The organism is Paenibacillus xerothermodurans, assembly GCF_002220865.2.
Taxonomy (GTDB): Bacteria; Bacillota; Bacilli; order Paenibacillales; family NBRC-103111; genus Paenibacillus_S; species Paenibacillus_S xerothermodurans.
Genome location: NZ_NHRJ02000005.1, coordinates 1 through 56,794, shown reverse-complemented (window position 1 = coordinate 56,794; position 56,794 = coordinate 1). Strand labels below are relative to the sequence as shown.

Below are 56,794 nucleotides of genomic sequence, written 5' to 3'. Positions count from 1 at the left end.
GCAGGCTATTGCTTGGATAACAAGCGATATTTGTCCCGTGCAGCTGAGCTGCTACGAATGTGGTTTCTGGATCCTGCGACCCGGATGAACCCCCACATCGAATATGGCGAGGCGATCAAGGGCATTTGTTCGGGACGGGCAGCCGGAGTGATCGTACTGCGGCAGGTGGACCGCATTGTTCATGCGATGGGCTTTTTAGGCGAATATGCGGAGTGGCAGTCCGAGCTGGATGGTATGAGGCAGTGGTTGTCACAGATGCTGGATTGGCTGACTACCAGCGAAATTGGAATTGCGGAAAGTAAAGCAGGCAATAACCATGCTGTTTGGTGGGCAACTCATGTGGCTGCATATGCAGCTTTTACCGGCAACGATGAGAAATTACGCCTAGCCGCCGATCATTATAAAAGCGCTATCATTCCTGAGCAGGTTGCACCAGACGGCAGTCTGCCGAAAGAGTTGGAGCGGACCAGGTCGTTCCATTATACGCTATTTAACTTGGATGCCATGGCTCTTCTATGTGAGGTGGCCCATTATCGCGGTGAGAATCTGTGGATGTACGCGACGGAGGATGGCAGAGGTATTCGCCAAGCCATACGCTTCGTTCTTCCTTATCTGGATAACCCGTATTTGTGGCAGTGGCCGCAGATTGACGGCGAAATCCCTAACGAGCATCTGTGCATGCAGCTCGCTGCCATACGGTTGAATATGCCTGAATGCAACGCTGTGAACGTCAAAAGACGGGGGCAAAGCAAGCTGATTATGGACTGTGAAGAAGTGCTCGGCCCGTTAATTTTCCTGCCGGGTAATCCCATCTTGAGGAGCACGGCGGATATAAAATAATAAATTATGATAGGAGCATTGGGACGATGAGAATCGATTTAAGCAATCAAGTATCGTTGGTCACGGGATCGAGCGGAGGTATCGGGCGTGCCATAGCCCTCGAATTGGCGGGGTGCGGTGCGAAGGTGATAGTTCACTATCTGGGCAACAGAGAGGGTGCTGAGGAGACGGTAGCCGCGATTCGCGATGCCGGAGGGGAAGCGGTTTCAGTCCAGGCGGACGTCACCGATTTGGAGCAGATTCAAGCCCTTGTCAATCAATCCGAGCAAGCCTTCGGCACAGGGATCGATATACTAGTAAATAACGCCGGCAATTTAGTTGAGCGTCGAACCATCGAAGAAATGAGCTATGATCTGTATAAAAATATTATCGATGTCAACTTGACCTCTACTGTATTTGTGACGAAGGCTGTGATCCCGGGCATGAAAGCTAAGGGAGGCGGCTCCATCATTAATATGAGCTCACTTGCGGCACACAACGGCGGCGGTCCGGGCTCCGGGATCTATGCTGCATCCAAGGGGGCCATCCTGACTTTGACCAAAAGCTTGGCCAAAGAATTGGCTCGACATGCCATTCGGGTGAACTGCGTCGCGCCCGGCTTCATCGAAGAAACCAAGTTCCACGCAACATTCACCTCTGCGGAAGCAAGATTAGCCTCCATCGCGGGAATCCCCCTTGGCAGAAGCGGAGTTCCGCAAGACATCAGCGGCATTGTTGCGTTTTTCGCCTCGCCGTTCAGTGCCTTCGTCACAGGTGAAACGTTCGAAATCAACGGCGGTAACTACATGCGCTAAGAGACCGCTCCACCGACCTGCCTATTCGGCAGGTTTTTCTACGTAAAGCGAAGCAATCAAGGAGGATGTGGCCATGAAGCCCAAAGTGTTAGTGTTGCCGCCCCAGCCGCTGCTGGACAATATTTGCTCAGCCCGCTGCCGTGAACTGCTCGAGAGCGAATTTACTGCCGTTTGGAATCACACCGGTCAAAACTTCAGCGAACAGCAGCTCGCGGAATGCGTCGGTGGAGTGGACATTGTCATCACAAGCTGGGGATCGCCGGCTATTACAGAGCGCTTAATCGACATTGGAGGAGACTTATATGCCATCGGCCATGCTGCCGGCAGCGTCAAAGATATGGTGCCGAAATCCGCCTTCCAAAAAGGGATCCGAGTGTTCTCCGCTAACTCCCGAATGGCGCGGACGGTGGCGGAATACTGTCTGACCGCCATCATGACACTGTTTCGTCCGCTGGTCCGCTATGACTCCGAGGTCAGACAGGGAAAATGGAAGCCTTTTTCATTCCGGGGCCGGGAGCTTGGCGGCAGCACGGTCGGCATTATCGCCGCGAGCGCAGTAGCGCTTCAATTTATCAAACTGCTCAAGCCTTTCGGTGTGCAAATCTGCTTGTATGACCCTTACATCACGGAGGCGGAAGCAGCGTCCCTGGGAGCGGTTAAGTGCACGCTGGAGGAGGCTATGCGGTGCCGGATTGTCTCGGTCCACGCCCCTTCCCTGCCCGCCACCGCAAATTTGATAACGAAGGAGCTGCTTAGGCTCATCCCGGAAGGTGGCGTCTTTCTCAACTCGTCGCGTGGAGCTGTGGTGAGTGAAGAGGGCTTGACGGCTGAACTGCAGACCGGCCGGTTTCAGGCGGTGTTGGATGTGTACGTGGAGGAGCCGCTTCCTATGGATCATCCGTTGCGGAAGCTGGATAACGTGCTGCTAACCCCCCACATCGGTGCCGAGACCGTGGAAGGGCAGAAGGATTACATGGAGTTGATCCTGGAAGATATTCTGCGTGCGAGGCGAGGGGAGCAGACTTTCTATGAGGTGTCGGAACGAATGTGGGATATGATGGGTCATCCCGGGCCCAAGCGCAGATCGTAGCCCTGCGGATATGGCATGTGTGATATAATGATTATTAAAAATGCCATGAAGTTGGTGCCATTTATGGGGTGAACAATGAAAGATTACCTGGATTTACTACAAGATATTTTGGAGAACGGTACGGAGAAGGCGGACAGGACGGGTACCGGGACGATTTCCGTGTTCGGGCGCCAGCTCAGGTTTGATTTGTCTCAAGGTTTTCCGCTTCTGACCACAAAGAAACTGCATGTCCGGTCGATTATACACGAGCTGCTCTGGTTTCTGAGCGGAGATACGAATATCCGGTATCTGCAGGAAAATAAAGTGACGATTTGGGATGAGTGGGCCGATGAGCACGGTGACTTGGGGCCTGTCTACGGTTCGCAGTGGCGAGCCTGGCCCTCTCCGGACGGACGTTACATTGACCAAATCTCGCAGGTGCTGCAGCAAATAAAAAACAATCCGGATTCGCGGCGACACCTGGTTGTCGCATGGAATCCGGCTGAGGTGGACCGTATGGCGCTGCCGCCGTGCCACTATGCATTTCAATTCTATGTCGCGCACGGCAAACTCTCGTGCCTGTTTAACATGCGATCGGTGGACACGTTCCTGGGACTGCCGTTCAATCTGGCAAGCTATGCGTTGTTGACACATATGCTGGCTCAGCAGTGTGATTTGAGCGTGGGCGAGTTGATTTGGACCGGAGGCGACGTGCACCTCTACTTGAACCATGTGGAACAGGCCAAGCTGCAGCTCACGCGCGCGCCTTACCAATTGCCGACTCTAACGATAAAGCGCCAGCCGTCATCCATCTTCGACTATAAATTTGAAGATTTCGTTATTGAAGGTTATGTCAGTCATCCTGGTATAAAAGCTCCGATTTCGGTGTAATAACAAAGGAGAGCATGGCAGAGCGTAAGGCTTACATCGAAAGGAGATTGGAATGTGATCATTTCTATGATTGTGGCTATGGATGAGCAGCGCGGCATCGGTATTAACAACAAGCTGCCGTGGCGTCTGCCGGAGGATACCGCTTTTTTCAAGAGAACTACCATAGGGCACACGGTGTTGATGGGACGTAAAACATTCGAATCGATAGGCAAGCCGTTGCCGAAGCGGACCAATGTTGTTTTAACGAGGGATAGAAGCTACAGAGCGGAAGGCTGCGAGATGGTTTACTCCGTGGATGAAGCGCTTGAACGTTACCGCAACGGGGTGCCGGACGATGAACTGTTTGTCATCGGCGGTGCGGAAGTGTACAAGCTGTTTATGCCGCACGCGGCTAAGCTGTATGTGACGGAGATTGCCCATCGTTTTGGAGCGGATACCTTTTTCCCGGAGATTGATTCTTCGCTGTGGAAAGTAACGAATAGACAACAAGGCGTGAAAAATGAGAGCAATCCTTACGATTATGAATTTGTGATATACGAAAGACTGCCCTAGGATTAAGCAGTAACACAGCGGAGCAGTCGAAACCGGGTGACGCGGACATCGCGTTTCCCGGTTTTTTTTGCCAGAGCATGGTTTACCAGCCGGCAGTTTCAATGTTAAGCTGATATCGATCATGTGAAGGACGGTGTATCCATGTGAGTAGGGCCTCCCTGTTTGAAATACTGAGGGTTTCTTTCATGCTCGGGTTGACCTCCTTCGGCGGACCGGTTGCACATCTGGGCTATTTTCGCGAGGAGTATGTGCGCAGGAGACAATGGATCGACGAGCGGAGCTATGCAGATTCGGTGGCTTTATGTCAATTTTTGCCGGGTCCGGCGAGCAGTCAGGTTGGGATTGGAATCGGGTATCGGCGCGGCGGCATTCCCGGGGCGGTGTTGGCTTGGCTTGGTTTTACTTTGCCATCGGCATTGGCGTTGGCCTTGTTTGCTTACTTGTGTCAAGGCTGGGACGTTACGGACGCAGGCTGGATTCACGGCCTTAAGCTGGCGGCAGTGGCTATCGTGGCTCAGGCTGTGTGGGGGATGGGCAAGAGTCTCGCGCCAAACGGGGGACGCGCTGCCATAGCAATTGTCACCTGCGCTGCAACTCTGCTGGTCGGCTCAGCCTTAGGGCAGATTGTGCTGATCGCCGCTGCGGGTCTCGTGGGTATGATCTATTATAAGGACATCAGTGACACAGACAGCACTACCGCAACGTCATCCCCAGCGCCGCACGCTAGGCTGGCAGCCGGCTGTTTATTCCTGTTTTTTGGTTTACTGGTCATTCTGCCTGTGCTAAGGAACATGTTCGCCTCGCCGTGGCTCGCTATCTTTGACAGCTTTTATCGTTCGGGTGCACTGGTGTTTGGCGGCGGGCACGTGATGCTTCCTCTGCTGGAGAAGGAGGTTGTGCCTGCGGGCTGGATGACCGAGGCGCAGTTCCTCGCTGGATATGGTGCAACACAAGCGATTCCGGGTCCTCTCTCGACGTTTGCCGCTTATTTGGGCTTTATGATACATGGCTGGGGCGGAGCAGCCGTGGCCACGATCGCGATTTTTTTGCCTGCTTTTCTGCTCGTGATGGGGGCATTGCCGTTCTGGGATGTTCTGCGCCGGCAATCACAGGTCAAGGCGGCACTGACGGGTGTTAACGCAGCGGTGGTAGGTATACTGTTGGCCGCGTTGTATGATCCGGTGTGGGTGAGCGCCGTGCGTGGGCCGGAGGATTTCGCGCTGGCGCTTGCACTGTTCGGCGCGCTCGTGTTTTGGCAGCTCCCGCCGTGGACAGTGGTGGCTGCAGCAGCGGCCGGCGGAATGCTGTTTACGCTGTATTAACGATTTGGACTTTTTTGACCTGTTACCGCTCCGCCCCGTTTGGGGTAATGTGTCATAATCGGGAACGGTAGAAAGCGGCGATTGCAGAAAAGGTGTGAATTTTTCACATTTTTTGTAACATTTCGACTGTTCGTGCCGTTTTATATTGGTAGCCATCGATTTTTGGGGAAACGAGGGAATACGATGAGAAACATGTTTCTAAAAATACTGTTCTCCTGCGTGGCGGTGGGTGCCGCGACTACAGGCGTATACGCTTATTCCATTTACGATAAAACCACGCAGGCCATTCAAAGAGTAGGCACGGCGCAAGAGGTGCCTGAGGCGGAATCGGCGAAAGTCAAGCCATTGACGCTTTTGTTGATGGGCGTGGACTACCGTAACGAAACCGCCAGCCTGAACACGGATGTTATTATGCTGGCAACAGTCAACCCGGAGAACGGTTCGGCCACTCTCGTTTCATTGCCGCGTGATTTGCAGATGGCTCCCAAAGGACTGCCTTCCAGAAAAGCGAACTATTATTATCCTTATTTCAGTTTACAAGATAAAGAAACAGCCTTCGCCAACACAAAAAAGGTGTTCAGCGATCACATGGGCGTGCCGATCGATTACATGGCAACGGTCGACTTTGAAGGCTTCCGTCAAGTAGTGGATCTGATGGGCGGATTGACGCTGAATGTGGACATGGATATGCGTTACGTAGACCGCGCGGATGGTACGGACATTAGTTTGAAAAAAGGCGTTTGGAAGCTGAACGGCAAGCAAACGTTGGATTTCGTACGTTATCGGAAGTCGAACCGGGGTACGGAAGAGTCCAGTGATTCACAGAGAAATGCAAGGCAGCAGCAGGTGCTGAACGAGCTGATGAATTCGCTGAAAAGCACAGGCGGTGTGGCCAAGCTGACAGACATAATTGAAACGGTAGGAAATCACATACATACGGATATACCGTCACAGCAGATTAAGAATTTAATGGTGGAGTATTTTGACATTCGCCCTGATAACATAAGATATATTCATCTCGATGGGGCGTGGGAAAGCCCGTATATCGTAGTTAAGGATGAGGATATGGATCAGGCCCGCATGGCTTTGAAACAACAGCTGGGTCAAGAGGTCATGACGGTGGACGCGGGTGCCGGCGCCGCTAAGGACGACGAAAGCGGCGGTTCGAGCACCGGTTTGGGCAAAGTCGGTTCCGGAAGCGCGGGCATCAGTGCAGGCGGGAGTACGAAGGCCGGAGGCACTGGCACGAACGCAGGCGGCAGCCAGCGTGAAGCGGGCGAGGGCACGAGCAGCCGCAGCGGCCGGAGTGAAGCCAGCGCCGATGCCAGCGGTGCAGGCGGCCGGAGTGAAGCGGGCGCCGGTGCAAGCGGTGCAGGCAGCCGGAGTGAAGCGGGCTCCGGTGCAAGCGGTGCAGGCAGCCGGAGTGAAGCGGGCGCCGGTGCAAGCGGTGCAGGCAGCCGGAGTGAAGCGGGCGCCGGTGCAAGCGGTGCAGGCAGCTGGAGTGAAGCGGGCGCCGCTGCAGGTGCAGGCAGCCGGAGTGAAGCGGGCCAAAGCACGAAGAGCGGCAGCGGCCGGACTGAGGCTGGCCAGCGCACGAGCAGCGGCGGGAGCCGCCAGGGCACTGATGCAGGCGCGGGCACGACTCGAAGCGGTGACGCTGGCAAAAGTGACACAGGCGGCACAGGCGGCACGAGCGGCACAAGTAGGGGCAGCGGCACGGGATCGAGCACCAGTCCAAGCGGAGGCAGTGAGAACGAAGCGGATAATGTGAGTGAAACGGATAGCGTGAGTGAATCTGTCTATGAGCGCGGCGGCAAGCGCGTGCCTGCCAGGTAGTCGCCAGCTGTCAGCCAAACTCATGATCATCAAAAAAACACGGCAGCAGCCGTGTCTGAGAGCGGCGGACACGCTTCGGTGATCCGTCGTTTTATTTTTTCTGCCATTACAAGGCTTGAGTCAACTGGTAGGCAGCGATGAGAACAAATGTAAGCAGTGTAGCGCCAGTGGCATAAGATAACGGTCGGCGATAGTTACTAAACATGGTCAGTTCTCTCCTTTGCAAATGAAAATTCGGTGTTCCAAATCCATGCAAACACTGCGCGAATAACAATTCTTATTTTACAACGTGATTCGGCGTGGCGGTGTTAAACTTTCATTAAGCTGCGCCCAGACCTCTCAAAACCTATTAACCGGAGGGCGACTGTTAGAAACGCTGTGTTTCTTTCTATTCAGCCATAAGCCTGCCAACTTGCGTTAACGTTTGTGCTACAATAAGGGGTGAGAGCGGCTACAGGGGAGCAAGGGAGGAGTGGCCATGCCCAGCGAAATAGAAGGCAGCATTGCGTGGAATGAACGCGGGGCGGCGCAATTTCGTAAAAGAGTGAGCGGTGCGGAATTGCCCTCCTTTTTACGTTCAATCCAGCTGCAGGGGTTGGGAACGAACGATTTATTGTTCCTGTGTATCGGCACGGATCGGTCAACGGGCGACGCATTGGGGCCGATGGTGGGCACGATGCTGCAAGAGGCTGGCCACACCGATGTGATAGGGACACTGGAATATCCGTTGGATGCGGGAAATTTTACCGAACGGATTACTCAGATACCGCCGGGCAAAAAAGTGATAGCGATAGACGCATGTCTCGGACAGCCGGCCTCCTTAATGTGCTATCAGGTGTCGAATCAACCGTTGGAACCAGGTAAATCCATGAATAGGCAGCTGCCCACGGTAGGCGATTACTCCATTGCGGCGATCGTGAATGTCGATAGCGGTAACAAGTACTCGATTTTACAGAGCACATCGTTGTACAGAGTGATAAGCATGGCCAAGGAAATTGTGACAGCGGTCCAGGCCGTGTTTCCTTGCCAGCAGAACAACATAATTGACACGCTCACACAATATCCAACAGGAGATGAACTATGAGAGGCGGTATACATTGGGGCACCAGCCAAACTCTGCACAGCCGGGGTAAGGCGAGCCTCAAGGAAGTTTCCATTCGGCGGATTTACGGCTTGTTTCATGATTACCGCTGGCAGTTGGCCGTAATTGTAGCGCTGGCGTTGGCCGGGGCGGTCATCGGACTAATTCCACCGCTGGTCATGAAAGAAGTCATCGATACAGCTATTCCATCCGGAGATAAAAAGCTGCTGCTGCAGTTGATCGCGATGCTGGTGCTGCTTCCGCTGGCGAGTGGACTGCTGGGGGTATGGCAAAACCATCAGAATACGAAGGTCGCACAAGGTGTGATGCGTGATTTGCGGCGGTCCCTTTTCGCTAATCTGCAGCGGCAGTCGATGCGTTTCTTCACCGATGCGAAGTCGGGGGAGATCATCCAACGTCTGACCGGAGACGTACAGGCGGTACAAAATGTAGTCACAACGCTGGTGGTGTCGGCTGTCACGCAAGCGGTCGTTGTAGTGACGACCATCATCATCTTATTTGCGCTGGATTGGCGGTTGGCTGTTTTGGCTACCGTGATTTTGCCGTTGTTTATTTTGCCGGTCCGCAAAGTGTCACAGCTTCGTAAACAGCTTCGGGCGGAGACACAACGGGTACGCGGTGATATGGCTTCACAGCTGGGGGAAATCTTTGGCGTATCCGGGGCGATGTTAACGCGGATTTTTCAGCAGGAGCCGCAGCAGGTGAAGCATTTTGCGGAGATGAACGAGAAGGTGATGAATCTTGAACTGCGCTTGAATCTGGTTGGCAGATGGTATGGCATGGTGCTGGGGGTGTTAGGTCCGTTAGGTACGGCACTTATCTTTCTGTACGGTGGCTGGAACGTCGTGGAAGGTGTAATGACCATAGGCGAGATTGTGGCATTCACGGCCTATTTGGGCCGGTTATACGGGCCGGTCAGCACGCTGCTTAACCTGCAGGTTGAAGTAGCAACCGCCCTTGGGGTGTTTCAGCGCATTTTCGAATACCAGGACTTGGAGCCTGATGTGGCGGATGTGCCGCACGCTGCTTCACTTCCGCGTGTGGGGGGCGAAATTGCGTATCACAACGTATCTTATAGGTACGGGCAGGACAAGTACGCGCTGCATGACGTGTCGTTCACTGCACTACCGGGAGAGGCAGTCGCCATTGTCGGACCAAGCGGCGCCGGTAAATCGACCTTGATCGGTATGCTCGCGCGTGTGATTGATCCTACTGAGGGGATGGTCACCCTCGACGGCCGCAATGTCAAGGATGTGACCCTGTCATCGCTGCGTGCACAAGTGGCTTTCGTCACCCAGGAGTCGTTCCTCTTCCATGCCACTGTGGGGGAGAATCTCCGGTTCGCCCGGCCGGACGCGACCGATGAAGAGCTGATGTCGGCCTGCCGTAAGGCCCACATCCATGAGACCATCGCTGCCATGCCGCAGGGGTATGACACGATGGTCGGAGAGCGCGGCCATCGTCTCTCCGGCGGAGAGCGGCAGCGGCTCGCGATCGCGCGGGCGATTCTGAAGGACCCGCGCATCTTGGTGCTTGACGAAGCGACCTCACATCTCGACTCCGAATCGGAGTCGTTCGTGCAGGCGGCGCTGGAGGAATTGATGCGTGGGCGGACCACATTGGTCATCGCCCACCGGTTGTCTACGATCCTGTCGGCGGACAGGATCATTGTGCTGGCGGCCGGCCGCGTGGTCGAAGTTGGCCGGCATGCGGAACTGCTGGAGCGGGGAGGGCTGTATGCCCGTCTTTACCGCACGCAGTTCCCGGTAACCCTGGTGTGATCCGCTCACCCCAGGGCTTTTTTGCGCCTGTCCGGACGCGCTGTGCGCCTGTCCCGCCCGGTCCACATGCCGCACGCCACAGCATCACTCCGCAGCACCACGCCAAAGCATCACGAACGCAGCATTACGCTGCATTAGCACGCCACAGCATCACGAACGCAGCATTGCGCCGCAGTGTACGCCACAGCATCACTCCGCAGCATCACGCCGTAGTAGCACGCCACAGCATCATTCCGCAGTAACACGCCACAGCAACACGCACAGCATCACGCCGCGGCATCACGCCGTGGCCTTCAGGCCTACAATCCCGGTCATGATACACAGCAGAAACACCAGTCTGAGAACTGTACGCGGTTCACCGAAGAAGAACATGCCCACAATTACCGTCCCCAACGCGCCAATGCCTGTCCAGACCGCGTAGGCCGTGCCCATTGGTAACGATTTAAGTGACAGCGACAGGAAGAAAAAGCTGACCACCATTCCGGCCACGGTGAGTAAGGATGGGCAAAGTCGCGTAAAGCCGTGCGTATATTTGATACCGATCGCCCACACAATTTCAAATAATCCTGCGATGAATAAGTAGAACCAAGCCATGTTGTGCTCTCTCCTTATACTCCTGTGGCTTTCCGATTGTCAGTTCCGCCCGAGGCCTTTATGCCCTGCCAATAAATACGCCAAATGCTTTGCAATCTTTGTTCGAAATCGGCGCGGGCGTAATAAAACTGCTGGATGAACGCGCCGTCAAGCAGACAATAAAATGATGCGAGCAAATCCTCGCTGCGCTGCTGACGGATGCTGCCGTTTCGCATGCCTTCGGTGAAAATGTTAGCCAGTATCGAGGACAACGCCGCCTCGGAAACAGCGAACCGCGCCCGTAGTTCCGATTGCAGAGCTGCGGGAGGAAAAAGCATGGCCCTCTTCAAGAAGGTGATCCCTTCCTCGCCCAGCAAATAGCTTTGGCTTGCATCCTGAAGAATAGTGTACAACCGTTCTTCTATAGACATATTACCAAGCAACTGCTCCAACCCACGTATCCTCGTCAGCTGCTCTTGCAGCAAATCTTCGAACACTGCCAGAAACAATTGCTCCTTGCTGTTGAAGTGCGCGTATAAAGAGGGTGTTTTAATGCCGACGGCTTTGGCGATTTCCGATAGGGGAGTGGCCTCATATCCGAATTGAGCGAACAGGCGCAGTGCGGCTGCCCGGATTTTGTTTGCAGTCAATGCAGGTTCTCCCTCCCCAGACAGCTTTGAGCTAACTAACGTTAATTAGGGCAGGTTTTATTGTACCTTGCCGGTTGCTTTGAAGCAACCTAATTTTTACAGCATACGTGTGAGCTGATGCGCTGGATATGCTGCCTGCAGGCGAGACTAACCCGGCTCAGCGGAATCCGCCTTGTTTTGCGGACAATAGCGCGGCTGCGTGGGTGTAGTGCCACGTTGTCTTTCGTTTTCTTTGTGAACCCGCTCGTCCGTCAAGGAAAAAGGAGAGTCAATCTACTTGACGGGGATGTTGAATGCGCATCGGGATGATTATTCCGTTCCTGCCACTGTATGTCCAAGAGCTGGGCATATGAAAGAGGCTGCGCTTTGGTCAGCGATGATCTTTGGCGTCAACCGTTTGATGATTGCACTGGTATCCCCGTTCTGGGGAAGATTTTCTGCCAGTAAAGTGCGGGGCGCGTTGCAGACAGTAAAGTGCTGGGCGCGCTGCAGACAGTAAAGTGCTGGGCACGCTGCAGACAGGACAGGTGCCAGGCAGCTGCGCGGAGGCTTGATGGCGGAATGGCTGGGTATGCGTAATTCATTTTTCTTCACAGTTTTTTATATTTATGGCAGCGGTTCTAGCGTTTCTCGGTGTGAAGGAGTCGCGGCAATATTCGAAATTTAAATTCACTTGGCCCTCGCCCGCGCCCGCAAGTACCGCGCCTCATCATTGCGGCCCTTGTTTTTCCTACACTTTCTAATGCTGGCGGCTCAATGCAAAAAGATCGCACAGGGCCACACGGCAAGCGGAAAAGCTTCTGTGTGAACCGTGTCGTCCATCCCAGTGAAGAAAAACAAGCCTGGTCCGCGACGGCCAGGCTGTTTTGTATGTAACTCCTGTTTTTTATGCTTGATTTTGGCCTCCATTGCCTTGGGGAGCATTCTCCATGAAGACTTCGGCCGCTTCTTCGGCGGAAAGCCTTTCTTCGGCATCCGGTCCAGGCAATCTGTTTAGCTCTGTGGACTGCACGTCGGCTTTCGTTACCTCGTTTTCTGCATTGGCCTCGTTGGGATTCGCCATTTTGACACCTCCCTCCTCATCGGAAGCTGACCTCATCGTGTAAATTTCCCTGAACCGGAAAATTTTATGCAACCAGGACTGATGTGTCTCCTTCACAGCATGCGTATCGCGCCGCAGCCACGCGCCCATCATGACAGTGCATCGCTGCATGAGTCGGTGACTGCGTTAACTCGGCCACGACTACATTACTGCGGACGTGAATACAAATTATTCCAAAAATAACAAAAATGTTTCATACATTCACCACCTGGTTTATATAATAGCTATTACATGTTTAATCTCTCATCAAGGGGTGGACTAATGCGACTTGTAACTCATGTGAATTATGCCGATCCAGATGGACAAATATATTGTTGTCTTCGGAATAAACTGGTTAAGCTGGATGAGTTTCAGATGGAACGATTCTGTTATGGATGCAAAATGTTTGCTGGTACAGCAAAAGGCCGAGGCGTAGAGTGTATATGGGCGGATATGCGCAACGTGAGCGAACCACATCTCGTTCATGACCCGGTCCGTGAATTTGCCATGAATCAGATACGCGCAATAGTACAACCATGCAGCAGCGTTAGCGCGGGATCCTTCTAAAGTCATACGTGTGTACAGCAAAAATGCAGCCCGTCTCGTTAAGAGCAAGCTGCATTATTTTTTTACTCCGGTATTACGATTTCAATTGCGCGAATGGCGGGTGAGGTTTACTTACCGCCTCCGCCTTGCTGCTGCTGCTGCCCGCCGTCGCCGCCGTTACCGCCACCACCGCCGTTACCGCCACCGCCGTTACCGCCGCCACCGCCGCCTTGCTGCTGGTCGCCGCCACCGCCGCCGCCATTGCCGCCGCCGCCGTTATCCTCACCACAAGCTGCAATGCTCAAAACTAATGATGCTGCCACAATTAAAGCTGCAATTTTTTTCAATTTCATCCTGACATTCTCCTTACGACTGTAATTATTTACACAGGTAATGTTTCTCATCTGCTAAATAAATATTCGCATTGGGAAATTTTTCTTTACACTCGCTTTCATTGCGTCAAATCCCACAATTGTTTGCCGATGAGGATGGTCGTAACGGATATAAATAACGGTTTGACATAAGCTGCACCATGGCGTATAGCCAAGCGGGATCCTATCAGAGCACCCGCTATCATTGCCGCGCCCAAAGTCAGACCATAGCCGATATGCACCGATTTCAACAGCAAGAACGATATTAGACTGGCGAGATTGCTCGCCATATTAAGCACCTTCGCGTTCGCGGACGCGCCCACAAAATCGAAGCCAAGCAAAAGAAACAAAAACAGCAGAAATGATCCGGTACCAGGACCAAAAAAACCATCGTAAAAGCCGATTACCACCGCCGCCGCGCCCACTGCCACACGGGTACTCATTTTTGCCGGCCGAGGTCGGGCTGCGGCACCCCAATTTTTTTTCATCAATGTGTAAATCAATAGAAGGGCAAGCAGGCAGATTACGAGAGGCTTCAAGAATTCAGGGGACAGCAAGTGTACGGTATAGGTGCCAAGTACGGCTCCTACGAATGAAAGCGGGAAGAGGGCGAGCACGAGCTTGGCGCTGATTTTGCCGGAGACTAAAAATGACAGGGTGCTGGTCAAGGAGGAGAAGGTGCTCCCCAGCTTGTTTGTGCCAAGCACCATAGCCGGCGGCAGACCGGTTAGCATGAGCGCCGGCACGGAGATTAAGCCGCCGCCACCTACCACGGAGTCAATAAAAGCAGCAACGAAGCCGGCTGCAATCAGAAATAAAAATACATCGGTCGACGGCAGTTCCATATGGTCATCACCTTCACTGAATAATGGTTTACAGAATACAGCCTAGTATATAAAATCCACATCCTTTAGACAACACAAAAGAATTCAACTGCCTGGCTGAAAGCGCATTCCCAATACGCGCCGATTCATGATAGAATGAGCAGGAAGTAAAACTCAGCTGGAAAGGTGTGTTGACAATGATTCGTAAGCTCGAGCACATTGGCGTTATGGTGAAAGATATGGATGTGTCAATCGACTTTTACACTGAGGTGCTGGGAATGCGCCTGGTACAACGAACTGCGCTAAAAGATGGCGTAGAGCTGGGTTTCTTGTCTTTTCCGGATTCAGAGCATGTCCAGATTGAATTAATCGGACGCGGTCATGACGGCCTGCCGGACAACGGCATTGTCCATCATATTGCATTTACTGTGAGCGATATTCAATCGGAAATAGACCGCCTCAAGTCGCTCGGCGTAAAGTTGATGGATGAAACACCGCGCACGATTTTGGAAGGCGATCTGATTGCTTTCTTCTTTGGGCCTGACGGGGAACGTTTGGAATTTTTCCAGCCGGCCGCCCACTCCTGAGCCTAAGCTTGTCCAAACAAACTTGTGCGGCTTTGCGCATGATACATACTATATGCTCACAATGAAAGGGGGAGCCGGGTTGACGCGGAAAATCGTTGCACTGCAAGCTTTAACCGATGAGCACGTAGAGCAAATACGAGTGGTTGCTCCGGAGTGGGAATTGATCCATGGGAGCAACAGGGAATTGATGCTGCCTCATTTGAAGGAAGCGGAAATACTGCTGGGTTGGAGCTCTGCCGCCGCAGACCAGTGTATTCAGCCGGACTCCAAGCTCCGCTGGGTGCAGAATTGGAACGCGGGCGTCGACCGACTTCCACTGGCCTCCTTTGCAGCCGCGGGCATATTGTTAACCAACGCGAGCGGCGTGCACCCCTATCCGATCTCGGAAACGGTTATGGGAATGCTGCTGAGTTTAACACGGCAGCTGCATCAGTGCATACACAATCAACGCCAGCGCAAATGGGCCAGGCTGGGGGAACTCCATGAAATGCATGGTAAAACCGTGGGCATTGTCGGCGTGGGCGCTATCGGTTCGGAAGTCGCGAGATTGTGTAAAGCATTCGGCATGCAAGTGCTCGGAGTACGCAGATCCTACGCCGTCGCCGAGTACGTGGACTCCATGGTGACGCTGGATGGTTTGGACGAGGTGCTGCGCGCGAGTGATTACGTAGTTGTCACCCTGCCGCTAACCGAGCAGACGAAGCTGTTAATGGGGCGTACTCAGTTCCGCACGATGAAACCGTCCGCTTACTACATCAATATTGGCCGAGGCGGCACCACGGATGAAGCCGCGCTGATTGAGGCGCTATGCAGCGGTACGATCGCGGGTGCGGGGTTGGATGTGTTTGAGGTGGAGCCGCTGCCTGAGAACAGCCTGCTGTGGCAGATGGATAATGTTATAATTACTCCCCATAACTCGGGCTCTACCGTACACTATAATGACCGTGCGATGGGAATTTTTCTGAATAACTTGCGCGATTACACGGAGGGCAAGGAGCCTCAGCACAACAGGGTGGATCTGCATCGTCAGTATTGATAACGGCTAACGCAGATTCTGAGTCAATAATACGAGGTACAGAACGAGTTACAGCGGTACGGCTATAGCCGTCGGATAGGGTGCCGCCGATCGGCTTCAGCCTCCGAAGGATTCCCGAAATGCTTTGGCAAGCCGTGCCGGCTCTACTGCCCACAGCTCCGCCAATTCAGGACAAACGTTCTCTTCCCACCAGTCCGACAGCAGTTTACGGTTACTGCCGTGCTCAACGATCCATAGCAAATTCAGGCAAACCTTTTTAAAATACAGCTGCTCCGCCTGTTCGACCAGTTCAGGGGAGATCCACTTGTTTAGTTTTTTACGGGTTCGATACAACTCACGGCTGCAGGAGCGCCGTATTTTGCGGGCGGTGGGCAATTGTTGCTTATGCTTTGCTTCTTTGTTCAAAGGATGCATACGCGCATCTACTCCTTCCTGCATTAACGTATGCGGCGGATACGCCTGAGGCAACCGTGCACACGGAAAAGGCCCAAGCTTCACGGCTTGGACCTTTTTCTAGCAGTGCGAAACATCGCAGCGGAATTGAGCCGCGCACGGCCATCTTTGCGCCGGTCGTACCCCGCCGCTGCAGAGCGCTGCGCTGGCCACGCGTGCGGCGCACACGGCCATGGCTGCGCCGGTCGTGCTCGGCTGCTCGAGAGCGCCGCCCTGGCCACCCGCGCGCATGCACACGGCGATGGCTGCACCGGCCGCGTGCCCGGCCGCTGGTGCTCGGGCCACGCGTGCGCCGCACACAGCCATGCGCCCGTGCCGGCCGCCGCTCAGTCGACAACAATGTATCCGATCATCGGTCCGTTATGGGCGATGTCGGGATGTGCCAAACAGATGATACGGTACGTCCCCGGCTTGTCCGGGCGAAAGGTCACTACCGTTTCCTTACCTTTTTTGACCTCACCCTTCACATTCAGGCCGTCGATAATGAATGGATGGCTTGCCCCATTCACGCCAAAAATACTAAGGTTGACAGTCTCTCCACGCTTAACATGAATTGTACCGGGGTCCCAACGATACGCTTCGATCGTTTTGCCGTCCGTGCCTGTTGATTTAAATTCCCCGGTGACCAAGTGTATCGTCCTCGCAATTGCCGGGGATTCGCTCATTCCGGCCGCTGTTTCCGCCGCCATTTTATACTCCTTCGCGCTGTATCCCCAATACCAAGCTACACCGACGGTGCATATTGCTGCTGCAGCGATAAGCACCCATGCTCGCGCCTTTTTTTTACTGATCACAACTACTTTCGTCACCTTGCTCCCACCTTTAGCGTGTTTATATTTATTTGTATGCGGCGGCTTGTCTCTTAATGCCAGGGGAGCGTGCGCTGGTTGGAATAATAGCAACTATGATAGAATACAGATGGTAGATATAAAGCGGGCTGATCCCGGACTGAGAGAGGAAGAGGCTGGAATCATATGAAAGAGTTAGTGCATGGTGCAATGTCGTTCATTGAAAATTTGGGTGTATGGGGAATTTTGATCGGGCTGATGCTCGAGGTCATCCCGAGCGAGCTTGTGCTATCTTATGGGGGTTATCTCGTATCGCAGGGTCGCATTTCACTGGTTGGCGCGGTCATTTTCGGAACTATCGGCTGTGTGCTGCAGCAGATTATTCTGTATTGGATCGGGAAGTATGGAGGTCGGCCGTTCATAGAGAAATACGGGAAATATCTATTATTGAAAAAGCATTATATTAATATTGCGGAAGGCTGGTTCCAGAAATATGGCGCGGGCATGGTGTTCACCGCCAGATTCATACCGGTTGTGCGGCAAGCGATCTCGATACCTGCCGGTATGGCCAGGATGTCTATGCTAAGATTCATTTTTTACACTACCTTGGGCACGATACCTTGGGCTATCTTGTTTGTGTATCTCGGACGCACTCTTGGCGCGAACTGGGAGCAAATAGATCAATTAGCGGCTCCGTATGTGAAGCCTTTTATTATCGCGGCCATCCTGCTGACGGTGCTGTATGTCGGATACAAGCTGCTGGGTCGTAAAAAAACCGCTTGACCCTACCCGACCGGCTCGTTGCCTACGCTATGGCAATTGGTTACAATGAAACATATCTGACTATAGTAGGAGGTTTTTTCCATGGGCAAAAACCTGTCCAACAAGCTTGGCAAAGGCTTGACGCCGCAGCGATTTATTGACGGCATGACGAAAAACAAGGAAAAATTTCAGGAATGGTATGACCGCTTCCAGTGGGAGAACGAAGAAGACAAGGAGTTTTTCGAGTCCTTGAATAACCGGGATGACCTGCGCTGCCTCATTCTCATGGCCGACTGGTGCGGCGATGTTGTGCGCAATGTGCCCGTTGTGTTTCGCGCATTGGAGATCTCCGGCATACCGACGGAAGTATTGATTAAAGAACAGCATCCGGATGTGATGGCCCAATTTTTAACCGGCGGCGGAGAGGCCATACCGATTGTTATATTTACTGATTTCAGCGGTTTGGTGCTGGGGCATTGGGGACCACGGCCAGCCCATGTGCAGGCGGTAATGACGAAGTTCAAGCAGGAGAATCCCGACCGTGAGGCGGCGGATTACAACGACAAGATTCAGGTGGCGCGCCAGGAGATGGCTCGTCAATACGGCGAAGGTACCGAATACCAGACCGTTATCGTGAAAGAGCTTCGCGACCTGTTGTCCTCGTTTTAAGGCGGTTGGAGCGCATGAACTTAGACGGCATCAAAATTGAAGGAATGCCACTCGGCCCGCTGCAAACCAACGCATATTTGCTATCCAAGCCCGAAGAGAATGTCGGTGTGATCATTGATCCCGGCATGAATGCCAAAACGCTGATAAAGCGAATCGAAGGTATGAGGATCGAAGCGATACTGCTTACTCACGCGCATTTTGATCATATCGGCGGCGTTGATGAAATCCGAAAGCTGAAAAATTGTCCGGTCTACCTGCATGACGCGGAAGCGGATTGGCTGACTACCGCAAAGCTCAACGGTTCGACGGAATACCCGGAACTCGGAGGCCCGATTGAGACTGAGCCTGCGGAATACGGTCTGGATGAAGGTCAGGTGTTAAAGCTGCTTGGCCATGAAATTAAAGTCTTTCATACACCGGGCCATTCTCCGGGCAGCGTGAGCTTTCTTCTTGGCTCGCATCTGTTCGGCGGCGATGTACTGTTCCGGCTGTCGGTAGGAAGGACCGACCTCAAAGGCGGAAGCAGGGAGGTGCTGCTTGAGTCGATTCATGGTAAACTGTTCAAGCTGCCGGACGAGACGGTCGTTTACCCTGGCCATGGCCCGAAAACTACGATCGGCTACGAGCGGGAACACAATCCCTACGTGTGACAATTCAGTCGGAATCGCATTCACACACAATTCAGTGCTAGAGAAAAGCTTCGCACATTGATGTTAAACCAAGCTCAATGTGTGGGCTTTTTTTAATTCGTCCGCCGGCACGTTATGTGCGCTCCATGATGTCCCTATGTTTAAAGGTGCCAGGTGCTCCCGTGGCCGGTCCTTGTTATTCCATGCATTGCAGTACCAGCCCGATGATCAACATCAGTGCGGCGGAGGCGAAGAAAAAATAGCCAAAATAACGGATCGGTTGTGGTGTGAAACCTAACTCGGTTTTCGCTTCAGGCGGCAAATGCTCAGTTTGCTGCGTGCTAGCGAATTCAGCCTGGATGTATTCGGCATCTTCTTCGACGGCCACCGGGGGCGGTGTGTCGTATTTTGAATTTCCCACGCGCGTCCCTCCTAAAAAGTAAAGTGAAGTCGGATATTTTTTGTAACCGCTTTCTATCTTAGTGAAAAAAATACCAGTGCAAACATGGCACTCATCATTAGCCGGAATTTTTGGAATACATTGTAAAATTTATATATATATGACGCTGCGGATCGGTAAAAAGTTGCGGCATCCAGAAATAAAGATACGAGTCCAATTTGATACGCGTAGGTGAATACCGTGCTGCTGTTAGGTGGAGCCCCATAGACTGTTGGTGTGTTCAACTGGAACATGTGCCTGACATTCTATGGAGGTGTCCTTCTTTGGAACATGACAAACTGTCGCACGAAATATAGATTTACAAATTGTTCATATCCAATTAACACATGGTTGATATTCAATCGGTATGCTTTATCTGCAAATACATATTCGTTCCAGGGAGGTTTTATCATAGCATGGCAAAGGTCATGGACCGACGTACTTTTTTATCTTATCTGGGCACGGGAGCTGCGGCTTTGGCAGCGGCATCCGCAGGCTTGGGAACGCTAGAGGGCAAGGCATCAGCGATGTCTCCGACGGCCGATCATCTGTTCGGCTACGGTACGAACAAAGTAAGCGGCTTCTTTGAGCCGATCGAAGCGAGCAAAGAGGACGCGCTGGTGCTGCCGGCGGGCTATAAATACGATGTGGTAGCGGCTTTTGACGACATCATTAACCCAGCGGGAGATAAATTCGGGCAGAATTCCGATTACAACGCTTATTTTCCAATTGAAGGATCTAATACCCGCGGTTTGCTGGTGAATAACCATGAAGCGACCAACATTTTCGCACTCGGGCCCGTGAAGGACGGAAAATTAACGCAGCAGCAAGTCAATAACGATTTGTACTATCAAGGCATGTCCGTTATCGAGGTGTTCCAGGACGGAACGGGGACATGGAAAATGGATGTCACTTCAAAACACGCGCGCCGAATCAACGGTTTTTCACAGTTTGAGCTGACAGGCCCTGCTAAAGGTATCAAAGCATTGAAAGGGGCGTCCAAGGTCCAAGGCACTTTTGCCAACTGCTCGGGTGGTGTCACCCTCTGGAACACGGCTATGTCCTGTGAGGAAAATTTCAGCGAGACCGCTGAGGCTGCCGGGCTGGAGCAGACGCACTACGGCTGGGTGGTCGAAATCGATCCTTTCGATGGCAGCTTTTTGAGAAAGCATACGGCGCTTGGCCGGTTTAATCACGAAAACACCGCGATGGGCCTTGCAAAAGACGGCCGCGTGGTCGTATACATGGGCGATGATAAGAAGGACGCCTGTGTTTACAAATTTGTTTCGAGCGGCAAGTATGTTCCGGAAAGAGGGCGCGCAAACTCCGATCTGCTTGCCGAAGGCACATTGTATGTTGCCAACTTAAAATCCGGCAAATGGATAGCTATGACCTATGACGCGGTCTCCAAAGCTCTTTCCGACGAGAAGTTCAAAGTACCTTCAGGTGTGGACGGCAAAAAAGAAGATGTGATCAAAAAATTCAAAAGCCAAGGCGATGTCGTGACTTACTGTCATGAGGCGGCAATGATCTTGGGCGGTATGCCGACTGACCGTCCGGAGGACATTGAAATTTCTCCGTTTGATAATACGGTATTTATTTGCCACACCAATAACGACTCACACGGAAACGTGCACGGCCATATCACCAGAATTTTCGAAAAAGACAACGACCTGGGCGGAACCGAATTTGATTTCGAAATCTTCGTCGCAGGCGGACGGCAGTCGGGCTTCAGTTCCCCGGATAACTTGGCGTTCGACTCCAATGGTAATCTGTGGGTGGTGACGGATATTTCCTCCAGCAGCCACAACAAAGGGGTTTATCAGTCGTTTATGAACAATGGTCTGTTTGTCATCCCTACCGCGGGTCCAAGCAAAGGCGTTGCGATGCAGTTCGCTTCGGGACCGGTTGAAAGTGAGTTGACGGGGCCGTTTTTCACGCCGGATGAGCGCACGCTGTTCCTATCCGTACAGCATCCCGGGGAAGAAACGGATGATCTGAATAAGCCTAGCAGCCTATGGCCTCATCGCCCCGGCGATACCAAGCCGCGCTGCGGAGTTGTTGCGATCAGTGGATTTAAACTTGGGTAAGCCCACTCACGGAAAGGAGAGCTTGACATGCCATTTGGAAATATAGGTGTAGGCGGTCTTATTGTCATTCTGATTATTGCGCTTATCGTGTTCGGACCATCGAAATTGCCTGAGCTTGGCCGTGCGTTTGGCCGTACGCTGGGCGAGTTCAAGAAGGGCACACGGGATTTGGTGAACAATGAGGACGATAATGTAGAAGATATGAAAAAGGCGGAAGAGGTTAAACCCCAGCCTCTGGCGGCGGACAAACGGTAATTATGGCTGACATTGCAGACACAAAGTCGCCGAACGAAACCGTGATCCTGCATCTGGAAGAGCTGCGCAAACGGATTATCATCACGCTAGCGGCATTTGTCGTCACGTTTTGTGCGTCGTTTATTTTTGTAAAAGATATTTATCGCTGGCTGGTTCGGGACGTTGAAGGCAAGCTCGCTATTCTGGCTCCGTCGGACGTCATATGGGTCTATTTTTTGCTCAGCGGCGTTGTTGCCATTGCGTTAACGATGCCTGTGCTGGCTTGGCAGAGCTGGCTGTTTGTGAAGCCCGCTCTAAAGGCGCACGAATACAAGGCCACGAAGTCGCTGATCCCTGCGTTAGCGCTGCTGTTCATCATCGGTATATGCTTCGGCTACTTTATCATTTATCCTATGGTGTACTCGTTTTTGGAGACGATGGCAGGCGATTTCGAAACTATGTATACAGCCGAGAAATACTTCACATTCATGGTCAACATGACGGTGCCGTTCGGTATACTGTTTGAGATGCCGGTGGTGGTGATGTTCCTGACACAGATCGGAGTGTTAAACCCGGTCAGGATGGCCAAAATTCGTAAGCTGTCGTATTTTGTGCTTGCGATCACGGCTGTTACGATCACACCGCCCGATATTATTTCGGATATCTTGGTCATTATTCCGCTTTTCCTGTTGTATGAACTGAGCGTCTCGCTATCGAAAGTTATTTACAGGAGACAAAATCACACGCTGTGACTTATGACGACGAGATGCAGCACGCAGCATGGCTGTAGTGTAGTACACCTGGACGAGATGCAGCAGCATAACGTGGTTGTAGCGAGCGCGTTGAGGCATAGCAGTACGCAGGCCTGTGCGTGCACGTGGACGAGACGAAGTAGTATAACGCGGCTGTAGACGGGCACGTTGAGGCACAGTAGAACTGCGCGGCTGTCGCGTACGTGTATGAGGCAGTACGTCACACTAAAAACAATGTCCGATTAGGGCATTGTTTTTTTGTTGGCTGCGTGTGCGACAGGCGGTTAGCTTGCTTTTAGCGCGGGAATGTTAAATAATATTTGGAGGATCGCGTGAACATATTGGAAGGGAATGACAGTCATGAACGACGTTATCAAGCTTCTCACCAATCATAGATCTATCCGCAAGTACAGCGAGCAGCCGGTCACAGACGAGCAGCTCGAGTCAATAATATCCGCCGCACAAGGTGCTTCTACTTCGAGCAACATGCAGGCATACAGCATTATTCGCGTGACGGACCAGGACGTAAGACAGCGATTGTCCGTCTTGGCCGACAACTACTCTTACGTGATGGAGTGTCCGGTATTTCTTGTTTGGTGTGCCGATTTATACCGGCTCCGCCAAGCGTATCAGCAGCATGGGGACCCCGAACAGGGCTACTTTGGCACGATGGAAAATTTGATCGTAGCGACAGTGGATGCGACCTTAGCGGCGCAAAATGCCGCGGTTGCGGCGGAATCCATGGGAATGGGCATCGTCTACATCGGCGGTATTCGCACGAATATTGCTGAGGTGGCAGAGCTTTTAAAGCTCCCGAAGTATGTGTACCCCGTGTTTGGCATGTGCATCGGCTATCCCGATCAAGCGCCGGGCCTACGTCCACGTTTGCCGCGTGAAGCGATTCTGCATGAGAATACATACCAACCCGACAAATTACCGGCCCCTCTCGCAGATTATGACCACACTATGAAGGAGTATATCACCCGTCGCACCGACGGAAAAAGAACCTCCACCTGGTCGGAGGATATGGCCAATAAGCTAAAAGCGCCGGCCCGGATGCATATGCTGCGCTTTTTGGAGAGTCAGGGGTTCTTAGAGGACCAAGAGGATTTAGACAAATGATGAAAATTTGCTGTGACCATCGGTAGGCAGTTGACGCCGGCCCTGGGCGCGTACAACAAAAAAACATCCCAGACCATTTTGATATGGTTTGGGATGTTTTTTTGCCTGCCGTTGCTTGTGATGCTTCAAGTGAACGGCTGGTGGTACGCGGCATTCTATATCGGCTTACCAGCCTCTTTTATACTGAGTCGGAGCCTCGAGTTCCAAACCTAATTGTTTGGCTGCGGTACGCGGCCAGTATGGGTCTCGCAGTAGTTCTCTGGCGAGGAACACCAGATCAGCGCGTCCGTTCGCTATAATTTCCTCGGCCTGCTCAGGTTGCGTGATGAGGCCCACCGCGCCTGTGGCGATGTCGGCGGATGCCCGTATTTTATCTGCCAGAGGTACTTGATAGCCCGGATAAAGCTCTATATCGGCAGGAACAACCCCGCCTGAGGAGCAATCCACCAAATCTATGCCCTGTGCCTTCATCTGTTCAGCGTAATAAATAAAGTCCTCTATTTGATTGCCTTGCGGGTGATATTCATTCGCGGAAATTCTCACAAACAGCGGTCCCGACCATACGGCACGGATAGCGTCGATAATTTCCCGCAGGAAGCGATATCTGTTCTCCCGTGCTCCTCCGTAGTCGTCCGTACGGCGGTTGGCCAGCGGCGATAAGAACTCACTGATTAAATAACCGTGTGCGCCGTGGATCTCCAGGCAATCAAAGCCGGCCTCTTTTGCGCGCAGAGCCGCTTGAACAAAGGCTTGTTGAGTGGATTTGATCTGCTCGAGCGTCATCTCCTGTGGAGTCTTCGAGCTGTCATTGAATGGAATGGCGGACGGTGCGATTATCGGTCCTTCCAGCACTGCTTTTCGCCCGGCATGGGCCAACTGAATCCCGATTTTCGAACCTTGGCTTTGAACGAGTTGAACAAGCTCTTTCAGTCCGGCTATGTGCTCGTCACTCCAGATACCCAGGTCTTGTGGTGATATGCGTCCTTGAGCCGTGACGGCTGTAGCCTCCACAATAATCAACCCCGCTTGGCCGACGGCTCGTGCCGGATAGTGAATCTTGTGCCATGGCTGCACCATGCCGGATTGATCCATGCAGGAGTACATGCACATGGGTGACATAACAATGCGGTTCTTCAGTGTCATCCCGTTTAATGTGATTGGCGAAAATAGTTTCATTCTAGCTCTCCTCCATCCTATTAGACAAAACCCCATAACTATTATAATCCTTTTGTTTCCAATTAGCACGCAGTATGCACACAACCACATAGCGGCGGCTGGAGCTAATCACGTGCTGGAGCGGCGCGAAAAGGACACGGAAATCCCCGGCTCACTCCGACGGCAGGATGGAAGGACCGGCAACAACATCCCGCGAACAGGGCACGTGCAGTAATTTGACTTAGCCTAGCATTTTATGTTGCATGTTGATGAAATATGTGGTAATTTATAGTCAATATTGGTAATAGCCGGTGCGGAAGAACCGCCTCTCTCATGCTTAGCTGCATGACAGGGGCGGTTTTTTTGTCGTGTCAGGGTTTTGCATTGTAATAGATTGGGGTGATAGAGCATGGACATGCATGAACCGGGTAAACGGATTGGGGATGTGCTGGGTAACCGCTACCGGCTTACCGCTACGCTCGGCCGTGGTGGCATGAGCATTGTGTACTTGGCTGAAGATTTACGTTTGGCCGGCAAGCGGTGGGCTGTTAAAGAAACGAGACCGTCACAGAGAGAAGCAATTGCATCCTTGGCTGAGGCAAATATATTGATTCAGCTGCAACATCCGAATTTGCCGGAGATAGTAGATTATTACCCGACGGATCGGCACGGGTACAGTTATTTGGTGATGGATTATATTGAGGGGGAAACGCTGCTGCAGCGCTTTGAAAGGCAGGCTAGACGTATGTCGGCATCACAGATTATCGGGTATGCGCTTCAGCTGTGTGATTTATTCCACTACCTTCATAGCCGCCGTCCGGAACCGATCATTTACCGGGACTTGAAGCCGGCCAATCTGATGATCGATATGGAGGAGCGGGTTCGACTGATCGATTTCGGAATTGCCCGCAGTTTTAAGGCTGGGCAATCTGAAGATACCGTGCGGATAGGCACGGTGGGATTCGCCGCCCCAGAGCAATTTGAGGGAGGTCAAACGGATGCTCGTACCGATTTGTATGGGTTGGGCGCGCTGCTCTACTACCTGCTGAGCGGCGGGCAATATTACCATACAGCTCGCAAGTCACTGACGGAGCTGGATGCTGGAGTACGGCCGAGCCTGGCGGGGCTGGTGGAAAAGCTGCTGCAGGCGGAGCCGGAAGCGCGCTGCCAGACCGCGGCTGAGACGCGGGGAGAGCTGCAGCGCATACTGGCGGAGCAGGAGCAGGAGCAGGGCGGCGTGCGCGGGCTGGTCGGCGGACCAGGGCGGTTGGGCAGTAGCGTACGCAGGCTGGGCAGCGGCGCGCGGGCGCAGGGTGCGGCCGCGCCGGGCGATAGCGCAGCGCAGCCGCGAGTGGTTGCGGTGGGCGGCTTGTATGCGGGAGCAGGTGCGACTTTCGCGGCGCTAGCGGTCGCCCGTGCCCTGCATCGACTGGGCGTGGCACACGCGGTTCTGGAGGCGCCGGCCCAGCAGCCGGAGTTGTACGGGCTGCTGTTCGGCGAGAAGCATGCGCCGCCAGGTTATCGCTGCTATGACGAGGCCTCTGATGGCGACCGGCAGCAGGCCGCGTGGACGGATGGCAGCACACTGTGGCTGCCGTCCGCAGGCATGCCGCGCGTGCAGCCCGCAGCCGGCCGTGCCGCCGACGCCTCAGGCAGGGACAGCGGGTTCGCAGGCAGCTCAGGTGGCTCATACCGCATCGAATGGCCGCTGTTATTTGAGCGATTGGTCCGACCAGTCGTGCTGCTCGATGTCGGCTCGGACTGGCGCGTGGCGGCTGCTGACGGCCTGTTGAGTACAGCTGCGGAATTCATTTATGTGATCGATCCGCTGCTGCACAAATTGGAGCTCAAGTCGGCTCGACGCAACCTGCAGCAGCTGCAAGAGCTGCGTGAGTCCGGTATGCGCGTGAGCTGCTTTGCCAACAAAGCGGTCACCTCCGGACATACGGCACAGTGGTTGCGTATATTGCCTGAATCACCGGCATGCATATTACCGGCGGTGGATTTCGCCAAGCTGACGGAGGCCAGCTGGTTGGGCATGCTTGCTCAGGACCATCCGGCCGTGAGGCGACCGTTGGACAGGGCACTGAAACCGTGGCTGCGGGGTTGGCTGCCGGAAGGCGGGGCACGGCGAAGGGTCAATGCTTCACATCGCACAGGCAGACCCAGTTCGGCAGTAGTTGGGGACCTTTGGAAAACAGATAGAGCAGGTGAAAATGCACGATGAATATTTGGTATCGGCTCCTTTACTATTTGTTGGTTGTGGGGCTCTGCCTGTCAGGGCCGGCGTTATTGATCGGTTGGAAATGGTACATAGAGCCTAACTGGGGGTCGGTGGAAGTTCTTCAGGCAGCGCGTGCGATAGAGCGGGGCAGCCGACTATCCCAAGCAGATTTGAGATTAGCGAAAGTAAAAAAGGAACAGCTGGTGAGCGGAGCGCTAGTGGATTGGACCGCAGCATTGAACCAAGAGACCACACGTGCTATTCGACTGAATGAACAGATCACGGATGCGATGGTAAACACCGAGCACTTGATTCCGTCTCCCGATGAGTGGAACATGCCGCTGCCTGCTGAGTGGATGTTCGGTAAGCCGCCAGGGAGTCTCTTACGCGGCGATAAGGTTTCCCTGCTGCTGGTGAAGAAGGAGGACGGGGACAGAGCGGCCGCTCAAGCCGGTGAACAGGAGCCATCCAGGGAGTTGTTGCAGCAACTGGACATCCCTTTTGAGGAGGAGAAGAAACTTCAGGAAATCGTCGTGAGTTTTGCCAAGGGGACGAACAACCAGGAGGTGGCGGCGTCTGACGACAGGAAAAAGCCGACAGGCACGGTCAGCACCATTGAACTGGTGGTCTCGAACGAACAAAAAGAGTTGATCCGTAAATACGGCAGCATGGGCTACACATTTCTTATCGTGTATCGGTAACCGAGAGGAAGAAGCTGATTGAATTAGTTGAATAACTGTCATGCATAAGGAGGTAGACCATATTGAACATACATGTTGTATCTGGAGATCGGCGGTTGCTTACCGCGCTGCGGTCGTCCGGTGAGTATTCATCCGTTGCGCCGGTGATGCCCGAGATGGCTGCTGAATTGCTCATGGACCATGCTGTGCCAGCGCTGGCGCAAACCCATGTTGAGGAGACTAGTGGCGGCGGCAAAGAGGCTAGGGTCCATGTGCCAGAGGCTGCGTCCCATTTTGTCGGGAGAGCCGCTGCAGCAAACATGAGTACAGGCGTGGCCCATGAATTTAAAGCGCCTAGCGTACTGCCAGGGGATGTGTGGCTGGTCAGTGACATGATGATGGATATCAATGAGGCTACAGCTCTACATGCGCGCTTTCCGGACCACAAACTTATTTATATGCTAAGCAACAGCCGTGACCCCGCATCATTAAAAGCTAAACAAACCCTTTGTGCGGCGCACGGCATCGATTTTGTGCTGCCGTATTTCACTCCGGAGCAGACGGCGCTAGAGGTATCCAGACTTTGCTTATCCAAGGAGCGCATAAACTCCAAGGTGATGACAGCTATCGGCGCACTGCCGCAGATGGGGCTGACGTCCAGCCTGATCGGCGTAGGTTTGACGTTGGCCAAGCTGTCAGGCAGGCGTGTCGGCATCCTCGGTTTGAACGGCTGGAATCCAGGCGACACGGGTCTGCGTTACAGCGCGAAATATATGGACGAGTTATGGGGCGCTCTGCAAGGCAAACAGCTTCAAGCGGAAGAACTGCGCGGCAAAATGCAGACGCTCGCGCCGAATGTGCACTATCTTGCAGGGAACCGCGACTTGAAAAAGCTCTACTACTATAATACAGACGGCGTCTCATGGCTGATTGAAAAGGCGAGAGAAGCCTTTGACTTTGTACTGCTCGATGCGGGCAGCTACCCGGATCATGCGATGGCCGCCCAGAGCATCCATGCGGCCGATTTTCTTGTGGTGCAAATGAATCAAAGCTTGCAGGCCAAAACGCAATGGCAGCGGATGCGCGAACACATATTACAGCCCGTGTTTCGATGGAGTGAACGTCAATCCATGCTCCTATTCAATACAATGCACCGCTCCGCGGACATGGAAAATGAGAAGCAGCTGTCCCGCCAGCTGGCTATGCCATATTTGGGCAGTCTGCCTTACGTGTCGGCGTTTTACCGCAGTGAGACAGAAGGCAGCCTGGCTTCACGCGTCTGGCCGGAGTATGATAACGAGCTGCAAAAAGTCGGCAGGGCCATCATGCGCTACTACAACCTGCAGCCATCCCCGGTAGCACCGCACACGCAGAATTCATCTGCCCGGATCAGCAGAGGCTCATGGCTGCGCTGGATGAAGCCGGCGGGGGAGGCGTGACACATGACCAGTCAGTCACAGCGGTCGCAGCCCTTGGAACGATTTCACGTCGGCCAATTTCGCCCGGGCGCGCTTACGGACGGCAGCGCAGCTTCAGATACCACGGTTGCCGCCGCATCCCAGGTCACGGTGCCGACTGGACAGCATGCCGGCAGTGCAGCGTCAGAAGATTTCGCGCATGCATGCCTGGCCTTCAAAGAATTAGCGGGGGAGCGGTTTAGCGGTGTTTTGCATCAGCGTTATAGGGAGGCGGAACGCGAGTCGTGGGACAGAGCGGCCATCGATGAGGCCGGCGCCTTCGTGGAGCTCGAGAACAAAGCGATCATTGGGATCCCGGAAACCGTCACGGCGATCATGGAACAGATCCAATCGTATGTCGATCAGCAGGGGCTGCACCAGATGGAGCTTCCGGTATACTATCAGGGGCTTCGGGATTATGCTCGTCCGGAGCAGCAGTGCTACTCAGATGTCACGCATGCAATGTTCCATGAAATCTATGGCTTCAAGGCCCTCGCATGTTGGCAAAAATATCCAGACAGCTATGCGGCCCAGATCATTGGCACGTCGATTTGGATACATCACAGCGGCCGCCATCAACGTATGCCGTTTGAGTTTTCCTCCAACCAGGAGGTGGATAAGATAGTTCGGGTGCTCACACGGCAAAAGGAAGACGCAATCGTTAACCTGTATAACACAACGCTGGAAGTAGATTTATATACGGGTGAGCGTGTGACGTTAACGGTAAAGCCGGACGTACGCCACGATGTCATTACGTTTCGGCGGTTTTTGATCGGCCGGGTCACAGTTGACGATTTGGCAGATGAACGGCGGCGGACCATTCCACCGGAGGCTGTAGCTCTACTCAGAGGGTTTTCCAAAACTCACTGTAACTTATTGGTAGTCGGACCGCCAGGCACTGGAAAGTCTACCACCCTGAAGGCAATATTAGCCGAAAGGGAGGATCACTACACGGGGGCTGTTATCGAGAAGCATTATGAATTGGCGGCAAGCCGCGACTTTCCGGAGAAAAAATTGATTGAGCGTGTCACCCACGAAAGCACGTTTCATCATGCCATGGACCAGGTGCTTCGGTTTGACGTTGATTACGCGATCATCGGGGAGGTGCGTAGAGTAGAGGTGGAAGGGGCGATGCTGGCGTGTGAGCGGCTGCTGAAGGGATTTGGCAGCACGTATCACACGTGGAAGCCTGAGACAGTGCCGTCACAATTCGCGAGGCTGCTCTGCAGCCTCAGTGCGGGCGCACGTTTTGCGGAGGAGGAGAAGCGGGTCGCGGAAAACATCGACCTGCTGCTGGTGCAGACGCAAGACGCGAGTCGCACCCGCAAAAGAATTAAAAGCGTGATGGAGCTCCGCTACAATCGCCATACCGCAGAGATTAGCACACACGAGCTTATGCGTTGGGACCAGCGAACCGACACGTGGACTTACCGCAGTGATCTTAGCAAGAGGCTGCAAAAAGAAATGTATGATGTGGATCCAGGCTGGGCAGCCAACACGCTGGCAGTGCTGCGTAAGCTGGCGGAGGAACGTCCTATACCGGCAGGAGACGGAGTTGTGGTTTATAATCCTGCAGACACTAATCCGTTGAATCGCATCAGCCAATCGCTGAAGCAGATGACGAATGAGGCCGGACATTGCGGCAGTAACAGCCCGCCGGCTCTGTCGCATAAGGCAAGCGTGGCGTTTGTTGAAGAGGGAGGGGACTGAGCCGTGGCGGAAGCTTACGCCCTTTTAAATACGATGGCTCTTGCCGCAGCGGCTCTGGTATTCACCTCGGGACTGTACCTGCTCCTGCAGCCACTGGTACGGCACTTGCGAACAGTGCTTCGCACCGAACGCCGCCATCAAATTCGTATGAAAGAGCTGTACACGCAGTCACTGCGCCCACGCATGCCAAGCCGCGTCGCAGCGCTGGCAGGCTGGCTGCAGCGCGAGCTGGAAATGCTTCTCAAAGCAACCCAGCGTGAACGCTATTCGGACACATCATTGCAGCTGTTTGTGTTATTCACATCGTCGAGCGCCCTTTCGGTCGGGCTGATTGCGTTCTTTGCGACAATAGATGCGAGGTTTAGCTTATTCGCCGGCGGGCTGACTTTCGCCATTCCGATCGTTTATTACCGCATTAAGCTGCGAAGCTTGCAAATTCAAAACGGCTATGATCTCGCAGAGGCTGTAGGTATTCTGAGCAGTAAGTACAAGGTTACCAGGGGAAACATGCGCACCGCGCTGCAGCTGTCATGCCAGGAAATCGGCTCCGCACCGATTCGGCGGCACTTCATGAATTTGATACGGGAGGAGTTGAATTATGTTGACTCGCGCGAAATGGAGAAAGCGGTTGAAGAATTTATTTATAGTATTAAGACATCCTTTGCCAAGCAACTAGGCCTGACCGTGCTGAAGGGGTTGGTACGAGGAGAAAACGTGGAGAGCACCCTGATGGCCATCGACAAAAACATACACAAGCAAATCGATGTACTGCGGGATGAGGGGGATTCCAGCTCCGAAATACTGCAATTAAGCTGGCTCCATGTGCTGCTGTTTCCGTCACTGCTGTTGATGATGGCCGTCTTTATTGGTTATAACAGCACATTACATTATCAGCTTGGCACCGAGCAGGGACGCTTTTGGTTCACGGTAACGGTATGTTTCATTGTCGGTGCGCTGCTGTTGGCTGTGTGGTTTCGGCGTCCGCCGAATGATTATTGACGCGCGGGTGACGACGCGTTGCTTGTCAATGCTGCCATATACGCGGACAACCGATTACCCCCATTGAAGTAAATGGAGACAGCCCAACCACTGACACAAGTCTGCCGGTGCCAGTTTTGCAGGGAGGTGATTTAGCGAATGCTAGACGGGCAAAAACTTTATACTTTCAGCGGTATAGCGCTGGATGTGCTCATTTGTCTGCTGTATATATGGGCGGCATATCTGGTGCACCGACAGCTCCGGTCACCCATTTCGATAAAGCATATGACAAGACTGCAGTACTTGCGGTTAAAAAACTGGCTGCACCAACCGGAACTGGAACTAAAGCTGGCGCGCACCGGCTACCCGTTTAAGCTGAATGCCTGGCAGCTGCAGACCATACGCTATGGCGTGGCCGTGCTGTGGCTGATGAGCAGCCTTTACAACCTGCTGTTTTATTGGGAACTGCTTGAGCTCCCTACGATATTGATGCAAGTGTGGGGCCCGATTGTCTTTCTTTTGCTGACTAATACGCGAGCCTCGCTACTGACCTACTTTTTAAAAAAATACAAGGAGATCGACGACGGGGAGAAGAATCGAGAGCTATTTATGATTTACAGTATGATCGTCGACGAGCTGAGAGGCGTTGGCAGGCGCAGGCTCAACTTGCACACGCTGCTGACAAAACTCCGAGACTACACGTCCCGCATCAAACCCTCGCTCAATCGCGGGCTGAGGTTGTTCGATGAAGGAGCTCCTGCGGCGCTGCAAGTCATCGCCGAGGACATCGGGACAAGGGAAGCGCGAGAGCTGTGCAAGCTCTTAGCAGACCTTGAGATGACTCCACCGGAACAGATTTCGGCGTTGGTCGACGCAAGAGAGGAGAGTTACACGCAGATGCTGCGTGAGAACCGGCGCCGGCGCCGCAAGTTCTTCGGTAATCTCGCTTATGCGGTTGCATTCAGCCCCTTGTTGATTTATTTATGGAATGCTCTCAATATCGCCCAGCAATATGTGACCGATCTGGCAAGGAACACCAACCAGCTCGGATAAAACTTAAGAGGAGTGATGCATTGTGAAACCGGCATTGGAGAAATTTTTGATCATTGCAGCCACACTGGCCGCGATCGGCCTGTTTGTTTATGTAGCTCTCTGGAGCTCAATCAAGGAAAAGAAGACGCAAATGGACGATTTGTTCAATAACACCAATGTGCCGACAAGTTTTCATCATCAACCGTCCCAGTCCGCCGAGCCATTTATACTTGGCTCCGCTGCCGGAAACAAGCTCATCGGCAGTCTACGCGTCGATACCGAGGGCACACGGCACACATCCCTGTCTCTCTTAAGCGACAGCCGCCAGTCTGCATGAAAACTGCGCTAGTTGAGATGCTCACCGTGTACATTTTGCTGTTGCTGCTGTTTCAGCCGGTCCTGCACGATATTTATTCCACACGGGCCAATGCCGTGGAGATGGTGCTCGACAGTGCGATTCAAAAAGCCGCTAACGCTGATAATGGCAGGTTTACACCCGAAATTATCGATGAGATGCGATACACGTTGGAGCATACTTTTTTGCTGGATGGGGCGGACATTCGGTTCAATGGAACCACCGAGCTGACTCCGCGAGGCGAATATATTGAGGGAACACTCTATGTGAAAAGTACGCCTCGGTGGCTGTTCCGTACTTTGTTTGGCAGTCCAGATAGGGAACCGCCTGAAATTGTGCGTCACGCCAAGCAAATGAGTGAAGCGATGGTGAGGTGAGGCAGCGTGAACCGAGTGCTGTTACTTTTTTTTGTAGTGCTCATGTTTTTGAACACAACTGGCTTTCAGGCGGACCGTTACGTTACTACCACTACACATAACCGGCTTAAGTTTGCCATTAACCGTGGCGCGCATGATGCCTCACTCCAGCTTGATAAAGCGCAGCTCGCTGAGGGCAAAATCGTTTTCGAACGAGATGCCGCCCTCCTGGCCTTTAAGGCAGGAATGAACCACAACTTGCAGCTGCACGAGAACGGAACGCCGCGCACCAGAAGTTTACTTAGCGATGCACCTGAGATAGTGTTTGAGGATTACGTGGATGACAATGACGCCAATATCGTTTTTCCTTTCAGCTATGTTCGGGAAAACCAGGGCATCAGAAAAGTGCTCAAGGGTCCGGCTGTTATATATAAAGTGAAGGTCAGACTTCCTCGGCATCATGTGTATTCGTACGAGGGCCACGTGTATAAAACGGTGATTTATGAGTATCCGTTTCGTGAGAGAATCGTCAATTAACCATATGGAATACAAAAAATGGGGGTGTATCATATGCTGTTACCTACATCACATATGCACAAACCTGCCGGATCACACGGAGTTGTTATCGCGAGTCTCATGCTGTGGTTAGCGGCATTCGCACCGGATCGGGCGTACGCTGCCGCATCGGTCCCGCCTCCGCCAAGTACGATTCACGTGGACAACAGTTCGCCGGACACTCAGGATCAGGTTACCGTGACGAGATTGAGATCGGGGGATGTGGTCAAAGTTTATGCCGATGCAGGGGCGTCAATGCCGCTAGGAATCGCCACCGTGGCCGGTGGATCGAGCAGCGCAACTGTCGATGTCGGTCAATTGGGCTCTGCTTCCGGCCATATTTTCGTGACGGGCACTCAACCGTCCTACTCGGAAAGCCGGCGGATTGTCAAATCTTTTTCTGCAGAGCCGACCTCATTGCCCCTCCTCCTAGCGCCATCAGCATTGTTAGCTCTTGGACAAGTGAGTATCACCAATGCTTTCAACGGTACGGGAGATAGTGTTCTGGTCACCGGTGTGCGTGCCGGAGACATAATGCGGGTATATACGTCGGAACGTGCCGCTGCTCCAATCGCACAAGCGACCGTGCATGCAGGCCAGGACAGTGCAGTCGCGTCACTGCCGCAGCTTGGGGCGGGCGAGGGAACAGTATATGTTAGCGTGACGAGTCCCCCACTGTTGGAAAGCGCGCGCGTGGCGAAACACTACAGTCAAGAGCCTGTCACGGCTTCACCCTTCCCCAGGCACTATCACTGTGATCAATGAGGCGGAGGGCGTGGCCGACCGCATCGAGGTGCGCGGCCTGCCCACCGGCACCAAAGTGAAAGTGTACACCAGCGCCACGGTGGCAGATGCAATAGCCGCTGAAACAGTCGGGGAGGGTTCAAGCACCGCCGTGGTGAGCGTCCCCCAGTTGGGCCCACAAGCCGGATTCATCTACGTGACGGCGACTTCGCAATCGGAGGCTGAAAGCGCGCGTGTGATTAAAGCGTATGCGTCCGAGCGGGCGAGCTCATCACCTGAGAGGGCGAACATCAAGATAGATACATAATGCCGCTGGGTCAAGCGATACGATTGAGGTTTTCGGACTACGCGCAACTGACGTTGTCAAGTTATACACGGACGAAGCTTCAACCACACCGATAGGTAGTGCTGCGGTTGCGTCCGGGGAAGCGTCGGCATTAGTGCATGCCAGCCTCCCCGGTTCCAACTTTGGCGTGATTTATGTCACCGTAACCCAGTTAAATGAAGAGGAAAGCGCCGGCATTCCCAAGATTTATCCGTCTGAGCCTGTGACAGCACCGGTATCCGCACATCACATCCGGATGAATAACATCACCGAGGGTGTGGGCGGTGACGCAGTTACGGTGTTGCAGTTGCGGGAAGGCGACACTGTGAGGCTCTACTCCGACGCTAAGATGTCCGCAGCGGTTCAAACGATGGCGGGAGTCGACGCGGTCACTACAGTTCAACCCGGGCAGTCGGTGGCAACATTGGATAATCTCAGGCTTGATGATGAAGGAGGCATTCTCTACATTAGCGTTACGGCGCAGGGCAAGCGGGAGAGCAGCAAAACGATTAAAAAATACGAAGCACAGTGAGAGGCAGGGTGAGGACCATATGAGACACCGTTAAATCCAAGGTGAACAAAACTAAGGTTTTGATTGCGGTTGTGTGTATCCGTGTTATGCGTAAGATGCTGTACTGCAGCATACCGTTGCTGCTGTCGATGAGCCTGCTGGTGCAAGGGGCAAATTCTCGAAGCCGCCGCATACGGGGGAGTATCCGGCTATGGTGACGGTTCTTTTCGGCCGGACGGCGTGGTGCATCGACAGGAGTTTATTGCAATGTTGGCCAAGGGCTTGCATCTGCCGATTATAGCTCATGCCACAGAGGCGACGGAATCGGCAGGAAATATACACTTGCAATCACTGCATGATGCCGGAGTGATAGAAGCGGCAGATTATACCGAGGACGAAATGGCACAGGAACTATCGCGTGCGGAAATGATCAAGCTCGTTGAGCGCATTGGATCCTGAAGCCAGCGGCAAGCGCCCAGAGGAACAGCGGCAAATAGCGGTAGCCTTCGGTTTACTGGAAGCTGACGGGGCTGAGCAACTCCGCCCCACCGCGACGTGCACAGGCGGTTATCGTGCTGCACCGGCTGCGTGATGCGCTTGGTCTCGGCGAGGAATAGTCCGTGCAGCTCTATCTGTACAGCGCTGTTGAAACCTGTATTCATTCATAACATGACCAACCCGCGCGTAAAGCAGCGGGTTGGTCATTCATTAAGCCCTTCTCCAGAGCAGCGGATTGGTCATTCATTACGCCCTTCTCCAGGCCGACTTTCTTTGTATGGATTAATTGAATCTGCCTGCTTGGTTGGTCCCTACGCGGGAATCGGCATCTCCATAAGTGTGTGCATTCAATGACTCATTCGTGCGGAACGTGTCATACACGGCAGCATTACGATCCGCGTAGGAATCGACCATAACTAGAATATTTCCCTCATTTACATAATCGTTGTAACGGTTCGCTTCTTCTTCCGGAATACCAAGCCCGATCAGGCCTCCGACCAGTCCGCCCGCTCCAGCGCCTACGGCTACACCTGTCAATGTGGTTGCGATAGGCCCGGCTGCAAGAATCGGTCCCACGCCCGGCACGGCCAGCAAACCGAGTCCTGCGAGAAGTCCGGCTGCTCCGCCCAGCATGCCACCGGCTGCTGCGCCTGTCGCCACACCTTCGGGGGCCTTACTGCCGGTCTCCATTTCCAGATTCTCCATATCCTCTCTGTTTTTCGTAATAACGGAAATTTCATCCGAACGGTAACCTTGCCGCTTCAGGCCCTCAATCGCTTGGATTGCTTGCTCCTCTGTGCGAAATACACCAACAATTTTCTTGTTTTCCGTATTCATGATATTACCTCCCTATTATAGATTGGTTGAGTAATTGTCACTGCAGTATTTACTTACCCGTTAGCAGTGAAATGAAACCTTGTACCATCCGTACGCGACTGTCGCGGTGCCTTCGTCATCCCTTAACTTCATGAAATCTTCATTTGTAATTCATTAAGATTTCATTCCATCTTCATCGCACCTTCATGCAGGGGACAAACTCGGATGTTATCATTTGTTGAGTACAGAACAAACTTAAACTAAGTTTAAATATACCAGGTGGAACAATGAGGAGGGTACATATGTACAAAACGGTTATCATCGGCACTGGCCCAGGCGGTCTGACATCCGCAATTTACTTGGCTAGAGCAAACCTAAAGCCGCTCATCATCGAAGGACCTGAGCCGGGCGGACAGCTGACTACTACTACGGACGTCGAAAACTTTCCCGGATTCCCGGAAGGCATCATGGGTCCGGAACTGATGGATAACATGCGCAAGCAAGCGGAACGATTCGGCGCCGAATTCAAGTCAGGCTGGGTAAATAAAGTGGATTTTTCCAAGCGTCCCTTCACTCTGGAAGTAGAAGGCATGGGTGAAATTCAAGCGGAATCCGTGATCGTTTCCACCGGAGCTTCTGCCAAGTATCTGGGCATTCCGGGCGAGAAAGAAAACGTTGGCCGCGGTGTTAGCACTTGTGCTACTTGTGATGGATTTTTCTTCCGGAATAAGAAGATCATTGTGATAGGCGGAGGCGATTCCGCAATGGAAGAAGCGAATTACTTGACGCGCTTCGCTTCTGAAGTGGTATTGGTTAACCGCCGTACCGAGCTGCGCGCCTCGAAAATCATGCAGGACCGCGCTCGCGCGAACAATAAAATCAGTTGGAGCCTCAACCGGACACCGCTTGAAGTCGTCGCTGGTGATAATGGCGTGACCGGATTGAAGGTTAGAAACAATGCAACCGGACAGGATGAAGTAATTGAAGCTGCGGGTGTGTTTGTAGCGATCGGACATACGCCGAATACCAAGTTTCTTGGTGGCCAGCTGAACACGGATGAGCACGGATATTTGCTGGTGAAGCCCGGCACTACCGAAACGAATATACCAGGCGTGTTCGCATGTGGTGACGTGCAGGATAGCAGGTATCGTCAAGCGATCAGCGCGGCTGGAACAGGCTGCATGGCGGCGATCGATTGTGAAAGGTACTTGGAATCCGTTGAAGCGGAACAGCTGCACGTATAATTCGACCATTTTTATACAAGATAAACTAAGGAGTGTTTTTCCATGGCATCTGAAGCTAACGTTATTGTGTATTCAAGTTCAAACTGCCATTTCTGCGGTCAGGTAAAAAAGTTTTTGAACGACCAAGGAGTTGCATTTGAGGAAAGAAACATTGACTTGGATGAAAAATATGCGGAAGAACTCTGGAACACGGGGATGAGATCCGTTCCTGTAACCGTAATCGGCGACAAGAAAATTCTTGGCTTCAATCAAACACAACTGAACAAGGCTATCGCCGAACTCTAAGATATAAAAGAAGGAGACATTGACGATGACACAATTTACAAATCCAGCATTGGCAACCCGTTACCCTTTTGCAAAAGTAGGACTGCCCGCTCCGTCGTTTAAACTGAAGTCTACAAAAAACATGGAAACCCTGGAGGAATACGTTTCTCTTGAGGATTACCGCGGCAAATGGCTAGTATTCTTCTTCTGGCCTTTCGACTTCACGTTCGTTTGTCCGACTGAGATCATCGCTTTTAGCGATGCTTACAAGGAATTCCAGGATCTAGACTGCGAAATCGTGGGCGCGTCCGTGGACAGTGTGTTCACACATAAAGCCTGGACGCAAACATCGCGCGATCAAGGCGGTATTGGCGCCGTCAATTATCCTATGGTTTCGGATTTCAGTAAAGAAACAGCTCACGCGTATGGTATCTTAGACGACGAGACAGGTGCGGCTCACCGAGGACTGTTTATCATTGACCCTGAAGGAATCCTCCGCTATCAGGTGGTAACTGATATGAATGTTGGCCGCAGTGTAGACGAAACATTGCGGATATTACAGGCGCTGCAGGCCGGCGGACTATGTCCCGCGAACTGGAGACCTGGGCAAAAGACACTCGGTTAATGCACTTTTTATAAAGTTGAAAATCAAACACATTGGTTCCGCCCCTAGCAGGGCGGAATTTTTATAGACACCATGGATAGAAGGGAGGGCACCATAATGGAGTCAAGCACTTTTGTGTTGTTTGGTGCCACCGGAGATTTGGCGAAACGCAAAATATACCCGGCATTGTACAACCTGTTTATAGATGGAAAACTAGCCCTGCCGTTTTCTGTCATCGGCCTTGGCAGGCGCCAGTTATCGGATCGCGAATTTCAGTCAAACGTAGAACAGTCCCTTAACAGCTTCTCTAGACGCAAACCGCATGATCCTTCGACTCTGCAGGCCTTTCTTAGCGCCTTCCGCTACTGTTCGTTGAACGTCTCCCAGCCGACGGATTATGGAAAGCTGCTAACGATGGCCCGCGAGCGGGAGGCGGAGCTGGGCATCCCGGAAAATCGCATCTTCTACCTCTCGGTGGCTCCGGAATTTTTCGGCACTATCGCGACCAACATCAAGCAAAGCGGACTGGGCACGGGACAGGGCTGGAAACGGCTGATCATCGAGAAGCCCTTCGGTCATGATTGGCAGTCAGCACGTGAGTTGAACGAGAAATTGAGCCAAACGTTTGAAGAGCATGAAGTATACCGGATCGATCACTATCTGGGAAAACATATGGTTCAGAACCTGGAGGTACTCGAATACGCGAACCCTATGATTCATGCGCTCTGGAGCAACCGGTACATCTCCAATGTACAAATCACGGCAAGTGAAACTGTGGGCGTGGAGCAGCGTGCCGGCTACTATGACCAGGCGGGTGCCATCCGTGACATGTTTCAGAATCATATGCTGCAGCTTTTAATGATGCTTGCTATGCACCTTCCACGGCCATCCAACCCTGAAGAAGTGCGGGCAAAGAAGAAACGGGTACTGGAGGCCCTGCGACCACTAAACAGAGGTGATGTTGCCGCGAACGTGGTGAGAGGTCAATACGATGCGGGTGAAATAGCCGGCAGGAATGTCGTGAAGTATACCGAGGAACCTGGCATAGATCCACATTCGAACACCGATACGTTCATTGCCGCACGTTTGTGGATTGATGATTATTTCTGGACGGGGGTCCCTTTTTATATACGGACGGGTAAAAGCTTGAACGAAAAATCGACACGCATTGTTGTTGAATTCAAGCAGCCGCTGCAGCACGGAGACGCCGTGCACAATTATCCTCCGAATCTTCTGGTGATAGAGATAGGCCCTGATGAAGGCATGTACTTGCAGTTGAACAGTAAAGATCCGCGTGATGGCAAAATCGAACCGTTCATCACAACTTCCCTTGGCAGACCTACGGATGTGCCTGAGGCTTATGAAAACCTGATTCACGATGCACTTGAGGGAGAACCGACATTCTTCGCGCATTGGGATGAGGTGGAACTGGCCTGGAAGTGGGTACAGCCAATTCTTGAGGCCTTTGAGGCGAACGAGGTGCCTCTACGCCGGTATCGGGCTGGCTCCGCCGGACCTGAAGCGTCATACCGGCTGCTCGAGCAACAAGGACATCAATGGTGGTTGGACAAGGTGCCGGCACACGACAGCACCACAGCAGATACGACTGGAGGGACGACACATGAAGTTTTTTCTTGATACGGGGAACATTGAAGAAATCAGAAGAATCAACCGTCTTGGCCTGGTTGATGGCGTGACGACGAATCCATCCATTATTGCAAAGGAGGGGAGACCCTTCAAGGATGTGATTCAGGAGATCGCGTCGATTGTCAGCGGCCCTGTCAGCGCCGAGGTGATCGGACTGTCCGTTGAAGAAATGCTGCAAGAAGCCCGCGAGTTAGCCGCTTGGGCGCCGAATGTGGTAATCAAGCTGCCGCTGACTGAAAATGGCCTGGAGGCGACCTATCGCCTCAGCCAAGAGGGGATTAAGACCAACGTAACGCTGGTCTTTTCTGCGGCACAAGGCTTAATGGCGGCGAAGGCTGGCGCGACGTACATCAGTCCGTTCATCGGCCGGCTGGATGATATCGCCGTTGAAGGCATGAAGCTCATCCGGGATTTGAAAATCATTCTCGACAATTATCGGCTCGACACCGAGATCATCGCCGCGAGCATCCGCAGCATCGGCCATGTCGAACAAGCCGCCATAGCAGGGGCGCATATTGCCACAATTCCGGGCTCTCTTCTGCCTACATTGTGGAAGCACCCGCTAACGGACGCTGGTATCGACCGGTTTCTGAAGGATTGGGAGAAGGTTCCGAAGGCGTGACAAACATCAAAAGGTAAGGAGGACGAGCGCATGGCCATTGCTTTTGATTATTCCAAAGTTCTGCCGTTTATGGACAAAAAAGAGGTTGACTATTTGGGTGAGTACGTCAAAACGGCACATAACTTACTTCACGAAAGGCGAAGTCCGGGTTCCGATTTTCTGGGTTGGATCGATCTGCCTGCCAATTACGACAAACAAGAGTTCGCCCGTATCAAACAGGCAGCTGAGCGGATACGCCATCATTCTCAAGCGTTGGTAGTGATTGGCATCGGAGGCTCTTACCTTGGCGCACGGGCTGCGATTGAAGCATTATCGCACACGTTTCATAATCAGCGCAGCGGCTTAACACAGGTCTACTTCGCCGGTCATAACTTGAGCTCCACTTACTTAACTCATTTATTTGAGCTGCTCGAAGGCAAGGACATATCCGTGAACGTGATTTCGAAATCGGGTACAACCACGGAGCCTGCGATAGCATTCCGTATTTTCCGTGAGTATATGGAGAAGAAATATGGTAAGGACGGGGCAAAACAGCGCATTTTTGCAACTACAGATCAAGCTCGGGGAGCACTCAAACAGCTCGCGGATGAAGAGGGCTACGAGACGTTTGTCATACCTGACGATGTCGGCGGCCGTTATTCCGTTCTGACGGCGGTGGGCTTGCTGCCGATCGCGGTGGCGGGTCTTGATATTGACCGAATGGTTGAAGGTGCAGCAGCGGCTATGCTTAAATATGCCAACCCTGACGTGACTGTGAACGAAAGCTACCAGTACGCAGCCGTACGTAACGCGCTCTATCGTAAAGGGAAAACAATCGAACTGCTGGTTAACTACGAGCCGTCCCTGCACTACGTATCTGAATGGTGGAAGCAGCTGTTCGGCGAAAGCGAAGGGAAAGACCAGAAGGGGTTGTTCCCTGCGTCCGTGGACTTTACAACGGATTTGCACTCAATGGGACAATATGTGCAGGAAGGCCGCCGGGATTTGATCGAAACTGTACTGCAGGTCAAAAAGCCGCGGGCGGAGCTAACTATAAAAGAAGATACAGCCAATCTGGACGGCTTGAACTTCCTGGCGGGCATGACGATGGATGAAGTAAATAAAAAAGCATTCCAAGGAACGCTTCTGGCTCATGTTGACGGTGGCGTGCCTAATATGGTCGTGCAGCTGGACGAGTTGAATGAATTCAACTTTGGCGAGATGGTATACTTCTTCGAAAAGGCGTGTGCGGTCAGCGGACTACTGCTTGGCGTCAACCCGTTCGATCAGCCAGGTGTGGAAGCTTACAAACGCAACATGTTCGCACTGTTGGGCAAACCCGGATTTGAAGAGGAGAAGGCCGCTCTGATGAAACGGCTGTCCAAGTAGTACGCGATAGAAAAGTGCACGATCACAAACAATATGGCCGCGGCTGCTACGCCACGGCCATTTTTTCATGCCTTACGACTTATCCCCTCCATTGTATCCGTTCAATACATCCGTGCCGTGAATGATCACTGTCGGCGGCGCAGCGGAATCTACAGGGGTATCTTCCATCGCCAACTCGTCCACACCGGCTTGTGCCTGTCCCTCCGCCGGATTTGTCCGCGCCTTGGCCGCGTCAGCCTGCCGGTTACCTCCCCTTTCTGCATCTTCGTATCTCGTATCCCCGTACACCGCGTCCAACGTTGTTGTGATAGCGTCTGTAGGACTTAGACCTTGATATCCTTCAAAAATAGTCTGTTCTTCGAGTCTTGTCTCATCCGTCTTTACCCAATCTGTCTTGAGTTCACCCTTCTTTGCCGCCATGTGAATTCCTCCTTCTAAGATTCAGAATTGCTTGTACTCTCCTCTGACAATGTGATTGCGAATCGGCGCTGCTGCAGTTGAGGGACCGATGCGGGTATACGGTACCTACACTATGTATTTAAACCTATTTATGGTTTGCAAATAATTTTTTGTATATACGCCGAACGCAATCAGCTTGTTCCGGTTGATTGTCCTCCGCTGCAGATTGGGATGACTTGCGGCCATAGCATGCCACCACACATGCGGCCACACCCGCCGCCACACAGCGCCGCCACATTGCCTGCTCAGCCGAATTCCCGACTCACGCCAGCTCAAGCTGCATGACTTTACCCGCCGCTGTTGTATAATAAAAACCAAAAGGGACAGGAAGGATTGATCTTATGCTGACCATCACCAGCTTTTCCGCACAATTGATCAAAGATCCTTTCGGCATTCTGCCGGGGTATCGCTATGAGTTTCTGCTTGATATTGCGGTGCCTGAGGATGATGAGTTATATTCCGAGCAAGGCCTGTATATTAGGGCCATCTATCGCGTGGAACCAGAACGGGCAGGTTTGATGAAGTACGAGATTTTTGAAAGAGACACGCAAAAGTACCTGGAATATGATTTGGAAGACGATGAAGTGGCAGCGGTGGAAGCATTTTGTAAGGAACACTTGGCGGAAGCCGAGTGAGCATGGCTGGAAGGGGTGGGGCTTCTTGTCCGATAAAAGGGCTGGCTCCTTGGTTATGTATACCGCGTTATGTGCTGGTGCCGGCGGGCTGTTATTGCTGATCTTTGGCGCCAGCTTCGGTGTATTTTTTATTATTGGCCTATGTATGTCTCTCCTGTGTGTGCGTGCGGTTTCCGTCCTGTGCGCACAGACGGACAAGCGCATATACAAAATTATTCATATCACGCTTTTAGCGGGCCTCCTCGGTTTTATCTGCTCATTTCTCGTCATAGAATCAATTATAGTGGCTAGTTCGCGCACGGATCAGACAGCATTGGAAGACGCCGACTATATGATTGTGTTAGGCGCCGGTTTAAAGGGCAGCGCATTATCCGATACGTTGCAGCGCAGATTGGACACAAGCATTCAAGTGATCCGGGGAAATCCGGCGATCCCAGTTATTTTATCAGGCGGGCAAGGTTCAGATGAGCATCTGAGCGAGGCGGAGGCTATGTACAAATATTTAGTGAGCCACGGTATTCCGCGTGAACGCCTGCTGTTGGAAAACAAATCGACCTCGACGGAGGAAAATCTCCTGTTCTCCAAGGAACTCATGAGCGCAAGAGGTGCGGTCAACCCGCGCGTAGCGATTGTCACAAGTGATTTTCATTTATTTAGAGCCAAACTGCTAGCCCGCCAAATAGGATTACCGCACACGGTCGGCATTGCCAGTTCATCGCCGTTTTTCGTTGAAGTCAACTACTTGATACGTGAGTATTTCGGAGTGTTGTACACACTGCTCTTGCCCGAGCGAGGTGCTCATAGCACTATGGCTGACGCATACGAAACCCAATAGTCCCTGTCGGTCGTGTTTAGCACGTGAGTCTCCTCTAGTCCGAACGCAGCTGTTCACCGTTCTCTTCCATTGATTCAGCTGTCAAAAGATGATAGAATTAATAGATTATAAAATAACATGAATTGCCGATGTTTTTCATAGCTTCGTCTGGTATCGTTCTGATTACCGGCGGCCGGATTGGTAGAGCTGACGTCTCCCCCGGCGCACGATTGCTATGTGCATCTTACTCTACAAGTCGGCATAAGCACGAATGTGCTCGTTAGTCGTTAGCGTTAAGGAGGAAAGGTATATGCTGCGTTTGGGACAAAAGGTGTATATCGTTGCAGACAGCTTTGAGCAAAATTTGCCCGTGGGCGAGTACGGTTACATTATCGCGTATGATCGGAATGCGGATAACGTATTTGACTACGTGGTTCGGATTCCTAAAATAAACAAGCATTTTTTCGTGCCGTCTACCGATGTTGAGCTGGAAGAGGTGCTGGTTCAGCAGGAGGTCGACCGTCTGGAGAGGGAAGCCTTGATAGACTTCGCCTTGGCCACCCGTAATGAGGAATTGTTTCGTCGAATCATGAACGGGGAAGAGGTTGAAGAGGAAAGCAAAGAAACGGCCAAGGAAGTGCAATCCCAGGCGGATTTTATCAAGCAGGTAAATCTGAAAGCTTGGATTTGACAACGTGCCCAGCTGCAACGAACGACAGCTCCCGGCGGGTGATCATTCATCCACTGGATAGCTGTTTTTTTGTGCTGCCGCTGGCTGACGAAATAATTGAGTTCAAATTCTATCTAGTCTATAATAAGGAAATGAATTTTGAGCTGTAATGTCGAACAGATTGTTCGTTATTAGCGAAATAGATGTTAATTACGGAGGCAGGTGCATTCGATGAGTATAACAATCAAAAATGTAGAGCATGTGGCTAATCTGGCGCGGCTTGAGTTGAACGAAGAGGAGAAGAGCAAGTTCACCGAGCAGTTAAATGCCATCCTAAAATATGTTGAAAAACTGAACGAACTGGACACGGACAATGTGGAGCCGACCAGCCATCCGGTGCCGCTGTTCAATGTAATGCGCGAGGACAAGACCAGACCTTCCTTGCCGATCGAAAAAGTGTTGCTAAACGCGCCGGAAGAAGAGGACGGACACATTAAGGTTCCGGCCGTACTAGAATAACCGATAACTTGAAGGGAGGACACGTTGTGTCTTTATTTGATCTTAGATTACAGGAAATTCACGACCGGCTGACAAACAAGCAAATCAGCGTTTCCGACCTGGTGAATGAATCCTATGACCGGATCAATCAGGTGGAAGGCAAAGTAAAAGCTTTCCTGACATTGGATGAAGAAAATGCCCGTGCGACCGCCAAGGCACTGGACGAGCAGTTGGTCAAAAGCGACACAAGAGGGCTGCTGTTCGGACTGCCGATCGGGTACAAGGACAACATTGTCACCGAGGGAGTCACGACAACATGCGCAAGCCAGTTTTTGCGTAACTTTAACCCGGTATACGACGCAACCGTCGTTGAAAGGCTGAAGGAAGCGCAAGTCGTTTCAATCGGTAAAATGAACATGGACGAATTCGCGATGGGCGGCTCGAACGAAAACTCCAGCTTCTACGATTGCTACAATCCTTGGAACCTGGATCATGTGCCGGGCGGCTCCAGCGGCGGTTCTGCAGCGGCGGTGGCCGCGGGGGAAGTGTATTTTTCGCTTGGCTCCGACACCGGCGGCTCCATCCGGCAGCCGGCGAGCTATTGCGGCATCGTCGGCTTGAAGCCAACCCATGGGTTGGTATCCCGCTTCGGCTTGGTCGCTTTCGCCTCATCTCTGGATCAGATCGGTCCCATGACCAAAAATGTAGAAGATAGCGCCTACCTGCTTCAGGCTATCGCGGGGCATGATCCGAAGGATTCGACGTCCGCTGAAGTTGACGTGCCGGATTATCTCAGTGCGTTGACCGGGGACATACGGGGTCTGCGCATTGCTGTGCCAAAAGAGTATTTCGGTGAAGGCATCGACCCGCAGGTGCGCGAGGCCGTCCTATCGGCTTTGAAGGTCATGGAGCGTCTTGGCGCGGTAGTTGAGGAAGTATCCCTGCCTCACAGTGAATATGCTGTCGCGGCATACTATGTAGTGTCATCCTCGGAGGCTTCTTCGAATTTGGCCCGCTTTGACGGCGTACGTTACGGTGTGCGTGCAGAGAATCCGGACAATCTGCTGGATCTTTATCGCAAATCACGCAGCGAAGGCTTCGGTTCGGAGGTCAAGCGCCGCATTATGCTAGGCACCTACGCGCTGAGCTCCGGTTATTACGATGCTTATTATTTGAAAGCACAGCAGGTACGGACGCTCATCAAGCAGGACTTTGAGAATGTGTTTGAAAAATACGACGTGATCGTCGGCCCAACAGTTCCGACAACCGCATTCAAAGTGGGGTCTCAACTCGATGACCCGCTGACGATGTACCTGAACGATATATTGACAGTACCTGTCAACTTGGCAGGCGTGCCCGCAATCAGCATCCCATGCGGCTTCGCTGACGGATTGCCGATCGGATTGCAGATTATCGGCAAAGCCTTCGACGAATCGACGGTATTGCGAGCTGCTCATGCATTTGAACAGAACACGGATTTCCATAAGCAGCGCCCCCAACTCTAAGGAAAGGAGCAACCAAGATGTCGGTTACGCAAACCAAAAAATACGAAACAGTGATCGGACTTGAGGTTCACGTAGAGCTTCACACCGAATCAAAAATCTTTTGCGGCTGCTCCACCTCTTTTGGCGCGCCGCCCAACACCCACACCTGTCCGGTTTGCCTGGGATATCCCGGAGTTCTACCCGTTCTGAACAAGCAAGCGGTGGAATATGCGATGAAAGCCGCTATGGCGTTAAATTGCCAAATTGCCACAGACAGCAAATTTGACCGTAAGAATTACTTTTACCCGGATTCACCAAAAGCTTATCAGATTTCACAGTATGACAAGCCGATCGGTGAGCATGGCTGGATAGAGATTGAGGTGGGCGGGGAAACCAAACGGATCGGTGTCACTCGCGTGCATTTGGAGGAAGACGCCGGCAAGCTCACGCACGTGGACGGCGGCTACGCGTCCCTAGCGGACTACAACCGCGTAGGCACGCCGCTCATTGAGATTGTATCGGAGCCAGATCTCCGTTCTCCGGAGGAAGCGCGCGCATATCTCGAGAAGCTCAAAGCCATCATGCAGTACTGCGACGTGTCGGATGTGAAAATGGAGGAAGGTTCCCTTCGCTGCGACGCGAACGTCAGCATTCGCCCGTATGGCCAGGAGAAATTCGGGACGCGTACGGAATTGAAGAACATGAACTCCTTCCGTGGAGTGCAGCGCGGCTTGGAATATGAGGAGTGGCGCCAAGCCGAGCTGTTGGACAGCAGCGAGCAGGTTGTACAGGAGACACGCCGTTGGGATGAAGCACAGGGCAAGACGCTGACCATGAGAAGCAAGGAAGAGGCGCATGACTATCGTTATTTTCCGGATCCGGATCTTGTACGTGTGCATATCGATGATGAATGGAAAGCGCGGGTGAAGGCAAGTATTCCGGAACTGCCTGATGCACGTAAGGCGCGTTACGTAAGTGAGTACAATTTGCCGAGCTATGATGCGGAGGTCATCACATCCTCGATTGCACTCGCAGATTTCTTCGAGGAAAGCTTACACTCTACGAAGGATGCCAAGGCGGTCTCCAACTGGATTATGGGGGATCTGCTGGGCTATCTGAATGCCAACAACCAGGAATTGGAGCAGGTGCGCATTACCGGTAAAGGTCTTGGTGAAATGATCGGATTGATCGAGAAGGGCACCATTAGCAGTAAAATTGCGAAAACTGTATTCAAGACCATGCTCGAAACCGGCAAGGAACCTCAAACAATCGTTGAGGAGCAGGGGCTCGTGCAGATTAGCGATGAGGGTGCCATTAAAGCGGTCGTCGAGCAGGTCATCGCCAACAACCCGCAATCCGTGGCTGACTTCCAAGCAGGGAAAGAAAAAGCGGTCGGATTCCTGGTCGGACAAGTCATGAAGGAGACTAAAGGTAAGGCCAACCCTGGCTTGGTGAACAAGCTGATTATTGAGCAGTTGAAGCAATAACGTCTCACTGTAGTGTTACTGAAGTGGCACTCCAGTCCCACCACGTGGAGTCCACGTAAAGTGCTATACGAGCAGCCTTTCGCGCATGTGCGAAAGGCTGTTTTTTTTGGTATCAAAGTGGCGTGGTGCATGGCGCTGTTGTATAATTTTGGTCATGTCTTCTAGTTTTTGTTGTGGGGGGATCTGGTGATTCAGCAAATCGATTTGAACAACAACATGCAGGTATTGGAACTGCTTATGCTGCAGCAGCTATCCTACCGCGTTGAAGCCAGATTGATCGGCTTCAAGGAAATTCCCCCGTTGTGGGATTCCCCGAAAACCTTAAGGGACTCCGGCGAGCTTTTTTTCGGATATTATGAGCATGAGCAGCTGGTTGGAGCCATTTCCTTTAAACAGAACGTTAAAGAATTTACCATCTGCAGGCTTATGGTGCATCCTTCGTACTTCCGCCGGGGCATTGCCAGCCAGCTGCTTGAATTTGCCGAAAGCTGTGCGGCGCCTGGCACACTAATCAAGGTATCCACCGGCACCAACAATGAACCGGCCGTTCGACTGTACATCAAGCACGGATATACACCTGGACAAATAATGGAAATATCACCTGGGATAACGCTTACCGTGTTTCACAAAACGGCGAATACACTTGATAATCATTGAAATTCACGCGGCAGCCGTTGATTGTTTTCGTCCACTCTCCGTGAGCTGCGCACCGCAACCACAGCTCGTCTGGAGATCCCCTTTGCAGATGCAGCGACGCAAGGTATGGCCTCGACAACAACGAGCGTTCAATTGGATGCGATGGCGCTGGTGACTGCAATGCGATCCTCTTCTTCTACATGCGTGAAATCATTCATTAGATGAAAGGCCACAAAGACGTCACCGATATGTCCATAACCGCTGCGTCCCCGGAATAACCATTCACCTTTCGGCAGACGGCCAACTACTTCCGGAGCATGCGCATCCGACAGCGCCGACAATCTCCACAACTGGACCACTGAATCTCGATGAAACAACACTTCTCCATGTGGGCCCCACCGCATAGTGTGGGGCGATGAATGCGTAGGTGTGCGCCTGTTCGGTCACCTCGCAGCTTGCGTCGGCGAACGAGATTGCTATATTAGGATCCTCTTTAGGCGGAGTTATACTCATCATCATTGGGGTGATTATGTTTTTCCGGGAATCGACGAGGAAGTGAAGGACGCAGCTCCAGTGAACTTGCCCAAGATTTGGATTAGTTTACGGATCGATTTCCATACACACCGTGCAAGGAACATAAATGCAAGCATTCGCACCGCCAGTTTCGTTGACAAATTGAAACAAAGCCGCTTAAAATAAACCCAAAGCTTCTTAAGAATACTTTGGCGGTGAATAAAGCATGAACTCTCGTTTGGCGCAAGCGTTGACAAAGTTGAAATCAACTGGCGTACGCATGACCCCGCAAAGGCACGCGATTCTAACCTATTTGATGAACACGATGACGCATCCCACGGCTGATGATATTTACAAGTCTTTAGCACCGCGCTTTCCAAGCATGAGCGTGGCCACAGTGTACAATAATTTGAAAGTGTTCATTGAAACAGGACTCATACGAGAAATGACATACGGGGACCAGTCGAGCCGCTTTGACGCCGACATGTCGGATCATTATCACGTATTATGTGAACGCTGCGGCAAGATGGTAGATTTCCCGTACAAACCGCTGGATGATCTGGAACGAACTGCAAATTTAACAACCGGATTCTTGGTTAAAAGCCACCGTGTCGAAGTGTATGGATTGTGCGCAGATTGCTGCTCTGTGAGAGAGCATTAAGGCTACATACCGGAGCAAACCGCTGTTAATCATGCGGCCAACCCGCGTGCTTCAGAACCTTTGTCAAACAAGGTCTGAGGCATTTTTTTTGCAACTATTTGGAAATTCAAGGCGTCTAGATACTATAGCCGATCATCGTGGGAGTGAAACAATGGAGACGGATTACGGGGTGCCAAGAACCAAACGAAGAAAAGTAAGAAAACCACCTTTTATGTTAGTCCTGGCAGCGATGATTTTGAGCGCTGCGACCGTGTTCTACTGGTACCAATACGTGCCGACCAGCCGGCATGAAAATCCCGACTTCAACGGACTGGAGAAGCCGGTGTTCTACCGTGGTGTCATGCTGGACCAATCCGCAATCGGAACGCAGGAAAGCCTCAAGCTCCCTTTTACAACCGTGCAAGAGCTGCTGGATCCCACCATGATACATGAAGAAGCAACCGATTCAACTATTATCACCACACAAGATAAAGTGATTAGGCTGCGCACCAGCCAATTGACCGGCATGATCAATGAAAAACCCTTTGACCTCAAGTTTCCGCTGGAAAAATCAAACGATGTACTATACCTGCCCATGGAACCGCTTAAGCAGTTGTATCACTTTGAATTACGGGAGTCGCCTGACACCGGAGCTGTAATTTTGGTCAAAGACAGCGACACGATCACATGGGGCAAAACAATAGGATACCCGAATAAACCGGATAGAACCATTCCCATGCGGAGCGGCCCGCTGATTAAAGCGCCGATTTTGGCCGAGCTGAACCAGCAGGCGGATGTCATGATCTGGGCCGTGGAGCCAGACTGGTTTAAAGTGCAGCTAACAAACGGCTATATGGGCTACATTCAGAAAAAACACCTGATGCAGGATCGCACGGAAAGCATTCCCGAACAGAAACTTCCACCTGCGTTCGTTCCGGCGAGACCGATAAATGGCAAGCTTAATCTGACCTGGGAGCAGGTTGTCACGAAAACACCGGACCCTGCGCAATTCCCGCCCATGCCCGGCTTGAACGTGGTCAGTCCAACGTGGTTCCATCTCGCGGACGGTGAAGGTAACCTCAAAAACCTCGCCGACCCCGCGTATGTTAAATGGGCCCACAGCCAGAATATTCAGGTCTGGGGATTGTTCAGCAATGGATTTGAGCCGAAGCAGACCACTGAGGCCTTGGCCACTTACGATAAGCGCATGAAAATGATCAAACAGCTGCTAAGCTTTGCGCAGTTGTACTCGCTCCAAGGCATTAACATTGATTTCGAGAATGTGAATCTAAAGGATAAGGACAATCTGGTGCAATTCGTGCGGGAAATGGTACCGCTAATGCACGAGCAGGGGCTGACCGTGTCTATCGATGTCACCCCCAAATCTACCAGTGAAAACTGGTCGATGTTCTATGACCGGAAAGCGTTGGCCGAGTCGGTAGATTATATGATGCTTATGGCATACGATGAGCATTGGGCGAGCAGTCCAATCGCCGGCTCGGTTGCTTCACTTCCATGGGCGGAAAAGAGCCTCACCCGTATTCTGCAGGAAGACAGTGTTCCACCCTCCAAGCTGATATTGTCGGTACCGTTTTACACGCGTGTGTGGACAGAAGAAAGAGTGAACGGCAAAACCAAAGTCAGCTCGCGGGCCGTTTTCATGGATAATCCGCAAAAAGCGATCGAGGAGAAAAAATTAACCCCACAATATCTGCCTGAAGCCGGGCAAAATTATGTTGAGTACGAAGAGGGGAACAAGCGCATCAGAATTTGGCTGGAGGACGAGGTCTCTATGAAAGCGCGTATGGATTTAATCAAAAAGTATGACTTGGCCGGGGTGGCCTCTTGGCGAAGGGGCTACGAGAACCCCAAGATCTGGAGCCTGATACAGCAGGCGTTAAATGAGTGACATTACGCGTCATTACAAACGCTATCATCAACCTTTCGACTACAACCGTTTTACGTTTCCATTTCATTTGCCTTGCAGGCTGACGCAAAAAACCTGGATTACCCGTACCGATCTGGTTCAGGCAGCCAGGTTTTTTCTTTAGTGTTCCAAGCTTTTCGCGTTGGGATCATGCTTCGGATCAAGGGAAAGAATCGTTTTGCAGAACATACAGCGGTCGGTCTTGCCTAATAGTTTGGTTGGCTTGCCACATTCAGGACATTCTACTACTGTCGCGCTTGTGGACATCATACCCGCCCAGAAATACACCCCCATGCTGGCCAGCATCGCCATCGCCCCGATCACCATGAAAGCACCGGCTATGATTTTTCCCGCCGCTCCCCAGTTAAATACGATACCGGCCAACCCTGCGATCATCAACAGCATGCCGCCCATAGTCAATAACAGCCCCCACAGACGGAACTCGTTAACTTTGCTGGACTTAAATCTCATCGCGTCACTTCTCTCTTAAAATAAAATGTGATATTTGTCACAAAATCAAGGCAGGAAACTGATCTGCCATGTAGAAATAAGATGTATCACGGATGCAGAGAGGCACAATTATGTACATAACATCATTAACACATGGCCCGACGTGACAACTGATAACAGTTACATTATATAAAAGACGACGTGGGCAGACAAGAAATATGAAGGACTACCATGGTGTGGATTCTGTGGCCGCCTAGACGCACATGTATCTGCCATCGGTAGTCGCCACCTCGTTGACTGGATCTTGAAAGGAGAGATTCTTCTGGATCGGGACATTCACCTGAAGGACCTACAGCATGAGCTGGAATGGCCTTCAGCCGCCAAAGAACACCTACTGCTGCTCGAATTCTCCAAGTTTTTGCGAACATATTTGCAAAGCAAGGAACACCTTATGCAAGGTCATATATCGGATGCATACGATAATGTGTTGGAAGCTCTGCAGCATTGGGCCAAAATTGTGATCATCGAAGCTGGTTTCAATCCCAAAACAACCGTGTGGAATCAGCTGAAAAGTATTAATCCTGGCGTGTATAAGCTCTTTGAAGAGTTGACCTCAAGCCATGAGACGCTCACGCAGCGAGTGCAGTTAGTGCTGCTCGCCTCTGAATTTTCCGTGATGAACAAAATGCAGCGCTGCTGCCAAATGCTGCTCCGGGTGCTGTCCGGCCGGGATGTGGCATGGAGCTTGCCTGAGCTGCAGCAGAATCACTTGCTGTCCGGCGTCAGTGTGGAACTTCCAATGCTGCTGGAATGGTTGGTCAAAAAGTCACTTGCCAAGGAAATCATTTATACGATAGATGAACAGATGAATGAACTGGAAATCCGCTATACCGGTGTGTGACTGTGAAACATTTCATAGCATGTGAATAGGCTGCGATTCGCCGTTGCTCTTTCCTCTATGAGCCTCACGCAAGAAAGCAGCACAATCTGAACCTGTCACGCGGGAGTGCAGCACATCTGAACCTGTCACGCAGGAGCGCAGCACATCTGAACCCGGCACGCAGGCGAGCAGCACCATCTAACCTGTCACGCAGGAGCGCAGCACAATCTGACCTGTCACGCGGGAGCGCAGCACATTTGCACCTGCGCACGCAGGCGAGCAGCACATCTGAACCCGGCACGCAGGCGAGCAGCGCACACCCTGGCATGCGGCTTGTCAGAAGATTCTACGCGACAATAATACCTTTTTCTGGTATACTGTTTGTGGACAACTGAATAGCCACTAGGGGAGCCTCACCATGCGAGGCTGAGAGAAGGACGCTTAGTTCCTTGACCCTTGGAACCTGATTGGCGTGCTAGCACTTGCTTCTGGATTATACCAGCGTAGGGAAGTGGACGGATGTAAAACTCGCTGATTTCCAGCTTGGAGTTTACGAGAGTCAACCATATGCGGTTGACTTTTTTATTGCGCGGGGATTGGTTGCGCTGCCGGCTCGCAAGTTGTGAACATTGGCTGCTCTAATGGCATTGTACGTGAAGTTGCTGTGCGGATAGTAGTTTATATGAACTGTTGTGACAGCTGATCAACAGCACACAGGCCGGGCGTACTAGCGCCGGCCGGGATTTGTTTCTACTTTATTCACTTTGCCCGGGCGTGCGCATATGCCTTTTCTCAACCTAATTGTTGAAAGCGGGGTGTCGACCATGCAATTAATTATCAACGGCGAAGCTCGCCAAGTGTGTGACGTGAATAGCGTATCGGATTTACTATTGTCATTTAAACTCGAACATAAAATTTTAGTCGTCGAACTCAACCGCGAAATCATCGACCGCGCTGACTATGGCATAACGGCATTGCGGGACGGGGATCGTCTTGAAATCGTCCATTTCGTGGGCGGCGGCTGACAGTCATCGCAATTGGTGTCATACGACAATTTGCATTCAGCAGCGCGACTAGTGTGATACGCGAATGAAACACATTCATCAACGCTGTCCAAATGGCAATGAGTCACGTGTAACTCACCAATCCGGTTCGAATACCGTAACATCAACGCTGTGGCAGACGGCAAAAAGTGACATGCAGCCATGCTTCTGCGCATATGGCAAATCGCCACATTCCGTCAATGCTGTGGGACACGGCAATGATCCACATTCCTATAGACTGTGCCTTGGTGTGGGGTGTGGACGTGAGCTCGCACATATGTCATCAGCAGGTTTATGGGTTTTCCATTATAAATTTGTTGGAGGTACATCTCTTATGAATGATCTGTTGAAGATTGGTCCATATGAATTCAAATCCCGGCTGTTGTTAGGTACGGGAAAATTCAATTCGCTGGATGTTCAAAATAAAGCTGTTGAGGCGTCCGAGGCTGATGTCTTGACGTTTGCCATTCGTCGTTTGCCTATCGATAATCCTGACGCTCCTAACTTTTTGGAAACGCTTGATCTAAAAAAATTCACTCTGCTGCCGAATACCGCGGGCGCGTTCACCGTGGACGAAGCAGTTCGCATTGCCAAACTGGCAAAGGCGACAGGACTGTGCGATATGATCAAAGTAGAGGTGATCGGCGATCCAAGAACACTGCTGCCCGATCCGATCGGAACGCTGGAGGCGACGAAAACATTAGTGGATCTCGGCTTTATTGTACTACCCTACACTTCCGATGATCCAATTCTTGCGAGGAAACTGCAGGAAGCGGGCGCGGCAGCGGTTATGCCAGGCGCCTCACCGATCGGTTCCGGCCAGGGTATAGCAAATCCTAACCAGCTGCGATTTATCATTGAGGAGGCCAAAGTGCCTGTTATCGTTGATGCCGGCATCGGCGGACCAGCCGATGCCGCTTTAGCGATGGAGCTCGGTGCGGATGGCGTGCTTCTAAATACAGCCGTTGCAGGAGCTCAAGATCCTGTTGTGATGGCGGAAGCATTTAAGCTTGCAGTGAACGCTGGACGCAAAGGCTACCTAGCCGGACGTATTGCTAAAAAACGCTATGCTTCCGCAAGCAGCCCGTTGGAAGGAATGATCGAGTAACGGTTGGGTTTGTATGACTCACGTTCTAGCGGTGATATGTGCACTAGTGCGCGCATTCAGCTGGCTCGCGAAATCATCTAAAGTGGATACAACGGCGGTGCGCGCGGCATCAGAGACGCATCGCTCCGTTCGTATTCTAAGCGGTGAAAAAGATTTACGCAATTATGCTTGACTTTATGCTTGGATCTATGATACATTATATCTCGCCGCTAAAAATGGCACCATTCATTTAAGAGCGAAATTGTATACAGTGTTGGTATGTTGGTTAAAATAAACACTTGCAATTAGCTAGGTGAATATGGTATATTAAAAAAGTCGCCGCTAAAACAAATCATCAAATTAGTGAAATTTGATTTTGTTGAAAATAATCAATAATGGCGCGATTTGAAACAATATTGCCCTTTGAAAACTGAACAACGAGTGAGTGTAAAATAAAGAGAATGAAAATTCTCGCTAGCATTAGTTTTTTGAGCTTAAGACAAGCTTAGCTGATAGACCGCTGCTAACGCAGCAATTTATTGGAGAGTTTGATCCTGGCTCAGGACGAACGCTGGCGGCGTGCCTAATACATGCAAGTCGAGCGGATCTCACCTTCGGGTGAGATTAGCGGCG

62 protein-coding genes, 1 rRNA gene, 1 pseudogene and 1 riboswitch (1 of these 65 cut by a window edge) are annotated in these 56,794 nt (G+C 52.2%); of the genes and pseudogenes, 51 read left to right on the top strand and 13 right to left on the bottom strand.

What is annotated here, in order from left to right; translation table 11 throughout:
* The 9 genes from CBW46_RS11135 to CBW46_RS11095 all read left to right on the top strand — a co-directional run.
* Positions 1–840 carry the 3' portion of an alginate lyase family protein gene (locus CBW46_RS11135; protein ID WP_165842272.1) on the top strand. It extends 333 nt beyond the left edge of the window, so the window shows 840 of its 1,173 coding nt (coding positions 334–1,173); its start codon lies beyond the left edge, outside the window; its stop codon occupies positions 838–840.
* A gap of 26 nt (positions 841–866) precedes the next feature.
* Positions 867–1,634 carry an SDR family NAD(P)-dependent oxidoreductase gene (locus CBW46_RS11130; protein WP_089200091.1) on the top strand — a complete coding sequence of 256 codons (768 nt, stop codon included), beginning with the start codon at positions 867–869 and terminating at the stop codon, positions 1,632–1,634.
* Between the two features lie 73 nt (positions 1,635–1,707).
* Positions 1,708–2,724: a hydroxyacid dehydrogenase gene (locus CBW46_RS11125; RefSeq protein ID WP_089200090.1), complete on the top strand. Its 1,017-nt coding sequence runs from the start codon at positions 1,708–1,710 to the stop codon at positions 2,722–2,724.
* 75 nt (positions 2,725–2,799) lie between these two features.
* Complete coding sequence (gene thyA, locus CBW46_RS11120; RefSeq protein ID WP_089200089.1) at positions 2,800–3,594, top strand: thymidylate synthase; 795 nt, start codon at positions 2,800–2,802, stop codon at positions 3,592–3,594.
* Between the two features lie 54 nt (positions 3,595–3,648).
* Positions 3,649–4,146 carry a dihydrofolate reductase gene (locus CBW46_RS11115; protein ID WP_089200088.1) on the top strand — a complete coding sequence of 166 codons (498 nt, stop codon included), beginning with the start codon at positions 3,649–3,651 and terminating at the stop codon, positions 4,144–4,146.
* A 137-nt stretch (positions 4,147–4,283) separates the two neighbouring features.
* Entirely contained in the window at positions 4,284–5,468 is a 1,185-nt protein-coding gene (gene chrA, locus CBW46_RS11110) for a chromate efflux transporter (protein ID WP_279386465.1), read from the top strand.
* Between the two features lie 183 nt (positions 5,469–5,651).
* Entirely contained in the window at positions 5,652–7,304 is a 1,653-nt protein-coding gene (locus CBW46_RS22060; protein WP_279386463.1) for an LCP family protein, read from the top strand.
* Positions 7,305–7,782: 478 nt separating this feature from the next.
* Positions 7,783–8,388, top strand: a complete 606-nt coding sequence (yyaC, locus tag CBW46_RS11100; protein ID WP_089200086.1) for a spore protease YyaC — start codon at positions 7,783–7,785, stop codon at positions 8,386–8,388.
* Positions 8,385–10,187 carry an ABC transporter ATP-binding protein gene (locus CBW46_RS11095; RefSeq protein WP_089200085.1) on the top strand — a complete coding sequence of 601 codons (1,803 nt, stop codon included), beginning with the start codon at positions 8,385–8,387 and terminating at the stop codon, positions 10,185–10,187. Before yyaC ends, CBW46_RS11095 begins: the two co-directional genes overlap by 4 nt.
* Before the next feature lie 279 nt (positions 10,188–10,466).
* Here the strand turns inward: CBW46_RS11095 and sugE are convergent, their stop codons facing one another.
* From sugE to CBW46_RS11060, 5 genes are all read right to left on the bottom strand, one after another.
* Positions 10,467–10,781, bottom strand: a complete 315-nt coding sequence (sugE, locus tag CBW46_RS11090) for a quaternary ammonium compound efflux SMR transporter SugE (RefSeq protein ID WP_089200084.1) — start codon at positions 10,779–10,781, stop codon at positions 10,467–10,469.
* A gap of 14 nt (positions 10,782–10,795) precedes the next feature.
* Positions 10,796–11,410: a TetR/AcrR family transcriptional regulator gene (locus tag CBW46_RS11085; protein WP_089200083.1), complete on the bottom strand. Its 615-nt coding sequence runs from the start codon at positions 11,408–11,410 to the stop codon at positions 10,796–10,798.
* Between the two features lie 886 nt (positions 11,411–12,296).
* Positions 12,297–12,473 (bottom strand): hypothetical protein, encoded by a 177-nt coding sequence (locus CBW46_RS21285; protein WP_165842271.1) that lies wholly within the window; start codon positions 12,471–12,473, stop codon positions 12,297–12,299.
* 692 nt (positions 12,474–13,165) lie between these two features.
* Complete coding sequence (locus CBW46_RS11065; protein WP_089200079.1) at positions 13,166–13,390, bottom strand: hypothetical protein; 225 nt, start codon at positions 13,388–13,390, stop codon at positions 13,166–13,168.
* Between the two features lie 98 nt (positions 13,391–13,488).
* Positions 13,489–14,253, bottom strand: a complete 765-nt coding sequence (locus CBW46_RS11060; protein WP_089200078.1) for a sulfite exporter TauE/SafE family protein — start codon at positions 14,251–14,253, stop codon at positions 13,489–13,491.
* Positions 14,254–14,429: 176 nt separating this feature from the next.
* On the opposite strand from CBW46_RS11060, the gene CBW46_RS11055 reads away from it, so the two are divergent.
* Complete coding sequence (locus tag CBW46_RS11055; RefSeq protein ID WP_089200077.1) at positions 14,430–14,819, top strand: VOC family protein; 390 nt, start codon at positions 14,430–14,432, stop codon at positions 14,817–14,819.
* A 79-nt stretch (positions 14,820–14,898) separates the two neighbouring features.
* Positions 14,899–15,855: a D-2-hydroxyacid dehydrogenase gene (locus tag CBW46_RS11050; RefSeq protein WP_243633265.1), complete on the top strand. Its 957-nt coding sequence runs from the start codon at positions 14,899–14,901 to the stop codon at positions 15,853–15,855.
* 96 nt (positions 15,856–15,951) lie between these two features.
* On the opposite strand, the gene CBW46_RS11045 is transcribed toward CBW46_RS11050, so the two are convergent.
* Positions 15,952–16,269, bottom strand: a complete 318-nt coding sequence (locus CBW46_RS11045) for a dehydrogenase (RefSeq protein WP_089200076.1) — start codon at positions 16,267–16,269, stop codon at positions 15,952–15,954.
* Positions 16,270–16,634: 365 nt separating this feature from the next.
* Positions 16,635–16,997, bottom strand: coding sequence for a cupredoxin domain-containing protein (locus CBW46_RS11035; RefSeq protein ID WP_089200230.1), 363 nt, complete (start codon positions 16,995–16,997; stop codon positions 16,635–16,637).
* 285 nt (positions 16,998–17,282) lie between these two features.
* On the opposite strand from CBW46_RS11035, the gene uptA reads away from it, so the two are divergent.
* The 3 genes from uptA (at position 17,283) to CBW46_RS11020 (ending at position 19,177) form a co-directional block, all read left to right on the top strand.
* Positions 17,283–17,879, top strand: a complete 597-nt coding sequence (uptA, locus tag CBW46_RS11030) for an undecaprenyl phosphate transporter UptA (RefSeq protein WP_089200074.1) — start codon at positions 17,283–17,285, stop codon at positions 17,877–17,879.
* 81 nt (positions 17,880–17,960) lie between these two features.
* The gene (locus tag CBW46_RS11025) at positions 17,961–18,527 is read left to right on the top strand and encodes a thioredoxin family protein (RefSeq protein ID WP_089200073.1); all 567 of its coding nucleotides are present in this window, start codon (positions 17,961–17,963) and stop codon (positions 18,525–18,527) included.
* Positions 18,528–18,541: 14 nt separating this feature from the next.
* Positions 18,542–19,177, top strand: coding sequence for an MBL fold metallo-hydrolase (locus CBW46_RS11020; protein ID WP_089200072.1), 636 nt, complete (start codon positions 18,542–18,544; stop codon positions 19,175–19,177).
* Positions 19,178–19,352: 175 nt separating this feature from the next.
* On the opposite strand, the gene CBW46_RS11015 is transcribed toward CBW46_RS11020, so the two are convergent.
* Entirely contained in the window at positions 19,353–19,577 is a 225-nt protein-coding gene (locus CBW46_RS11015) for a hypothetical protein (RefSeq protein ID WP_089200071.1), read from the bottom strand.
* Between the two features lie 434 nt (positions 19,578–20,011).
* Here CBW46_RS11015 and CBW46_RS11010 point away from each other — a divergent pair, with 434 nt between their 5' ends.
* The 4 genes from CBW46_RS11010 to nfsA all read left to right on the top strand — a co-directional run bounded on the left by CBW46_RS11010 (position 20,012) and on the right by nfsA (position 23,793).
* Positions 20,012–21,685: a PhoX family protein gene (locus CBW46_RS11010; RefSeq protein WP_243633264.1), complete on the top strand. Its 1,674-nt coding sequence runs from the start codon at positions 20,012–20,014 to the stop codon at positions 21,683–21,685.
* Positions 21,686–21,712: 27 nt separating this feature from the next.
* Positions 21,713–21,940 (top strand): twin-arginine translocase TatA/TatE family subunit, encoded by a 228-nt coding sequence (gene tatA, locus CBW46_RS11005; RefSeq protein ID WP_089200070.1) that lies wholly within the window; start codon positions 21,713–21,715, stop codon positions 21,938–21,940.
* Positions 21,941–21,942: 2 nt separating this feature from the next.
* Entirely contained in the window at positions 21,943–22,671 is a 729-nt protein-coding gene (tatC, locus tag CBW46_RS11000) for a twin-arginine translocase subunit TatC (RefSeq protein ID WP_089200069.1), read from the top strand.
* A gap of 360 nt (positions 22,672–23,031) precedes the next feature.
* Positions 23,032–23,793, top strand: coding sequence for an oxygen-insensitive NADPH nitroreductase (gene nfsA / locus CBW46_RS10995; RefSeq protein ID WP_089200068.1), 762 nt, complete (start codon positions 23,032–23,034; stop codon positions 23,791–23,793).
* Positions 23,794–23,958: 165 nt separating this feature from the next.
* Here nfsA and namA read toward each other — a convergent pair whose 3' ends face one another.
* On the bottom strand, positions 23,959–24,969 hold the full coding sequence (gene namA / locus CBW46_RS10990; RefSeq protein ID WP_089200067.1) for an NADPH dehydrogenase NamA: 1,011 nt from the start codon (positions 24,967–24,969) through the stop codon (positions 23,959–23,961).
* A 388-nt stretch (positions 24,970–25,357) separates the two neighbouring features.
* Between namA and CBW46_RS10985 the strand changes: the two genes are divergently transcribed.
* The 14 genes and pseudogenes from CBW46_RS10985 (at position 25,358) to CBW46_RS10925 (ending at position 36,334) form a co-directional block, all read left to right on the top strand.
* Entirely contained in the window at positions 25,358–27,175 is a 1,818-nt protein-coding gene (locus tag CBW46_RS10985) for a serine/threonine protein kinase (RefSeq protein WP_089200066.1), read from the top strand.
* Positions 27,172–27,873 (top strand): SAF domain-containing protein, encoded by a 702-nt coding sequence (locus CBW46_RS10980; protein ID WP_089200065.1) that lies wholly within the window; start codon positions 27,172–27,174, stop codon positions 27,871–27,873. Before CBW46_RS10985 ends, CBW46_RS10980 begins: the two co-directional genes overlap by 4 nt.
* Positions 27,874–27,935: 62 nt before the next feature.
* A complete protein-coding gene (locus CBW46_RS10975) occupies positions 27,936–29,291 on the top strand; it encodes a P-loop NTPase family protein (protein WP_089200064.1) in 1,356 nt (451 codons plus the stop codon).
* A gap of 3 nt (positions 29,292–29,294) precedes the next feature.
* Positions 29,295–31,019 carry an ATPase, T2SS/T4P/T4SS family gene (locus CBW46_RS10970; protein WP_089200063.1) on the top strand — a complete coding sequence of 575 codons (1,725 nt, stop codon included), beginning with the start codon at positions 29,295–29,297 and terminating at the stop codon, positions 31,017–31,019.
* Positions 31,020–31,022: 3 nt separating this feature from the next.
* The gene (locus CBW46_RS10965; protein ID WP_089200062.1) at positions 31,023–32,018 is read left to right on the top strand and encodes a hypothetical protein; all 996 of its coding nucleotides are present in this window, start codon (positions 31,023–31,025) and stop codon (positions 32,016–32,018) included.
* Between the two features lie 138 nt (positions 32,019–32,156).
* On the top strand, positions 32,157–33,050 hold the full coding sequence (locus CBW46_RS10960) for a hypothetical protein (protein ID WP_089200061.1): 894 nt from the start codon (positions 32,157–32,159) through the stop codon (positions 33,048–33,050).
* Positions 33,051–33,072: 22 nt separating this feature from the next.
* Complete coding sequence (locus tag CBW46_RS10955) at positions 33,073–33,366, top strand: hypothetical protein (RefSeq protein WP_089200060.1); 294 nt, start codon at positions 33,073–33,075, stop codon at positions 33,364–33,366.
* The gene (locus CBW46_RS10950) at positions 33,363–33,761 is read left to right on the top strand and encodes a hypothetical protein (RefSeq protein WP_089200059.1); all 399 of its coding nucleotides are present in this window, start codon (positions 33,363–33,365) and stop codon (positions 33,759–33,761) included. The genes CBW46_RS10955 and CBW46_RS10950 overlap by 4 nt, the downstream gene beginning before the upstream one ends.
* 6 nt (positions 33,762–33,767) lie before the next feature.
* Complete coding sequence (locus CBW46_RS10945; RefSeq protein ID WP_089200058.1) at positions 33,768–34,277, top strand: hypothetical protein; 510 nt, start codon at positions 33,768–33,770, stop codon at positions 34,275–34,277.
* Positions 34,278–34,310: 33 nt separating this feature from the next.
* Positions 34,311–35,060, top strand: coding sequence for a hypothetical protein (locus tag CBW46_RS10940; protein WP_089200057.1), 750 nt, complete (start codon positions 34,311–34,313; stop codon positions 35,058–35,060).
* A gap of 10 nt (positions 35,061–35,070) precedes the next feature.
* Positions 35,071–35,346: a hypothetical protein gene (locus CBW46_RS10935; RefSeq protein ID WP_089200056.1), complete on the top strand. Its 276-nt coding sequence runs from the start codon at positions 35,071–35,073 to the stop codon at positions 35,344–35,346.
* A 133-nt stretch (positions 35,347–35,479) separates the two neighbouring features.
* Entirely contained in the window at positions 35,480–35,896 is a 417-nt protein-coding gene (locus tag CBW46_RS10930) for a hypothetical protein (RefSeq protein ID WP_089200055.1), read from the top strand.
* A 150-nt stretch (positions 35,897–36,046) separates the two neighbouring features.
* Positions 36,047–36,127: pseudogene (locus CBW46_RS22290) on the top strand (S-layer homology domain-containing protein); the annotation flags it as partial.
* Between the two features lie 15 nt (positions 36,128–36,142).
* Positions 36,143–36,334, top strand: coding sequence for a hypothetical protein (locus CBW46_RS10925; protein WP_243633263.1), 192 nt, complete (start codon positions 36,143–36,145; stop codon positions 36,332–36,334).
* Positions 36,335–36,655: 321 nt separating this feature from the next.
* Here the strand turns inward: CBW46_RS10925 and CBW46_RS10920 are convergent, their stop codons facing one another.
* Entirely contained in the window at positions 36,656–37,210 is a 555-nt protein-coding gene (locus CBW46_RS10920) for a general stress protein (RefSeq protein WP_089200053.1), read from the bottom strand.
* A 281-nt stretch (positions 37,211–37,491) separates the two neighbouring features.
* Here CBW46_RS10920 and trxB point away from each other — a divergent pair, with 281 nt between their 5' ends.
* From trxB to CBW46_RS10890, 6 genes are all read left to right on the top strand, one after another.
* Positions 37,492–38,433, top strand: coding sequence for a thioredoxin-disulfide reductase (trxB, locus tag CBW46_RS10915; protein ID WP_089200052.1), 942 nt, complete (start codon positions 37,492–37,494; stop codon positions 38,431–38,433).
* A 42-nt stretch (positions 38,434–38,475) separates the two neighbouring features.
* Entirely contained in the window at positions 38,476–38,718 is a 243-nt protein-coding gene (locus CBW46_RS10910; protein ID WP_089200051.1) for a glutaredoxin family protein, read from the top strand.
* 25 nt (positions 38,719–38,743) lie between these two features.
* Complete coding sequence (locus CBW46_RS10905) at positions 38,744–39,322, top strand: peroxiredoxin (RefSeq protein WP_089200050.1); 579 nt, start codon at positions 38,744–38,746, stop codon at positions 39,320–39,322.
* 96 nt (positions 39,323–39,418) lie between these two features.
* On the top strand, positions 39,419–40,939 hold the full coding sequence (gene zwf / locus CBW46_RS10900) for a glucose-6-phosphate dehydrogenase (RefSeq protein ID WP_089200049.1): 1,521 nt from the start codon (positions 39,419–39,421) through the stop codon (positions 40,937–40,939).
* The gene (gene fsa, locus CBW46_RS10895; protein ID WP_089200048.1) at positions 40,923–41,570 is read left to right on the top strand and encodes a fructose-6-phosphate aldolase; all 648 of its coding nucleotides are present in this window, start codon (positions 40,923–40,925) and stop codon (positions 41,568–41,570) included. Before zwf ends, fsa begins: the two co-directional genes overlap by 17 nt.
* A 30-nt stretch (positions 41,571–41,600) precedes the next feature.
* Positions 41,601–42,938, top strand: a complete 1,338-nt coding sequence (locus tag CBW46_RS10890) for a glucose-6-phosphate isomerase (RefSeq protein WP_089200047.1) — start codon at positions 41,601–41,603, stop codon at positions 42,936–42,938.
* Between the two features lie 72 nt (positions 42,939–43,010).
* Here the strand turns inward: CBW46_RS10890 and CBW46_RS10885 are convergent, their stop codons facing one another.
* On the bottom strand, positions 43,011–43,358 hold the full coding sequence (locus CBW46_RS10885) for a hypothetical protein (RefSeq protein WP_089200046.1): 348 nt from the start codon (positions 43,356–43,358) through the stop codon (positions 43,011–43,013).
* 380 nt (positions 43,359–43,738) lie between these two features.
* Here CBW46_RS10885 and CBW46_RS10880 point away from each other — a divergent pair, with 380 nt between their 5' ends.
* From CBW46_RS10880 to CBW46_RS10850, 7 genes are all read left to right on the top strand, one after another.
* Positions 43,739–44,032 (top strand): DUF6509 family protein, encoded by a 294-nt coding sequence (locus tag CBW46_RS10880; RefSeq protein ID WP_089200045.1) that lies wholly within the window; start codon positions 43,739–43,741, stop codon positions 44,030–44,032.
* Positions 44,033–44,057: 25 nt separating this feature from the next.
* Positions 44,058–44,867: a YdcF family protein gene (locus tag CBW46_RS10875; RefSeq protein ID WP_165842270.1), complete on the top strand. Its 810-nt coding sequence runs from the start codon at positions 44,058–44,060 to the stop codon at positions 44,865–44,867.
* Positions 44,868–45,156: 289 nt separating this feature from the next.
* Positions 45,157–45,537: an ATPase gene (locus CBW46_RS10870; protein WP_089200043.1), complete on the top strand. Its 381-nt coding sequence runs from the start codon at positions 45,157–45,159 to the stop codon at positions 45,535–45,537.
* Positions 45,538–45,747: 210 nt separating this feature from the next.
* The gene (gene gatC, locus CBW46_RS10865) at positions 45,748–46,035 is read left to right on the top strand and encodes an Asp-tRNA(Asn)/Glu-tRNA(Gln) amidotransferase subunit GatC (RefSeq protein WP_089200042.1); all 288 of its coding nucleotides are present in this window, start codon (positions 45,748–45,750) and stop codon (positions 46,033–46,035) included.
* A 26-nt stretch (positions 46,036–46,061) separates the two neighbouring features.
* On the top strand, positions 46,062–47,519 hold the full coding sequence (gatA, locus tag CBW46_RS10860) for an Asp-tRNA(Asn)/Glu-tRNA(Gln) amidotransferase subunit GatA (protein WP_089200041.1): 1,458 nt from the start codon (positions 46,062–46,064) through the stop codon (positions 47,517–47,519).
* 17 nt (positions 47,520–47,536) lie between these two features.
* Positions 47,537–48,985, top strand: coding sequence for an Asp-tRNA(Asn)/Glu-tRNA(Gln) amidotransferase subunit GatB (gene gatB, locus CBW46_RS10855; RefSeq protein WP_089200040.1), 1,449 nt, complete (start codon positions 47,537–47,539; stop codon positions 48,983–48,985).
* Positions 48,986–49,171: 186 nt separating this feature from the next.
* Positions 49,172–49,642 carry a GNAT family N-acetyltransferase gene (locus CBW46_RS10850; RefSeq protein WP_089200039.1) on the top strand — a complete coding sequence of 157 codons (471 nt, stop codon included), beginning with the start codon at positions 49,172–49,174 and terminating at the stop codon, positions 49,640–49,642.
* 128 nt (positions 49,643–49,770) lie between these two features.
* Here the strand turns inward: CBW46_RS10850 and CBW46_RS10845 are convergent, their stop codons facing one another.
* The gene (locus CBW46_RS10845) at positions 49,771–49,998 is read right to left on the bottom strand and encodes a hypothetical protein (protein ID WP_089200038.1); all 228 of its coding nucleotides are present in this window, start codon (positions 49,996–49,998) and stop codon (positions 49,771–49,773) included.
* Between the two features lie 362 nt (positions 49,999–50,360).
* Here CBW46_RS10845 and CBW46_RS10840 point away from each other — a divergent pair, with 362 nt between their 5' ends.
* Positions 50,361–50,795, top strand: coding sequence for a Fur family transcriptional regulator (locus tag CBW46_RS10840; RefSeq protein WP_089200037.1), 435 nt, complete (start codon positions 50,361–50,363; stop codon positions 50,793–50,795).
* A 151-nt stretch (positions 50,796–50,946) separates the two neighbouring features.
* Positions 50,947–52,683 carry a glycosyl hydrolase family 18 protein gene (locus tag CBW46_RS10835; RefSeq protein ID WP_207802274.1) on the top strand — a complete coding sequence of 579 codons (1,737 nt, stop codon included), beginning with the start codon at positions 50,947–50,949 and terminating at the stop codon, positions 52,681–52,683.
* Positions 52,684–52,821: 138 nt separating this feature from the next.
* Here the strand turns inward: CBW46_RS10835 and CBW46_RS10830 are convergent, their stop codons facing one another.
* On the bottom strand, positions 52,822–53,172 hold the full coding sequence (locus CBW46_RS10830; RefSeq protein WP_089200036.1) for a DUF2614 family zinc ribbon-containing protein: 351 nt from the start codon (positions 53,170–53,172) through the stop codon (positions 52,822–52,824).
* 283 nt (positions 53,173–53,455) lie between these two features.
* On the opposite strand from CBW46_RS10830, the gene CBW46_RS10825 reads away from it, so the two are divergent.
* From CBW46_RS10825 to CBW46_RS10810, 4 genes are all read left to right on the top strand, one after another.
* Entirely contained in the window at positions 53,456–54,052 is a 597-nt protein-coding gene (locus CBW46_RS10825; RefSeq protein ID WP_089200035.1) for a hypothetical protein, read from the top strand.
* Positions 54,053–54,425: 373 nt separating this feature from the next.
* A riboswitch (TPP riboswitch) is annotated at positions 54,426–54,558 on the top strand.
* A 297-nt stretch (positions 54,559–54,855) separates the two neighbouring features.
* Positions 54,856–55,056 carry a sulfur carrier protein ThiS gene (gene thiS, locus CBW46_RS10820; protein WP_089200227.1) on the top strand — a complete coding sequence of 67 codons (201 nt, stop codon included), beginning with the start codon at positions 54,856–54,858 and terminating at the stop codon, positions 55,054–55,056.
* Positions 55,057–55,408: 352 nt separating this feature from the next.
* A complete protein-coding gene (locus CBW46_RS10815; protein WP_089200034.1) occupies positions 55,409–56,182 on the top strand; it encodes a thiazole synthase in 774 nt (257 codons plus the stop codon).
* Between the two features lie 515 nt (positions 56,183–56,697).
* A 16S ribosomal RNA gene (locus tag CBW46_RS10810) occupies positions 56,698–56,794 on the top strand; the annotation flags it as partial.

What these genes read in the sequence shown, in the direction of transcription:
- CBW46_RS10815 (WP_089200034.1), top strand. Translation starts at nt 55,409, where the DNA reads ATGAATGATCTGTTGAAGATTGGTCCATATGAATTCAAATCCCGGCTG.
- CBW46_RS11025 (WP_089200073.1), top strand. Translation starts at nt 17,961, where the DNA reads ATGGGCAAAAACCTGTCCAACAAGCTTGGCAAAGGCTTGACGCCGCAG.
- CBW46_RS10960 (WP_089200061.1), top strand. Translation starts at nt 32,157, where the DNA reads ATGCTAGACGGGCAAAAACTTTATACTTTCAGCGGTATAGCGCTGGAT.
- CBW46_RS10840 (WP_089200037.1), top strand. Translation starts at nt 50,361, where the DNA reads ATGAACTCTCGTTTGGCGCAAGCGTTGACAAAGTTGAAATCAACTGGC.
- tatC (WP_089200069.1), top strand. Translation starts at nt 21,943, where the DNA reads ATGGCTGACATTGCAGACACAAAGTCGCCGAACGAAACCGTGATCCTG.
- CBW46_RS10985 (WP_089200066.1), top strand. Translation starts at nt 25,358, where the DNA reads ATGGACATGCATGAACCGGGTAAACGGATTGGGGATGTGCTGGGTAAC.
- gatC (WP_089200042.1), top strand. Translation starts at nt 45,748, where the DNA reads ATGAGTATAACAATCAAAAATGTAGAGCATGTGGCTAATCTGGCGCGG.
- CBW46_RS11055 (WP_089200077.1), top strand. Translation starts at nt 14,430, where the DNA reads ATGATTCGTAAGCTCGAGCACATTGGCGTTATGGTGAAAGATATGGAT.
- CBW46_RS11065 (WP_089200079.1), bottom strand. Translation starts at nt 13,390, where the DNA reads ATGAAATTGAAAAAAATTGCAGCTTTAATTGTGGCAGCATCATTAGTT.
- CBW46_RS11095 (WP_089200085.1), top strand. Translation starts at nt 8,385, where the DNA reads ATGAGAGGCGGTATACATTGGGGCACCAGCCAAACTCTGCACAGCCGG.
- yyaC (WP_089200086.1), top strand. Translation starts at nt 7,783, where the DNA reads ATGCCCAGCGAAATAGAAGGCAGCATTGCGTGGAATGAACGCGGGGCG.
- CBW46_RS10870 (WP_089200043.1), top strand. Translation starts at nt 45,157, where the DNA reads ATGCTGCGTTTGGGACAAAAGGTGTATATCGTTGCAGACAGCTTTGAG.
- CBW46_RS11020 (WP_089200072.1), top strand. Translation starts at nt 18,542, where the DNA reads ATGAACTTAGACGGCATCAAAATTGAAGGAATGCCACTCGGCCCGCTG.
- CBW46_RS11045 (WP_089200076.1), bottom strand. Translation starts at nt 16,269, where the DNA reads ATGCATCCTTTGAACAAAGAAGCAAAGCATAAGCAACAATTGCCCACC.
- zwf (WP_089200049.1), top strand. Translation starts at nt 39,419, where the DNA reads ATGGAGTCAAGCACTTTTGTGTTGTTTGGTGCCACCGGAGATTTGGCG.
- CBW46_RS10890 (WP_089200047.1), top strand. Translation starts at nt 41,601, where the DNA reads ATGGCCATTGCTTTTGATTATTCCAAAGTTCTGCCGTTTATGGACAAA.
- thiS (WP_089200227.1), top strand. Translation starts at nt 54,856, where the DNA reads ATGCAATTAATTATCAACGGCGAAGCTCGCCAAGTGTGTGACGTGAAT.
- uptA (WP_089200074.1), top strand. Translation starts at nt 17,283, where the DNA reads ATGAAAGAGTTAGTGCATGGTGCAATGTCGTTCATTGAAAATTTGGGT.
- tatA (WP_089200070.1), top strand. Translation starts at nt 21,713, where the DNA reads ATGCCATTTGGAAATATAGGTGTAGGCGGTCTTATTGTCATTCTGATT.
- thyA (WP_089200089.1), top strand. Translation starts at nt 2,800, where the DNA reads ATGAAAGATTACCTGGATTTACTACAAGATATTTTGGAGAACGGTACG.
- CBW46_RS11060 (WP_089200078.1), bottom strand. Translation starts at nt 14,253, where the DNA reads ATGGAACTGCCGTCGACCGATGTATTTTTATTTCTGATTGCAGCCGGC.
- CBW46_RS10910 (WP_089200051.1), top strand. Translation starts at nt 38,476, where the DNA reads ATGGCATCTGAAGCTAACGTTATTGTGTATTCAAGTTCAAACTGCCAT.
- CBW46_RS11035 (WP_089200230.1), bottom strand. Translation starts at nt 16,997, where the DNA reads ATGGCGGCGGAAACAGCGGCCGGAATGAGCGAATCCCCGGCAATTGCG.
- CBW46_RS11010 (WP_243633264.1), top strand. Translation starts at nt 20,012, where the DNA reads ATGGCAAAGGTCATGGACCGACGTACTTTTTTATCTTATCTGGGCACG.
- CBW46_RS10980 (WP_089200065.1), top strand. Translation starts at nt 27,172, where the DNA reads ATGAATATTTGGTATCGGCTCCTTTACTATTTGTTGGTTGTGGGGCTC.
- CBW46_RS11130 (WP_089200091.1), top strand. Translation starts at nt 867, where the DNA reads ATGAGAATCGATTTAAGCAATCAAGTATCGTTGGTCACGGGATCGAGC.
- CBW46_RS10905 (WP_089200050.1), top strand. Translation starts at nt 38,744, where the DNA reads ATGACACAATTTACAAATCCAGCATTGGCAACCCGTTACCCTTTTGCA.
- CBW46_RS10940 (WP_089200057.1), top strand. Translation starts at nt 34,311, where the DNA reads ATGCTGTTACCTACATCACATATGCACAAACCTGCCGGATCACACGGA.
- namA (WP_089200067.1), bottom strand. Translation starts at nt 24,969, where the DNA reads ATGAAACTATTTTCGCCAATCACATTAAACGGGATGACACTGAAGAAC.
- CBW46_RS10950 (WP_089200059.1), top strand. Translation starts at nt 33,363, where the DNA reads ATGAAAACTGCGCTAGTTGAGATGCTCACCGTGTACATTTTGCTGTTG.
- CBW46_RS10970 (WP_089200063.1), top strand. Translation starts at nt 29,295, where the DNA reads ATGACCAGTCAGTCACAGCGGTCGCAGCCCTTGGAACGATTTCACGTC.
- CBW46_RS11125 (WP_089200090.1), top strand. Translation starts at nt 1,708, where the DNA reads ATGAAGCCCAAAGTGTTAGTGTTGCCGCCCCAGCCGCTGCTGGACAAT.
- CBW46_RS10925 (WP_243633263.1), top strand. Translation starts at nt 36,143, where the DNA reads ATGTTGGCCAAGGGCTTGCATCTGCCGATTATAGCTCATGCCACAGAG.
- nfsA (WP_089200068.1), top strand. Translation starts at nt 23,032, where the DNA reads ATGAACGACGTTATCAAGCTTCTCACCAATCATAGATCTATCCGCAAG.
- CBW46_RS21285 (WP_165842271.1), bottom strand. Translation starts at nt 12,473, where the DNA reads ATGGCGAATCCCAACGAGGCCAATGCAGAAAACGAGGTAACGAAAGCC.
- gatB (WP_089200040.1), top strand. Translation starts at nt 47,537, where the DNA reads ATGTCGGTTACGCAAACCAAAAAATACGAAACAGTGATCGGACTTGAG.
- trxB (WP_089200052.1), top strand. Translation starts at nt 37,492, where the DNA reads ATGTACAAAACGGTTATCATCGGCACTGGCCCAGGCGGTCTGACATCC.
- CBW46_RS10830 (WP_089200036.1), bottom strand. Translation starts at nt 53,172, where the DNA reads ATGAGATTTAAGTCCAGCAAAGTTAACGAGTTCCGTCTGTGGGGGCTG.
- sugE (WP_089200084.1), bottom strand. Translation starts at nt 10,781, where the DNA reads ATGGCTTGGTTCTACTTATTCATCGCAGGATTATTTGAAATTGTGTGG.
- CBW46_RS10880 (WP_089200045.1), top strand. Translation starts at nt 43,739, where the DNA reads ATGCTGACCATCACCAGCTTTTCCGCACAATTGATCAAAGATCCTTTC.
- CBW46_RS10920 (WP_089200053.1), bottom strand. Translation starts at nt 37,210, where the DNA reads ATGAATACGGAAAACAAGAAAATTGTTGGTGTATTTCGCACAGAGGAG.
- fsa (WP_089200048.1), top strand. Translation starts at nt 40,923, where the DNA reads ATGAAGTTTTTTCTTGATACGGGGAACATTGAAGAAATCAGAAGAATC.
- CBW46_RS22060 (WP_279386463.1), top strand. Translation starts at nt 5,652, where the DNA reads ATGAGAAACATGTTTCTAAAAATACTGTTCTCCTGCGTGGCGGTGGGT.
- CBW46_RS10885 (WP_089200046.1), bottom strand. Translation starts at nt 43,358, where the DNA reads ATGGCGGCAAAGAAGGGTGAACTCAAGACAGATTGGGTAAAGACGGAT.
- CBW46_RS10835 (WP_207802274.1), top strand. Translation starts at nt 50,947, where the DNA reads ATGGAGACGGATTACGGGGTGCCAAGAACCAAACGAAGAAAAGTAAGA.